This is a genomic window from Shewanella sp. Shew256 (genome assembly GCF_002196695.1).
GTDB lineage: Bacteria > Pseudomonadota > Gammaproteobacteria > Enterobacterales > Shewanellaceae > Shewanella > Shewanella mangrovisoli.
Window position 1 is genome coordinate 57,672 of sequence record NZ_NAJR01000002.1, and the last position, 57,671, is coordinate 115,342.

Consider the following 57,671-nt stretch of genomic DNA (forward strand, 5'->3'; position numbering starts at 1 on the left):
TTGCAAACACATGTATCGGGCTTGCTGACCAGACGGTAATCGCCGATACCACCACTCCGATGGCAACAGCCATCTTGGCACACACTCCCCGTAACATCAGATAGATCACTAAGAGTTCGCCCACGCCAACTGATAACCAAGCGGTGATAATCCCGCCCAAATAACCAATTATTGCTAGCCAGCAATAGTCTCGGGCGTTGAGGCGATGGCTTTGAAGGGGGCGGCGCTGGTTGCTGATAATGATCGCTATCCCTAATGCGATAGAAAAAAGACTAAAGCTAGTATGCAGCGAAGAAGGGGAGTTCAACTGCCATAACTGACTGCTCCAAAGGCCAAGCATTGAGCAGGTCGCCGCTAATAAAATACTCGGAATAAAACCTGACCAGGTTTTGTCATGGTGATGGTGTCGTCGATAGTAGCCTGACCATGAAATCGCCCCTGCCGTCATACCAAAACATTGGATCATGAATGAGGTGGAGACACTCTGAGTTTCACTGAAATTTAAGCTAGAGAACACCGGAATAAAGATCACGCCACCTCCCGCACCCGTAGCATTTGCAAAGATGGCTCCCGTTATCCCCAAAAACAGAAACTGACCGTATTGTTTTATTAACTCAACGGGTTGATGAAATTGGACTAACCAACATAGCCATGCACTCAATAGCACAAGGACGATTGCCATCGCTCGATAATATTGGCCGAGGTTAATCTTTCTGCTTTTGAGGATAAGGCCATATGGCAGCATTTTGAGTGATCGCGAGGGATGGGTGAATTGTTGCATGCATGTTATCAGTCGAAGACAGCGTTGTCACACTGATGTGGAAATAAAAAGTTAAAACATAATCTATTGATATTTAATGGTTAAAAGTGTTTCGACTAAAAAAATACCGATAAATGTCAGAAAAATGTAGAAAACCTGTTCTTTCTTGTGTAATTTAATCAATGACAACGCTGTCATCTGCTTGTGTGATTCGTTGTTTTGTAAGGTCTGCATGAAGAGGATGAGGTCTCCTTATTCATGTACTTGGCAGAAGTATTGCTGGTCGGGCGGCGATACGTTTGTCTTTAATATTTTGATAGTCTCTCCCCAGAAACTAGCGTTGGCTGGGTACTGTAAGCAGTGCCCAGCCATTTTTTTAGGTAGAGCGACCTTGCTTAGGATAAGCAGACAAGTTAGCGGCATTAAAAAATAAAACTCGCTGGATATTCCAGTCATAAAAAAGAGGCTGCGATTCATGGTTATTCATATTGCTACACTGCTTGGCAGTGTAGTAACGATTTTAGCTAAACGTTTGTTGATGTCCATGCTAGGACTCTGGGCGAGCGCTGTGGTTTGTGCTTTTAGTTTCACTGTGATAGCCGCAGTGGCGTCCACATCGTTGACGCTTGCAAATGCCGCCTATGCGGCTGGCAATTCTACGGCAAGCAATCCCGCTCCCATCAAGATAGTGACTACCATCCAACAGCAATGGCAGTTTAATCTCCTCAAAGAGGCGCTGCGCCGCTCTGGTCAGTCCTATCAGGTCGAGCAAATGTCGACGCAGATGAACCAGAAACGTAAGGTCGAAGAAGCGCTGGCTGGTACAGTCGATGTTTTTTGGAGCATGACTTCCAAGGAGCTTGAGGAAACTGTGCTCCCGGTTCGTATCCCCTTGTTTAAGGGATTGCTCGGTAACCGCCTGTTAATTATCCGCAAAACGGATGAGGCCAGATTTGCTAATGTAAAAACACTGGCGGATTTTAAGCAATTAAAAGCGGGACAAAACCGCTATTGGCCCGATGCCAGCATCCTCGAAGCTAATGGTTTGCCTGTCGTGACTAGCTATCAATACACCAATCTCTATCCGATGTTAGAGGGCGGCCGATTCGATTACCTTGCCCTCGGCGCACAGGAAATTGGCGATGAACTCGCAACCCATCCTGACCCCGCGCTGAAAATCGATACTCACATCCTGCTGCAATATCGCTCGCCGGCATATTTTTTTGTGTCCCCCAAGCGTCCCGAGTTAGCGGCGGCAATCTTAGCGGGGCTCGAAAACATGATAAGCGACGGCAGCTTTGATGAGATGTTTAATCGCGAGCTTAAAATAGACAAGCTCTACCGTGATGCCCAGTTTGATCAGCGCGTCATTATTCGTCTCGATACGCCCGATTTAAGTCCCTTAACCCCCATTGAACGCCAAGAGTTGTGGTTAGATCTATTTAGTATGCAAGGTGCAAAATAATGAAAACATTAGCCTTAAAAGTACAAATTGGGTTAGCAGTTGCGATATTTATGATAGTCAGCGTGCTATTTGGGGTGTCCTATTGGTTGGCGAGCGATAGTTTGGCTAGCAACGAAATGGCCTTTGAAGACAATACCGTTGCGAATCTTCAAGTCACCATGGCACAGCCGATTTTTACCTACGACTACGAACAGATCCGTGCCGTATTATCTGTCATGTTAAAGTCTGAACAAATCTATCAAATTACCGTTGTGGATCATCGGGGCAAGTTGCTTGCCGAAGACAAACAAGCCGAGACCGTTGCCGCAAGTGACCTACAAACAAGAGAGTTACAGTTCAGCGATCAAGGGAATCCGACCGGGCGTTTAACCATTGCCTTCTCTACCTTGCCGGTTAAGGCGCAATTATCCGACTTACTGCTGGGGTACTTTTTACAGGCGCTGCTGATTTTAGCGGGCAGTCTGTTAGTGATTTTCATCATTCTCAAACGCTTAGTGATTAGTCCTCTGGATAAGGTTGTCGCCGCATTAGAAGAAATCGCCAATGGTGATGGTGATTTAAGCCACAGATTACCCGTGGAGAGCGAAGATGAAATCGGCAAACTCGCTAATGCTTTCAACGGGTTTGTCGAGCAAATTCATGGCACTATTACCAGAGTGCATGAAACCTCGGGCTTGCTTTTGGGCGATGCTAAGGCGCTGGGCACGCTGTCGCAAAGCAACAATCAAAGGGTGCAAGCGCAGCTTAAAGAAACCGAAGCCGCGGTCACGGCCGTGACTCAATTGAGTGCCAGTGCCAACGAAGTGGCCATCAATGCTAAACGTACCGCCGATGCGGCAACCCAAGCCGATAGAGCGGTCGACGATGGTCAGCGTCAGTTTGACTCGGGCTTAGCCATTACCCGTCAATTGGCGGGGGAATTAGCGCGTTCTGCCCAATCGGTATCGCAGTTACAACAGGAAACCCAACGCATCGATGAAGTCGTGGTGGTGATCAGCAGCATTGCCGAACAGACTAATCTACTCGCCCTAAATGCCGCCATTGAAGCCGCCAGAGCGGGTGAGCAGGGGCGTGGTTTTGCCGTTGTTGCCGATGAAGTGCGCTCTTTAGCGAGCCGTACCCAACAGGCGACGGGAGAAATCCAAAAAATGATCCAACAGGTGCAGAGCCGAGTTGCCGAAACCGTGAATGTGATGCAATCGAGCCAGACTCTCTCCAATCAAGGGGTCAACCGTTCGGAAGAAATTAAGCTAGTGCTGTCTAAAGTGACTGATTTAGTTTCCAATATCAGTAATATGAATATCGAAGTTTCCCATGCGGCGCAGGAGCAAACCTGTGTCACCGAAGCGATTTCTCGTACATTAAATGATCTTGCCAATGTCTCAGGTTCAGCCTCCCTCGATAGTGAGCACTTAGCACAATCGAGTGAGCGACTGTTTCACCAAGGGGAAAGACTGCGGACGTTAGTAACTTCCTTCAGATTGTAGCCATTTCTGAAGCTAGAAAAGGAATATCATGAATAAAACGATTGCCGCCACCGCGATTTTATTGGCTCTGGGCTTAACGGCCTGTAGCGACGCGCCTAAAACCGAGGCAGTGCCTAGCTCAAGCTCTGTTGAGCAAGCTAAGTCCAGCCAATTAACCCAAGCGCAATTGCAGCAGTTTGGGGATACCTTGGGCGTGAGTTATCGCGTGCTCACCAACAGGCCCGATGATAGTTGTGACAAAGCCGCTGCCGAAGGTCGTTGTTTTGTTGCTGAAATCGATTTTGTCCCAGAGGTTGAGCTTAAGAGCCTAGATTGGGCAATTTATTTTAGTCAGATGCGGCCAGTTCAAGCCGTTGAAAGCAAAGAGTTTAGTATTACGCATATCAAGGGCGATCTGTATCGCATCGCGCCCACCGAGGCATTTAGCGGTTTTAGCAAGGGCGAGAAAAAGACCTTAAAATTCCGCGGTGAGCTATGGCAGCTCTCTGAAACCGATGCCATGCCAAACTATTACATAGTTGCTGGCGAATTATCGCCAGTGGTGATCGCCAGCACGCAAGTGCAGCAAGATCCTGAAACGGGGATGGAAGTGCGCCCCTATGTTGAGGCGTACACCGATATGGTGAAGCAGTATCGCCGTACCGATGCGGATAAATTAGCGCCTGCCACACCTGCACAGCTATTTAGCAATAATCAACACGTCAGTGAAGATGCCAGCTTAGCGGTCAATACCATTATTCCGACGCCGCAAAAAGTCGCTATCCACAGCCAAGATAAAGCCGTGTCACTGACCTCTGGTATTAAACTGGATTTCGGCTCGGTCACCAACGCATCTGCCGCACAACAAGCTTTGGCTCCTGAACAGTTGGCGGCGGCACTTTCTCGTTTAGCGCGCCTAGGTGTTAACGAGTCTGAACAAGGTTTGGCGGTAAAGCTGAACTGGCGCCAAGGCGCGGAGGGCAGTTATCTGCTGGATATCAAAGCGGATGCGATTGAGATTGCTGCTGCCGATGCTGCAGGGTTTTCCTATGCGTTATCGTCACTTGCCAGTTTGATTAATGTGCAGGATCTGCGTGTAAATACCATGACGATTGAGGACAGCCCAAGGTATCCCTTCCGTGGCATGCATATCGATGTGGCCCGTAACTTCCACAGCAAGGCGTTGATTTTTGACCTGCTGGATCAAATGGCGGCATACAAGCTCAACAAGTTACATTTGCATATGGCCGACGATGAAGGTTGGCGCCTAGAGATCGATGGCCTGCCTGAACTGACTGACATCGGCAGTAAGCGTTGCCACGATCTTGAGGAAAACACCTGTTTGTTACCGCAGCTTGGCAGCGGGCCTTTTGCGGATGTTCCCGTTAACGGTTTCTATAGCAAACAAGACTATATCGACATAGTCAAATATGCCGATGCGCGCCAGATTCAAGTGATCCCTTCCATGGATATGCCAGGCCATAGTCGCGCAGCGATTAAAGCGATGGAGGCGCGTTACCGTCGATTACAGGGGGAAGGCGTAGAGCTTCAAAACACGGATAAAGTGCAGGTTGTCCCTGTGCAGGAAACGGCAAATCAAGCTAACACAGCGGTAAAAGCGTTAGATGCGGGCGCTCGTCAATTGCAAGCTGAAGGGAAAACCACGGCAGCCGAGCAATATTTGTTATCCGATGCAAACGACAAAACGGTTTATTCTTCGGTGCAGTATTACAACGATAACACCCTGAACGTTTGCATGGAGTCGACCTATCAATTTGTCAATAAAGTCATTGATGAAATTGCCAAGTTACACCAAGCCGCGGGCCAGCCATTAACCCGCTACCATATCGGTGCCGACGAAACGGCAGGGGCGTGGAAACAATCACCCGCCTGTTTGGAGTTTGTGGCTAATAACGATAAAGGCGTTAAGTCGATAGATGACTTAGGCGCTTATTTTATCGAACGAATTTCGACTATGTTAGCGGCAAAAGGCATTGAAGCGGCTGGTTGGAGCGATGGTATGAGCCATGTTCGCCCAAGCAATATGCCTGCAAAAGTTCAATCCAATATTTGGGATGTGATTGCCTACAAAGGCTATGAGCATGCCAATCAGCAAGTCAACAACGGTTGGGATGTGGTGCTGTCAAACCCTGAGGTGCTGTACTTCGACTTCCCCTATGAAGCCGATCCTAAGGAGCATGGCTATTATTGGGCAAGTCGTGCAACCAACGCGCACAAAGTGTTTAGCTTTATGCCGGATAACTTAGTGGCAAACGCGGAGCAGTGGACCGACATTCAAAATCTGCCTTTTGAGGCCGACGATAGGGCTCGAACCGATGAGAAGGGCAAACAATCTGGCCCAAGGGAACAAGGTAAAGCCTTTGCCGGATTACAGGGCCAACTCTGGAGTGAAACCATCCGCAGCGATAACACTGTGGAATATATGATTTTCCCGCGTTTACTGATGCTGGCGGAGCGCGCTTGGCATCAAGCCGCGTGGGAAGTGCCATATCAATATCAAGGCGCTTTGTATAATCAAACGACGGGGCATTTCACCGCCTCGATGCGTGAGGCACAGGCACAATCTTGGCAGCAAATGGCCAACACCTTAGGGCATAAGGAGTTTATCAAACTTGATAAAGCGGGTATCGATTACCGAGTGCCGACCGTCGGCGCCGAGATCCGTGACGGTAAACTGTTTGCCAACGTGGCTTATCCGGGACTTAAGATTGAATGGCGACAAGCGAGTGGGCAGTGGCAATCCTATCAAGCTGGACAGTCGGTAACGGGCTCCGTTGAGATCCGCGCGATTGCGGCCGATGGGAAACGTAAAGGTCGCAGCTTAGTCGTTAATTAATCAAATAGTTATATCTGGCTGTATTTTAAAATAAAAATACAGCCTTTTTCTTTTTCACTTTCAGCCATTTCTTCCGTCTGACATTTGATTAGAAATTGCTTCAAAAAGTAAATGACAACGCTGTCATTTTTGCTGTAACATTGAGTTAACTAAAGTTGAGTGTCGTATTAACGGCATAAGTATAAGCAACGGTAGCGCTGCATTAAGAGATGAAGAGGGGTGTCATGGGGTTAGTCCAGACAAAAGATCAACAACTGTTTATCGGTGTTGATGGGGGCGGCAGTAAGTGCCGAGCCACTATCTATACTGCGGACGGTACCGTTTTAGGGACAGGTGTTGCTGGGCGCGCTAATCCGCTGCATGGTCTTGCACAAACATTTGCATCTATTGAAGCATCGACTCGCCAAGCTCTGCTGGATGCGGGCATGAAAGAAACCGATAGCCATTTACTCGTCGCGGGCTTAGGGCTGGCGGGAGTCAATGTGCCGCGCCTGTATCAGGATGTGATCAGCTGGCAGCATCCGTTTGCCGCCATGTATGTCACTACGGATCTTCATACCGCTTGTATCGGTGCACACCGTGGCGCGGATGGTGCGGTGATCATTACGGGCACAGGTTCTTGCGGTTACGCCCATGTAGGCGATGACAGCTTAAGCATCGGTGGCCACGGTTTTGCGCTGGGCGATAAGGGCAGTGGTGCTTGGCTTGGCTTAAAAGCTGCCGAGCATGTGTTACTCGCCCTCGATGGCTTTGCAGCACAGACCGCCTTAACCGAGATGCTGTTAAACCATTTTGGGGTAAGTGATGCCTTGGGCATCGTCGAGCATCTCGCTGGTAAGTCTTCGAGTTGCTATGCCGAATTAGCCAGAAGCGTACTCGATTGCGCAAACGCGGGGGATGAAGTCGCTCGCGGGATTGTGCAGGAAGGGGCCGATTACATCAGTGAAATGGCACGCAAGCTGTTTAGTCTCAATCCGGTGCGTTTCTCTATGATCGGCGGCCTTGCCGAACCGCTACAGGCCTGGCTTGGCAGCGATGTGGTGGCCAAGATTTCTGAAACCTTAGCGCCGCCAGAATTGGGGGCCATGTACTTCGCTCAGCAGCAATTTAACTCAGTCAACATTAATGAATAAGCCGTTTTAGCCCATCAGTGCTAAAGCAATACCCGTATTGATTTGTAAGGTAAATAACATGACAAACACTATTATGGAGCAAGAAGCTCGCACCGCGCCGCAGAAGATTGCGGGTCAGTTAGCCGCTAACGCCGATTTAATGCAGCAGTTAGGTGAAAAGCTGCGTGCTTTCGATCCCCGTTTTGTGATGATTGTGGGCCGTGGTTCATCGGACCATGCGGGTGTATTTGCTAAATATCTTTTTGAAATCGAAGCGGGTGTACCGACCTTTGCCGCCGCGCCATCTGTGGCCAGCGTTTACGGTAAAACCTTGAAGTTAGAAGGCGGATTAGTGATTGTGATTTCGCAATCTGGCCGCAGCCCTGATATTTTAGCCCAGGCGCGTATGGCGAAAAACGCAGGCGCGTTTTGTGTGGCGTTAGTGAACGATGAAACCGCGCCAATCAAGGATATCGTCGATGTGGTAGTGCCATTACGTGCTGGCGAAGAGAAAGCCGTTGCCGCAACAAAGAGCTACCTTGCAACTCTGTCGTCGATTCTACAATTAGCCTCGGCGTGGACGCAGAGCGAATCCCTCGCGGCGGCTGTTAACTCGTTACCTCAAGCACTGCAAACAGCGGTGGATGCTGAGCCACAATTGACCCCAGCATCGGTTGAAAACGTGAAAAACTTAGTCGTACTAGGCCGTGGTTTAGGTTATGCCGTGTCTAAGGAAATCGCACTTAAGTTAAAAGAAGTGTGTTCTATCCACGCAGAAGCTTTTAGTAGTGCAGAGTTCCTCCATGGTCCTGTGACCTTAGTGGAGAAAAAACTTACGATTGTGGATGTCTGCATTGGCGATGAGTCGTACGCTAGCCATATCGAACAGATTGAAAATGTGAGCCAACGTGGCGCCGATTTAGTGCATTTAAATCAAACGTCGACGGATATTCACCCACGTGTTGCGCCGTTAGCCTTGCTACAACGTTTTTATATCGACGTGGCCGCAGTCGCGATTGCCCGTGGTATTGACCCTGACCAACCCGCTGGGCTGAAAAAAGTCACTCAAACGCTGTAATGGATGGCCGTTGTGCCGCGTTAATTTGAAAAGAGGTTTGGGATGAAATTCACCTTAATTGCCGAGCAACTGTTTGATGGTGAAGCCTTCCATCGGGATGTGCCTGTCACCATTGAAGATGGTCTGATAGCCAGCTTAGACACCGCATCGGGTGCTAAGGAAATCCGCTACCCAGGCACCCTAGTGCCAGGTTTTATCGATGTACAAGTTAACGGCGGTGGCGGCGCGTTATTCAATAGCAGCCCAACGGTCGCTTGCATTGAAACCATAGGCAAGGCGCATGCTCGCTTTGGTACCACTGGCTTTTTACCTACGCTTATCACAGATGATGTGCAGGTGATGGCCAAGGCTGCCGATGCGGTTGCCAGTGCGGTCGCGCAAAAGAGTGCAGGCGTATTAGGCGTACATTTTGAAGGCCCGCATCTTTCGGTACCTAAAAAAGGCGTGCATCCACAAGGTTTTATCCGTGAGATCACCGAGGCTGAACTGGCGATTTTTTGCCGTCAGGATTTAGGTATTCGAGTAGTGACCTTAGCGCCTGAAAATGTCTCGCCTGAGGTGATCCGCCTGTTGGTGGAGTCGGGCGTTAAAGTGTGTTTAGGCCACTCCAATGCGGACTACGATACCGTTGTCGCAGCATTAGCGGCGGGGGCGACAGGCTTCACTCACCTCTACAATGCCATGTCACCCTTAGGTTCCCGTGAGCCTGGCGTGGTGGGCGCGGCGATTGAGAGCGAAACCGCTTGGTGTGGTTTGATTGTCGATGGCCACCATGTGCATCCAGCGGCCGCAAGAGTCGCCCTGCGCGCTAAACCCCGTGGCAAAGTGATGTTGGTAACCGATGCCATGCCGCCAGTAGGCATGGAGGATGAAACCAGTTTTGAGCTGTTTGGTACTCAGGTACTGCGTGTCGGCGATAGATTAAATGCGGTGACGGGTGAACTGGCAGGCTGCGTATTAGACATGGCGACCGCAGTTGAGAACAGTGTGAAGATGCTCGGTTTACCGCTCGGTGAGGCCTTGAGAATGGCGTCTTTGTATCCTGCCGAGTTCCTTGGCATTGCCGAGAGCGTTGGTCGGTTAGCAGTAGGGCAGCGTGCCGATCTAGTGCTGCTAGATAATCAACACAAAGTGCTAGCCAACTACATTGCTGGAAATGCGGTTTATGTTCGCCCTTAGTGTGGGTTGAGTCAGTAAAGCGTTAACCTTGGCCCTTGTCGTATTTTGATGACAGGGGCTAAGTTTTTTTATTGTACAGTCTGCATTTTGCTCAAAAGTTATAAAATAATTTAAATAACAATAATAAAGGATAATGGTATGAGTACGACTGCGCCGGAATCTATCACCAATACGGGCGTGAATGCTCAGGAGGCTGCCGCGCAAAAGCGTCAGTCAAAACCGCGGTTGATGTCCCTCGATGCCCTGCGTGGCTTCGATATGTTTTGGATTCTAGGTGGCGAAGCCCTATTTGGTGCCTTGCTTATGTTGACGGGCTGGGCGGGCTGGCAATGGGGTGATACCCAAATGCACCATAGTGAGTGGAATGGGTTTCGCTTCTATGATTTGATTTTTCCGCTGTTTATTTTCCTCTCTGGTGTTGCCCTAGGATTATCGCCAAAACGCTTAGATAAACTGCCGATGCAGGAGCGCATGCCTGTGTATCGCCACGGAATAAAGCGACTGTTTCTACTGTTGTTGCTTGGGATTCTTTATAACCATGGTTGGGGAACCGGGGCGCCTGCCGATCCTGAAAAAGTCCGTTATGCCAGCGTATTAGGTAGAATTGCCTTTGCATGGTTTTTTGCCGCATTGCTGGTGTGGCATACCAGTTTACGAACCCAAGTGCTGGTGGCCTTGGGCATCTTAGTGGCCTATGGCGCGATGCAACTCTGGTTACCGTTTCCTGGTGGACAGGCTGGTGTGTTATCACCCACAGAGTCAATCAATGCTTATGTGGATAGCCTGTTACTGCCGGGTGTGAGCTATCAAGGACGAACGCCCGATCCTGAAGGCGTGTTATCGACTCTGCCCGCCGTAGTCAACGCCTTAGCGGGGGTGTTTGTCGGTCATTTTATTGTGAAATCCCATCCAAAAGGGGAGTGGGCTAAGGTTGGCCTATTGAGCGTTGCCGGTGGTGTTTGTTTGGCCCTAGGCTGGTTGCTGGATGGGGTTATTCCCGTCAATAAAGAGCTGTGGACAAGCTCTTTTGTGTTGGTCACTAGCGGTTGGAGCATGCTGCTGTTAGCACTATTTTATGCCCTTGTGGATGTGCTGAAATGGCAAAAGCTCGCCTTTATTTTTGTGGTGATAGGCACTAACGCCATCATTATTTATTTGGCCTCCAGCCTAGTGGATTGGAAGTATATCGCCCAGAGTGTGTTCGGTGGCGTTATCGCGGTATTGCCGGAAAATGCTCAGCACTTAGGAGCTGTGATTGGTTTGCTCACCGTTCAATGGTTAGTGCTGTATTGGATGTATCGTCGCAACATTTTTGTGCGGATCTAACGCCGATATCTGATTTTTCTTAAAGCCACGGACTCACCTCTGTGGCTTTTTTATTTCTAGCAAACAAAGGGCACAGAGCATCTTTGGTTGTAAATCAGCGGTTAACTGAGAGTTTATGGCTCATTCTGGGGCAAATAGGGCCATTTTGCGGGCTAAATCGCAAATGACAGCGTTGTCTTTTTGTGTTGTTTGTTTTAACATCACTGAAACAATGGTGCGTTCGGATGATAACATTAGCCATTGCAGATGAGTTGCGATACGGATGTGCGGAATACTCAGCGGTTTTTAGTCCCGCCATCACCTTAAAAAATTAATTACTATAAGAAGCAGGTTTATGGAAATGACACTCGATAAAAGCCAGCAGAAAAGCAGTTTTCTCCCCATGGCGATAGTGGCAGCACTCTTTTTCATCCTCGGATTCGCAACCTGGTTGAATGGATCCTTGATGCCCTATTTAAAACAAATTTTGCAACTCAATCCCTTCCAAGCCTCACTAATCCTGTTCTCCTTTTACATTGCGGTGACCTTTACCGCGCTGCCTTCGGCGTGGGTTATCCGTAAAGTCGGTTATAAAAATGGTATGGCACTGGGGATGGGCATCATGATGCTCGCAGGCCTATTATTTATTCCTGCGGCTAAGACCCAAATATTTGGCCTGTTTTTATGTGCACAATTAGTGATGGGCACAGGCCAAACCCTACTGCAAACGGCAGTAAACCCCTACGTGGTTCGCCTTGGGCCTGAAGAGTCTGCCGCGGCCCGTGTGAGTGTGATGGGCATTTTGAATAAAGGTGCTGGAGTGATTGCACCGTTAGTTTTCTCAGCATTGATTTTAGATAGCTTTAAAGACCGCATTGGCACTACGTTAACCCAAGTGCAAATTGATGAAATGGCAAACAGCTTGGTTTTCCCTTACCTCGGTATGGCAATCTTTATTGGGGTGTTGGCGCTTGCTGTTAAAAAATCGCCTCTGCCAGAATTATCTAATGAAGATGAAGTGGCCGAGCACACAGATAAAGGCCAAATCAAGGCTGCCTTGTCTCATCCTAACTTAGCCTTTGGGGTTATCGCGCTATTTGTCTACGTGGCGGTTGAGGTGATTGCCGGTGACACTATCGGTACCTTCGCCTTATCGCTAGGGGTTGAACATTACGGCGTGATGACCTCCTACACTATGGTGTGTATGGTGCTGGGTTATACCTTAGGGATTATCTTGATCCCTCGCTTTATCTCTCAGCCAACGGCACTGATGATTTCGGCGATTCTTGGGCTATTACTGACCCTTGCTATCCTGTTCGGGGATAATAATTCCTACGCGATTGCCAATGCGCTGTTAGTGCCTTTCGGCGGTGTGGCCTTGCCTGATACCTTACTCTTCATTGCCTTCTTAGGATTAGCCAATGCGATTGTTTGGCCTGCGGTGTGGCCTCTGGCGCTGTCGGGTTTAGGTAAGCTCACCAGCACAGGTTCGGCATTACTCATCATGGGGATTGCGGGTGGTGCTTTTGGTCCACTGTTTTGGGGACTCACGAGTTCGGCCACAGATATGGGGCAGCAGGGCGGTTATATGGTGATGTTACCTTGCTACCTGTTTATCCTCTTCTATGCCGTGAAAGGCCATAAGATGCGTCACTGGTAATCGGCTATCACGCGATGTAAAAAAGCCCTCAACAGAGGGCTTTTTGCTATTTGCTAGATATGAATTAGAAGGCGTAGCTGACTGTTGCTAATACGGTATCGTCGTTTTTCCACACGCCGTCAGAGACTTTCTGATCGCCGCTCAAATCAGTGCCAAGCCATGCGAGCGACAGGCCAAATCCCATAAATTCCGTGGATACGCCAACGGAATAATCCGAATAGCTATCAAAGCCTTCACCATCGTCTAAGGCATCACCTACGTTGTAGCCGTAATGCAGGTCGAGGTTCCAGTTTTCAACAAACTCATAGGAGTAATTGATTTCGCCGTAGTGGTAATCTAAATCGCTGCCACCGTAATCATTGGTGTACCAATAGGCTACGCGAAAGCCGCTAAACTCGACGCCAGCTGTGACTTCGAAATAGCCGAGATCACTCTCGCCCGAATAGTTATAGCGGTTGAGGGTCACGTCGTAACTGACGTTGTCATTGATGTCACCGCCGTAGGCAACATAGAAGTCATACTCTATATCTGGACCGTTGTAACCTGGCTCATCAAAGTCGACATTACTGGCCCAGGCGCCGACCGAAAATCCGGACTCAAAACTCCAATCGACACCGCCTTGAACCGCAGGATCGCCCGCGGTTTGCGAGATGCCTCGGAAGCGATAATCATTGGTTACGCTAATTTCCCCCGACACTTCTGCGGCGGCAATGCCGGAGAATAAGCTGGTCGTCAGCGCAAGCCCAACAACTTGTGCCAGCCGTTTTTTATTTAGGTTGTTATTCACGGTATTTCTCCCATTTTCTTGATTGACACGGATGTACTAAGTTCTTTTAGCTTTTAAAACAGGCTAGTACATTCGTTGCTTTGCCAAACAACAACCCAGGAAACCCCGTAGCTGTGACCTCATGGCGAGTTAAGCTAAATTGCTTTAGCTTGGTTAATCGAGGCAAAAAGCACCCCCTATGAAACTCACTTTTGTTCGAAGATGACATAAACCTTGCGGCAGGGCTCTACAACTTGCCACTGCCCTTGGAACCCCGCAGGAATAATAAATCGGTCGCCGACAGTGAAGGTTTGTGACTGCCCCTCAAGATCTGTGATGACGCTGGTCCCTTCGAGGACCTCGCAATACTCGTATTCAGTGTAGTTGATTTTCCAAGCACCTGATTCGCTTTGCCAAATTCCACTGTGGAATTGATTACAGGGACTAGAGTAATGATTCTGTAATTGCTGGGTGGGATTACCAGAGATGCGCTTTTCTGGGGCAACTTGGTAACTTTCCATCGGCGACTGTGCGCTAGCAAAGCGAATGATCGACGTGATGCTCATTGTTATATTGGCTCCAGTCGAAGTTATTTCATGGTGGGCATAACAAACTCAGCTTGAGTCTGTTTGCCTACGGGCCAGCGTGCCGTGATGGCTTTACGTTTGGTATAAAAACGTACCCCGTCAGGGCCATGCATATGCAGGGGACCAAAGAGCGAACGTTTCCAGCCACCGAAGGAGTGGAAGGCCATAGGCACAGGGATGGGCACGTTAACGCCCACCATACCCACCTGCACATGGTGGCAAAAATGTCTGGCGGCCTCACCGCTTTGGGTAAAGATGGCGGTGCCATTACCAAATTCATGCTGGTTGATAAGCGCCAGTGCGCTGGCATAGTCCTTAACCCGCACAATCGACAGCACTGGACCGAAGATTTCTTCGCGGTAAATACGCATCTCAGGGGTGACGTTATCGAATAAACAGGCGCCTAAGAAGTACCCCTGCTGATGGTCGGCAACGGTTAACTGGCGACCGTCCACCACTAAGGTCGCACCTTCTTTAACACCGGCGTCGACAAATTCCGTGACTTTGGCGAGGTGTTGGCGGGAGATCAACGGTCCCATTTCCATCTCAGGGGTGAGGCCATTGCCCACTTTTAACTGTTGAATTTGCGGTAATAATTTATCGACCAGCTTATCGCCCACATCCCCTACGGCCAATACCACTGAAATGGCCATGCAACGCTCGCCCGCGCTGCCATAGGCGGCGCCCATGAGTGCACTTACCGCTTGATCTAAATCCGCATCCGGCATCAGTAGCATATGGTTTTTTGCGCCGCCGAGGGCCTGCACCCGTTTACCGTGTTTAGATGCGGTGCTGTAAATGTATTCCGCAATCGGGGTGGAGCCAACAAAGCTGACGGCCTGAATATCTTCATGGCTGAGCAGGGTATCGACGGCCTCTTTATCACCGTTGACTACGTTAAATACCCCAGCAGGGAGACCTGCTTGCGTGAGTAATTCCGCAATACGCATCACTGCGCTTGGGTCTTTCTCCGAAGGCTTCATAATAAAGGTGTTACCGCAGGCAATCGCGATTGGGAACATCCACATGGGAACCATCACGGGGAAGTTAAAGGGCGCTATGCCTGCGACAACACCTAAAGCTTGATTGACCGACCAAGCGTCGACGCCACCGCCGACCTGCTGGGTATGTTCCCCTTTGAGCAAGTGTGGGATACCACAGGCAAATTCGACGACTTCGAGACCACGAATGAGTTCTCCCCGCGCATCATCGAGCACTTTGCCGTGCTCTAAGGTAATCAGCTGCGCCAGCTCATCCATATGTTGCTCGACTAGCGCCTTAAACTTAAATAACACACGAGCACGATTGAGGGGCGTTACCTGTGACCAAGTGTCGAAGGCCGATTTGGCGATAGCAATGGCGGCAGAGACTTCGTCGCGACTCGCGAGGGAGACTTGGCCTCGGCATTCTCCCGTCGCGGGTTCGAAAATCTCTTGGCTTCTTGTACTGGCTGCGGTGTGCGCGCCATTCACATAATGAGTCATTGTCAGCATAGGTAACCTTTCAATTGCCCCCAATTTGGGCGTTAGATAAAAAATTGTGCATCATCCTACGGCGCGAATCGCATCGCCTAGGCTGTTAACTATTTGGTCTATTTGGTGTTTCTCTGCGATTAAAGGTGGAGAAATGGCGATAATATCGCCCGTCGCCCGCACGAGCGTGCCTTGATGGAAGCAATGCTCGAACACGCTGTAACCGCGTTTGCCGACGCCTTGGCTATTCGGCGCGAGTTGGAAGCCTGCGACCAATCCGGTGTTGCGGATATCAATCACATTCGGCAAACCTTTGAGACTATGAACGGCATCCTCGAAATAACGCTCAAGTTCGAAGCTGCGTTCAAATAGCTGTTCGTTTTCATAGATGGACAGCGTGGCGAGCGCTGCGGCCGCCGCTACTGGATGCCCTGAATAGGTATAGCCGTGGAAAAACTCGATGAGTTCGGTGGGGCCTTGCATACAGGTATCGTGAATAAAATCCTGCACAAACACGGCGCCCATTGGGATCGCACCATTATTGATGGCCTTGGCCGTGGTGATTATGTCGGGGATAACGCCCCAGCGTTGGCTGGCAAAGGCGGCACCAACGCGGCCAAAGGCGGTAATTACTTCATCAAAAATCAACAGGATGCCGTGTTTTTGGGTGATTTCCCGTAGGCGTTTTAAGTAACCCTGTGGCGGTAAAATCACCCCCGCCGAACCCGACATAGGCTCGACGATAACGGCGGCAATATTCTCAGCGCCGTGGAGTGTGACGAGTTGTTCTAATACTTCGGCTTTTTCCGCACCAAGGCTAGGCAAGCCACGGCTAAAGGCTGAATTTTGAATATCTAAGGTGTGGGGCAGGTGGTCCACGCCTTGTAGCAGTTGGCCACTGAAGGCTTTACGGTTATTGCTCAAGCCTCCCACTGAAATGCCGCCAAATCCTACGCCATGGTATCCCAACTCACGGCCAATAAAGCGAGTGCGTGACGCTTGGCCATTAGCTCTGTGGTAACAGAGTGCCATTTTAAGCGCGGTATCGACGGACTCTGATCCCGAGTTGGTAAAAAAGACCTTATTGAGTCCTTCAGGGCTGAGTTCAGTTAACCGTTCGGCGAGTTCGAAGGCGAGAGGATGACCCATTTGGAAGGACGGCGCGTAATCCATCTCGCGAATTTGCTTGCTAACGGCTTCGCTGATCTCACGGCGTCCATGGCCGGCGTTACAACACCACAAGCCAGCCGTTGAGTCTAATACCTTGTTGCCATTGATATCCGTGTAGTACATGCCTTCTGCTTGGGCGAGCAGGCGAGGGCTGGCTTTAAACTGGCGGTTGGCGGTAAAGGGCATCCAATAATGTTCGAGAGAAGGATGCTCATGCGTTGCGTTGTAGGGTGAATCGGCCATAGTGTTTACCTTGTCCTTTTCCTTGTTAAATGAGGTCAGGTCTTCGTTAAGGGTGGCTAATATTTGCTATGCTATGTTAGAAATAATGAACATGGAAGAGGTGTGTGCAGTTATTTGTGGCAAAAATGCTATTTTTGTAAAAAATATTGAATATTAATGATTGAACAGCGTAATCTAAGCAGCAGTTAACGACTTAGGTCATCTTTGGCATTTGGCCGTCGAGATAGCCCTCATCCCAATAAAGCTAAAATAAACAAATACAAACGATCAAGAGGTCATCATGAGTACACCTAAAAAACGGAGTGATTGGGAAAGCCTCGCTGCTAGCCTAGCAATCAATGGCAAGGCTTATATCAATGGCGAATACCGCGATGCGGCAGCGGGCAGCACCTTTGATTGTGTCAGCCCAATCGACGGACGCGTATTAGCCAAGGTCGCCAGTTGCGATCTGATGGACGCCAATATCGCCGTCGCTAATGCCCGTGAGGTGTTTGAATCTGGCGTATGGTCAAAGACTGCCCCTGTTAAACGTAAGCAAGTGATGATCCGTTTTGCCGAGTTATTGGAAGAAAATGCCAATGAACTCGCCCTGTTAGAAACTTTGGACATGGGTAAGCCAATCCGCTTTTCAAAGGCGGTAGATATTGCCGGTGCCGCCCGTGCTATCCGTTGGTCGGGTGAGGCCGTCGATAAACTCTACGACGAGCTAGCGCCTACGGCACATAATGAAATCGGCATGATCACCCGCGAGCCCGTGGGTGTGGTGGCGGCGATTGTGCCTTGGAACTTCCCGTTATTAATGGCCTGTTGGAAGCTGGGGCCAGCACTGGCGACGGGTAACAGCGTTATTCTTAAACCTTCTGAGAAATCTCCCTTAACGGCCATTCGTATCGCCGAGCTTGCGGTGCAGGCTGGGATCCCTAAGGGCGTGCTAAACGTACTGCCGGGTTATGGGCATACGGTCGGCAAGGCGCTGGCGCTGCATATGGATGTGGATACCTTAGTCTTTACTGGCTCAACAAAAATCGCTAAGCAATTAATGATTTATGCGGGCGAATCGAATATGAAGCGGGTGTGGCTTGAGGCTGGCGGTAAGAGCCCGAATATTGTATTTAACGATGCGCCCGATCTTAAAGCTGCGGCGGTGGCGGCCGCCGAAGCCATTGCCTTTAACCAAGGTGAAGTCTGTACTGCGGGCTCGCGTTTGCTGGTGGAGTCTGGGGTTAAAGATCAACTGATTGAGCTTATCGCCGAAGAACTCGCCTCGTGGCAACCTGGGCATCCGCTGGATCCCGCTACTGTCAGCGGCGCTGTGGTCGATAAGCAGCAATTAGATACCATCTTAAGCTATATCAAGGCGGGCCAAGACGAAGGCGCGAGTTTAGTCCATGGTGGACAACAAGTGCTGGCTGATACGGGCGGCGTGTATGTGCAACCCACTATCTTTAGCCAAGTACACAACAAGATGAAAATCGCCAGCGAGGAAATCTTTGGCCCTGTGTTATCTGTCATTGAATTCAATGGCATGGAAGAGGCGATTGCGATAGCCAATGACACCATTTACGGCTTAGCGGCAGGGGTGTGGACGGCGGATATCAGCAAGGCACACAAAACCGCGAAGGCGCTGCGCTCGGGTATGGTGTGGATTAACCATTATGATGGAGGCGATATGACGGCGCCTTTCGGTGGTTATAAACAATCGGGCAATGGCCGCGATAAATCCATGCACTCCTTCGATAAATACACCGAAATCAAGGCGACTTGGATAGCCCTCTAAGTCGTTTTGACTCGCTCTCAAGCCTCTTTACGCCGATGCGAAAGGGGCTTTATTTTTTCTGGTTAACCCTCTAATTAAATGGATAAAGTGGCGCAAGGGTGCCTCTTGGGGATTTTTGCTGTACATTGCTCGGATGATGAACTCATTTGCTAAGGGATGTTCTGTGAGTCTCAAATACTTATCTTTGACCTTAATGCTGCTAGCCACCTTGGCCTTATCGGGGTGTTCTTCTACCCATTCGGGAAACTGGCAGGGTTTTACTGAATCTGGCCAAGCTTCTTTCTACGGCGATAAACATCAAAATAAGAAAACCGCCAGCGGTGAGCGTTATAACCATAAATTAAAAACGGCCGCCCATAAGGAAATTCCTTGTGGTTCAGTAGTTAAAGTTACCAATCTTAAGAACGGTAAAACGGTTGTGGTTAAGGTCAACGACAGGGGGCCTTTCGTGCGGGGCCGAATTATAGATTTGTCCAAATCCGCATTTAGCAGCATAGGCAATACCTCGGCGGGTTTACTGGATGTCAAAATTGAAGTGATTCAAGCCGCGAGTCAGTAATCGACTCTCAATGAGCTTGCCATGTGTGCTTTACCAAAACAGTATCGGTTCGAATGGTTTGAATAGTGCTTGGGTTTTAGTATGTGCAGTAAAACGCAGGCTATAAGTCATTATCCCAGTTGGAAATCAGAATAAGGACAGCCAATGGAATATCCTCTCGTGAGTACTCAATGGCTCGAAGAGCACCTCACCTCGCCAGATCTCGTGTTACTCGATGCCAGCATGGCCGTGGTGTTAGGCAAAGAGCCTATTCTCTATTCCGAACCTGTGTGCATTCCGCGCTCGCGGCGCTTTGATGTCGAAACGGATTTTTGCGATAAAACCTCTTCTCAAATCCACGCCTTACCAAGGTTTGAACAGTTTGTAGAAGGCATTGCCAAGCTCGGAATAGACCCGCAAAGCGTGGTGGTTATCTATGATAATCAAGGGATTTATTCTTCTCCGCGCGCTTGGTGGATATTCAAGGTGATGGGATTTCACCGTGTGTATGTGCTCGACGGTGGTTTACCCCAATGGATGGCTGAAGACAGAGTCACCTCATCCCGCTATCAGGAAGAAGGGATAGATTATGGGGCAAGCGATAGTGAGGAACTCACTGCCGTTTTGGAATATCAGCCTGCCAAGGTGATGGATGCCGAGGCCGTGTTTGCTAGGCTTGATGATAGCGGCAGCGCGATTATCGATGCCCGCGGCGCTGCCCGTTTTTTAGGCCAAGTGAGTGAGCCGCGCCCAGGTGTGCGTAGTGGGCACATTCCCCATTCGGTTAATTTACCTTTTACAGAGGTGCTCGATGGCTTCAAAATCAAAAGCTCGGCCGAATTACACACCCTGTTTCAAGGGCTTGCTGGCGATAAACCGTTAAGGATTTTCAGCTGTGGCTCGGGCATTACCGCCTGTATCTTAATCTTAGCGTCGATTGCATCTGGTCATGCCGATGCTGTGCTTTACGATGGCTCGTGGGCCGACTGGGGCAGTCGCAGCGATTTACCCATAGCGCAATAAGTGCTGATAGCAGGAGTGCTAAGCAGGATAACCAGCAGCACTCCATTGGCAGGTGATATATCCTTTGACTTATCAAGGAGTTTGCCATGATAACTCGATTGTTTGATAAGCTGATCTTCGGCTTTATCTTAGTGATGGCGCTGCAACTTCCCCAATTAGCCGATCATTATCAGCAATTTTTGGCGGGGCTCTATACCTCGACTCAATGGCAAGTTGAGGGCTACGAGGCCACGGCGAAGGAATATCACTACGGCGATGTAGAAACCATGATTGCCCGCCATTTGCAAAATGAGGAGCCTAGCGTCAGGGCGGATGCCGAGCAAAAGCGCCAGACGCTGGACTTGTATCAAGCGCTGCAGCAGGGAATGCAGACCTTTGCGCAGGGGAATCTCTTCGAGAAAACCGCCTATATGTTCAATCCTGCTCGTTATGAATATTTACAGCAAACCATAGTTAACTTTAAGCCCGGCATCCCGTTAACCACCAGTGGGATTGGCTTTGGCGTGCTGGTGGCGCTAATAGTGCATTATCTGGGTTCGCTGCCCTTTATTCTGTGGGCAAGGCGTAACGCAAGTAGTACCCGTTAGTGTCGTTGGATATCGTGCTCGCTTATCCAACGACAGGGCAAATCTCAGAATAAGTCCTTAAACCTGTGGTACAGCATACCCGCCGCCAGCATAGGCGAGCGGAATGTGGGGCCGCCGGGGAAGGTCATATGCTTGATTTTGGCGAACACATCAAAATATCCCGCCTGCTGACATATGGCTTCGGCGAGCAGTTTGGCCGCCATATGGGTGGCATTTACGCCGTGGCCTGCGTAAGCTTGGGCGTAAAAAATATTACTCGCATCGGGGAGGCGACCGATTTGCGGCATACGGTTGGCGCCAATGCCTATCATGCCGCCCCATTCGTAATCGATGCGTATGCCTTTTAACTGTGGGAATACCTTCTCAAGGTTCGGCCTGAGCGCTGCCTCAATATCCTTAGGATCTTTGCCAGAATAAGTACAAAGTCCACCGAAGAGTAAGCGTCTATCCGCCGATAAGTGGAAGTAATCTAAGGCGATTCGCATGTCTGCAAAGGCCATATTTTGCGGGATAATGCTTTGGCATTGCGCTTCTGTCAGTGGCTCTGTTGCAAGCAAGTAGCTCCCCGCGGGCAGCACTTTACCTCCGATGTAGCTATTCAGTTTATGGCCTATATAAGCGTTGCCCGCCAGCACGACATATTGGCAAGTCACTTCACCCTTAGCCGTTAATACTCGTGGTTTATCGCCAGGAATTATCTTTTCTGCGGCGCTGTATTCAAATAATTGAGCGCCCAAGTCACGGGCAACACGAGCCTCGCCCAAGGCCAAATTCAGTGGATGTAAATGACCGCTGCCCATGTCGACTAGGGCGCCTTGGTAAAAGTCGGAGCCGATCACCTCTCCGAGCTGAGACTGAGTTAATAGTTTGATTTCATGCTGATATCCAAGGCGTTTAAGGTGGGCGAACTCTTGTTCTAGCTCGAGCATATGCCGAGGTTTAACCGCCAAATCGCAATAGCCCATTTGTAAATCACAATCGATCTGATGGGTCTGTATGCGATTTCGCACAATCTCTACCGCCTCAAACCCCATCTGTTCAATGGCACTCACGCCTTCTTGGCCTATCTCATTGATAAATTGCGCAGGATCATGGCCAATACCGCGGATCAGCTCGCCACCATTACGCCCTGAGGCGCCCCAGCCAATGCGTTTGGCCTCGAGTAGCACCACGTTTAGGCCCTTTTGCCGCAGTTCGATAGCCGTGTTAATACCGCTGAAACCACCGCCGATAATGCAAACATCGGTGCTTACCTTGCCCTCAAGTTGGGGATGGGCGTAAATTTCTTTTGCAGTATCAACATAATAAGACTGGGGATATTGTTCACTATGAACGGGAGGTTTGGTGGTCATTTGAGCTCCAAAAAATTGTTTTTATTGTAAATTGGGCTTGTCCCAGTATACTCATCACACTTTTGTGATACTGCTAAAAAGTGTGCATTTTATTTAACACACTTTTTAGATAGAATACAACGGAAGCGATTAAACTCACGCTTTTAGGGCTAAAATGTGTTTGGGATGATGTTTATCCTGAACAACCTGTTCTTCATCTATCGGGGCAACCGATCCTTTGGGGAGATGCGAAATTTGGATATTGGAGCCAGTCTCAGAACTGTTCGAAAAATGAAAGGCTTATCCCAGCGTGAGCTGGCTAAGCGTGCTGGTGTGACTAACAGTACGATTTCAATGATCGAAAAAAACAGTGTTAGCCCATCCGTCAGTTCTTTGAAAAAGGTACTGTCGGGTATCCCTATGTCTTTAGTGGATTTTTTCTCGATTGAAGCCTCGATTGAGAGTGAGCAAAAAGTGGTTTATCGCTCCGATGAACTCCTCGATATAGGTACTGGGCCGTTAGAATTTAAGTTGATTGGCCGTGACTTTCCCAATCGTGCCATGTCGGTGATGAGTGAAACCTATCCACCGGGTTCGGATACGGGCGAGGAAATGCTGAAACACGAAGGTGAAGAGGCGGCCATGGTGATCGAAGGTAAATTCGAACTGACCGTTGGCGACGAGGTATATATCTTAGAAGCGGGTGATAGTTACTACTTTAACAGTGAGTTACCCCATAGATTTCGTAACCCTTTCGATGAACCCTGTCGACTGGTCAGTGCAACAACGCCAGCGAATTTCTAATCGCATAGCCAGTCACATAGCTAATCGTATAGCGCTGTCCTAGGTTGTCTAGGATGGCGCAATCCTGACATTTCCCCTTATCAACCTCATCTCAAACTGGCTTTGGATTACAAAATATTATTCAAAGTGTAAATAATATTTTTCAAATGAGCCTAAATCAGCGCTATCTATCTTTGCCTGATTTTCATCCAAAACAACCGCTATAAGCCGATTTTGTTACCCTTAGGCAACACAATACCCCCTAATTTCCTGTATTACATCCCAAAATACTGTCTTGCAACTAAACGATCATTAACAAGTGTTTAACCTCTTGCCTGAGGTTAAAATTCGGTGTACTGTGTGAAAAAATGAACATTAAAACTTAACATGTTCATTATGCTGTCATTCAAGGTGAAGGTGAGTTATGTCTGTCGAGTTGCCCCTTATAGGTGTTATTGCGTGTAATCAACAATTGGGATCACATCCCTTTAATATTGTTGGTGAAAAATACCTCTTAGGTGTAGTGAATGGTGCTAAGGGCTGGCCCTTAGTGATCCCCTCATTAGGTGCTGAACAACCTATAGAGACGATTCTGGCAAGTCTCGATGGCATTCTCTTTACCGGTTCGCCTTCGAATGTTGAACCCTATCTCTATGCGGGTGAACCGAGTGAAGTCGGTACTCACCACGATCCCAAACGCGATGCCACCACCTTACCGCTCATCCGTGCGGCCATTGCGGCGGGTGTGCCTGTGCTTGGGATTTGTCGTGGCTTTCAAGAGATGAACGTGGCGTTTGGTGGCAGTTTGCATCAGAAGTTGCACGAAGTGGGCGGTTTTATTGAACACAGAGAAGATAAAGAGGCCTCGTTAGAGGTGCAATATGGGCCATCCCACAGTATCACTGTGGAGCCTGGGGGGGTCATTTACGAGGCCTGGGGCCGTAACTCGGCAGAGGTAAACTCTGTACATACTCAGGGCGTGGAGCGTCTTGGGATTGGGTTGCGGCCAGAAGCTTATGCTCCAGATGGTCTAGTGGAGGCATTCTCCGTTATAGACGCAAATGAATTTGCCCTCGGTGTGCAATGGCATCCTGAATGGAAGGTGAGTGAAAACCCATTTTTCCTCTCTATATTCAATGCCTTTGGTGATGCGTGCCGTCGTAGGGCTACAACTCGAGTGAAATAAAATGAATAAGCTAATCGCTTTTTTAAAAGAACGAAAAATCACAGAAGTCGAATGTGTTATCAGCGATATGACAGGTATCGCCCGCGGAAAAATTGCCCCAGTGGATAAGTTCCTCGACGAGAAAGGCATGCGCTTGCCCGAAAGCGTGTTGCTGCAAACCGTGACCGGTGACTTTGTCGACGATGATATTTATTACAGCTTGCTCGACGATGCGGATATCGATTTTGTCTGTGTTCCCGATGAAAATGCGGTGTTTATGCTGCCTTGGACCATTGAAGCGACGGCGCAAGTGATCCACGATTGCTACGACAGAATGGGCAATCCCATCGAATTATCGCCGCGTAACGTCTTGAAAAAAGTGCTTTCGCTTTACGAGCAAAAAGGCTGGGAGCCAGTCATTGCACCTGAGATGGAGTTTTATCTCACCAGCCGTAGCGATGACCACGATTTACCCCTTAAGCCACCTATTGGTCGCTCAGGCAGACCGGAAGCGGGACGTCAGTCTTTCTCGATTGATGCGGCTAACGAATACGATCCGCTTTTCGAAGATATGTATGACTGGTGCGAGCTGCAAGGTTTAGATATCGATACGCTGATCCACGAAGACGGCCCAGCGCAAATGGAGATTAACTTCAGCCACGGTAATCCATTATCTCTTGCCGATCAGGTGTTTGTATTCAAGCGCACCCTGCGTGAGGCGGCATTAAAACACAATGTGTGCGCCACCTTTATGGCTAAACCTGTGACCGATGAGCCAGGCAGTGCGATGCACATTCACCAAAGCGTGATTAATAAGGAGACGGGCAAAAACATCTTCACCAATGAAGACGGAACTCAAAGCCCATTATTCCTAAGCTATATCGCTGGTTTACAAAAATTTATTCCTGAACTCTTGCCTTTAATGGCGCCCAATGCCAACTCGTTCCGACGTTTCTTACCGGGCACCTCTGCGCCAGTTAACTTGGAATGGGGTGTTGAGAACAGAACCTGCGGTCTGCGTATTCCTGAGTCTTCACCGCAAAACCGCCGCATTGAAAACCGTATTCCTGGGGCGGATGCGAACTGCTATTTAGCCATCGCTGCGAGCTTACTCTGCGGTTACATCGGTATGGTGGAAGGGTTAAAACCTTCGACACCAGTGCAGGGTAAATCGAACGAAAGCCGTAGCAACAATCCACATTGCCTGCCGTTAACCTTAGAAGAAGCCTTAGCGGCGATGGAAGAGAGCGATGCCTGTAAGGAATATTTAGGTGAAGCCTTTACCACCGGCTTTGTGGCGGTCAAACAGGCCGAGCTTGAAAACTTCCGCCGCGTCGTGAGTTCGTGGGAGCGGGAGTTCCTGTTACTCAGTGTGTAATTTGCACTGTTTTTGTTCAAAACTGTCATGGCCTTAACGGATTTAGTGTCAAGATAGCGGGAATATTTGAACAATCAGCAAAAATGCTCTGCACTAATTTGGTAAGTTTGCTTAACTTTGGTGCAGAGCGCTTTTAAATTGAAATGCTTACGTATGCTTTACGGTAACTGAGTTGCGGTGTGAAATCCCATTCAATGCACTCAAAGAGATGATGATTTTGTACCTTGGTAGCGTGTGCATAAATTTGATTGAAATAAGCGTTTTGTAACTTACTGTTAGTTAAGCTTAAAAAGAGTTTTTTCTGAGATGGTTTCAGCGGTTTTTCTAGGGGCTTGAGGCATTTGTCTTAATGTTGCAAGATGTAGGGCGTACAAATATCTAGTCTATTTTACTGCTTGTTAATGCAAGTGTGTAAATCGACAAATTTGGCATGAAATCTGATACTCCCATCAATTGCAGCCACCTAGAGATGAAGGCATTATGGTGCTGTAGAGACTGCCGATGCGGTTTTTAAGGTGTAGCATTGGTCGAGAATAACAACAATAACCGAGCAGATGGTCGGTGACACAATTTCAGAATTGTTAAAGGCAATTCTGCTACCCGAGAAAGGAGAAAGCATGAAGCTATTTAATAAGATGACGACTTTGGCTTTAGTAACCGCGGGCGCCCTCGCAAGCGTTGCTGCCCAAGCTGAAGAAGTAGTGCGCGTATATAACTGGTCTGATTATATCGCGGAAGATACCTTAGAAAACTTCAAGAAAGAAACGGGCATTCGGGTGATTTACGATGTGTTTGATAGTAACGAAGTGCTGGAAGCCAAGTTACTGTCTGGCCGCAGTGGTTACGACATCGTGGTTCCATCTAACCATTTCCTCGCTAAACAAATTAAGGCTGGCGCATTCAAGCCGCTAGACCGCTCTAAACTCAGCAACTTTAAAAACCTCAATGCCGATCTGATGAAACAGTTAGAGAAGGCTGATCCAGGTAACCAATATGCCGTACCTTACCTCTGGGGTACCAATGGTATCGGTTACAACATCGATAAAGTGAAAGCCGCGGTAGGTGAAGATGCGCCATTTGATTCAATGGAGCTGATCTTTAACCCCAAATATGCTGAAAAAATCTCTAAGTGTGGCTTTGCTATGCTGGATTCGGCCGATGATATGGTGCCACAGGCGATGATCTACTTAGGTCTTGACCCTAACAGCACGAAAGCCGAAGACTATGAAAAAGCAGGTGAGTTACTCGAAAAAATTCGCCCTTACGTGACTTATTTCCACTCATCACGCTATATCTCTGATCTCGCGAACGGCGATATCTGTGTGGCATTCGGCTTCTCGGGTGACGTATTCCAAGCCGCGGCCCGTGCCGATGAAGCGGGTAACGGCAACAAGATTGGTTACTCGATTCCAAAAGAAGGCGCGAATTTGTGGTTCGATATGTTAGCTATCCCTGCGGATGCGGCTAACGTTGAAAATGCTCACAAACTTATCAACTACTTACTTCGCCCAGAAGTGATTGCGCCTATCTCTAACTATGTGGCTTATGCTAACCCTAACGACCCAGCACAGCCTTTAGTTGATGAAGCGATTCGCAATGACCCTGCGATTTATCCACCAAAAGAAGTGTTGGAGAAATTGTATATTGGCGAAATCCGTCCATTGAAAATCCAACGCGTATTAACCCGCGTCTGGACCAAAGTGAAGTCTGGCCAATAATCGAGATGGGGCAAGCACTGCTTGCCCCTTTTAATAACGCAGACATTGGCTTGCTCCTTGAGCATTCGGCCTACAGATTTTATCTCTATTCATTAATTCATTGTGTAAATCTCAAGTATTGAACGCCTTGTCGCAGCAATACTCGGGTGGAGAAGTACTATGGCAAGCACCTCGGGCGTCACCAACAAACCCACTACAAAGACGCAAGAAAAAGTCCTGCTTAAGATTGAGCGGGTCAGTAAATTGTTCGACGATGTACGCGCGGTTGACGACGTATCATTGACGATTAATAAAGGTGAGATTTTTGCTTTACTTGGGGGCTCTGGCTCGGGTAAGTCGACCTTATTGCGTATGCTCGCGGGGTTCGAAAGACCCACCTCTGGGCGGATTTTTCTCGACGGTGAAGATATTACCGATTTGCCCCCCTACGAACGTCCCATCAACATGATGTTCCAATCCTATGCGCTCTTCCCCCATATGACGGTCGCGCAAAATATCGCCTTCGGTTTAAAGCAAGATAAGTTACCCAAAGCGGAAATTGAGCAAAGGGTGCAAGAAATGCTCAAGCTGGTGCATATGGAACAATATGGCAAGCGTAAGCCGCATCAGCTCTCCGGTGGTCAGCGTCAGCGGGTGGCGTTAGCCCGCTCCCTCGCGAAACGTCCTAAGTTATTGCTGCTCGACGAGCCGATGGGCGCGCTGGATAAAAAGCTGCGCACTCAAATGCAGTTAGAAGTGGTTGAAATTCTTGAGCGTGTTGGCGTGACTTGTGTGATGGTGACCCATGATCAGGAAGAAGCCATGACCATGGCGGGCCGAATTTCGATTATGAGCGACGGTTGGATTGCCCAAACCGGCTCACCCATGGACATTTACGAGAGTCCAAACAGCCGCATGATTGCCGAATTTATCGGTTCAGTGAACCTCTTTGGCGGCGAGATTGAAGTGGACGAAGTCGACCACCTCATCATTAAACCCAATGATTTAGCCCAGCCTTTCTATGTGGGTTACGGGGTAACGACCAGTGCCGAAGAAAAGCATGTGTGGTTAGCGGTACGTCCCGAAAAAACCATTATCAGCCGTGAGCAACCTGAGGGCGAGTACAACTGGGCCAAGGGCATAGTGCATGACATCGCCTACTTAGGTGGCATTTCGGTGTACTACATTCGCCTCGAAAACGGTCAAATAGTGCAATGCAGTATGACCAACCGTGAACGCCGTGCCGACCATGCGACATGGGATGATGAAGTGTTCATCAGCTGGGAGGACACCAGTGGCGTGGTGTTAAGATCATGAAGATGAAGTCAAAACTAAAATGGCTTAAGGGACGTTTCTGGACGATTAGCTTCCCTTACGCTTGGCTGTTGTTGTTCTTCGCCTTGCCCTTTGCCATTGTCCTTAAGATCAGTTTTTCGACGGCGGCGATTTCGATTCCGCCCTACGAGGCGACCTTCCAATATGCGGATGATGTATTAAACATCTTCCTGCATTTAGGTAACTACTTGATGTTGCTAGATGATTCGCTGTATTACACCGCGTATCTCAGCTCATTAAAAATGGCGCTCATTTCGACCATCGGCTGTTTGATCATTGGTTATCCCATGGCCTATGCCATTGCCCGTGCGCCAGCAAGGTTGCAAACCGTGCTGCTGCTATTGGTGATGCTACCTTCTTGGACCTCGTTCTTAATCCGCGTTTATGCTTGGATGGGGATCTTAAGTAACACGGGGATTATCAATAACACATTGATGTGGTTAGGAGTTATTTCTGAGCCATTGCAAATCTTAAACACTAATATCGCCGTCTATATCGGGATTATCTACGCCTATTTGCCCTTTATGATTTTGCCGCTGTACGCGACCTTAGTGAAGTTAGATATGAGCTTGATTGAGGCCGCATCTGACTTAGGGTCGAGCCGTTTAAATACCTTCTGGAAAATCACTTTCCCGTTATCGAAGAGCGGGGTGATTGCAGGTTCTATGCTGGTGTTTATTCCTGCGGTAGGGGAGTTTGTGATCCCTGAGCTGCTCGGCGGCCCAGATTCTCTGATGATAGGTAAAGTGCTGTGGCAGGAATTCTTCAATAACCGTGACTGGCCAGTGGCCTCATCACTGGCGATTGTGATGCTGGCACTCTTGATTATTCCTATTACCCTATTCCATCGCTATCAGGCGCGTAGTTTGGAGAAAGACCTATGAAAAAGCTGAGTTTTTCTTCGGTGATGCTGTGGTTCGGTTTGTTCTTCTTGTACGCACCTATGTTGATCCTAGTGATTTATTCGTTTAACGAATCTAAGTTAGTGACAGTGTGGGGCGGGTTTTCACCTAAATGGTACGGCGAGTTATTTGCCGATCAGCAAATTCTCGATGCGGTGTGGACCAGCCTTCGGATTGCGTTTTACAGCTCAACCATGGCGGTGATTATCGGCACTATGGCCGCCTTTGTGATGACGCGGTTTAAGCGCTCCTGGGCCAAGCTCACCCTGTCGAACATGATCACTGCGCCTTTGGTTATGCCTGAGGTGATCACGGGTCTGTCACTGCTGTTGCTGTTTGTGCATATGGCGGATCTCTTAGGTTGGCCGAAAGAGCGCGGAATGGTGACAGTTTGGATTGCCCACTCGACCTTTTGCGCGGCCTATGTGGCTGTGGTAGTGTCGTCAAGATTGCGTGAGTTAGATATGTCAATCGAAGAGGCGGCAATGGATTTAGGCGCAACGCCGCTTAAGACCTTCTTCCTGATCACTGTACCTATGATTTCACCGGCATTAGTCGCGGGTTGGTTGTTATCCTTTAGTCTGTCACTGGATGACTTAGTGATCGCAAGCTTTGCCTCAGGCCCTGGCGCGACCACCTTACCTATGGTGGTGTTCTCCTCGGTGCGTCTTGGCGTATCGCCTAAGATCAACGCCTTGGCAACACTTATCATTCTATGTGTGTCGTTAATCGCCTTCTTGTCTTGGTATATGGCAAGGCGCGCCGAAAAACGTGAGCGTATGCCGCTGAACTAATAAGTGGTGATACAGTGAATAAACATTGAGTTATCATTCTCTCGCTAGAAGGATGGCCTTGATAGCCAAGGTCATCCTTCTCTCTGCCCTCCAAGTCTTCTTATCTGTACCTCCACTCAATTTCAAATCCGATTAAGGCAGGAAGGTTACTTTGTTTGAAATATCAAACATCGTGTAAATTATTGTGCTTTTATGGCTAGTGTTTCACAATTTGAAGGTGTAGGATGTGATAGTTGTTTAAAATAATGAACATAAAAATCAAGGGAACATCATGTCAGCCATACCTCACACTGGATCATATTATGCGGCATCGGCCAACGATAAGGTTGAGCGCGCGCGTTTACAGGAATCGATTGAAGCCGATGTTTGTGTGATTGGCGCGGGGTATACAGGCCTATCTGCCGCACTGCATTTACTCGAATCGGGTTTTAGTGTGGTAGTGCTCGAAGCCGCGCGAATTGGCTGGGGAGCATCAGGGCGTAATGGCGGACAAATCGTCAACAGCTATAGCCGTGACATTGATACCATTGAAAAAACCGTTGGCAAAGAACAAGCCAAGCTTTTCGGTCAAATGGCCTTCGAGGGCGGACGCATCATCCGTGAACGTATCGCTAAGTACAATATTGATTGCGATCTAAAGGATGGCGGCGTATTTGCGGCGATGAACGAAAAGCAAATGGGCCATTTACGCCATCAAAAGCAGTTATGGGAAAGCCATGGCCACGTGGGCAAGCTGGAGCTGCTCGATGCAAACAGCATTCGCTCTGTGGTAAATACTGATCGCTATGTCGGCGGTATGTTGGATAAGAGCGGCGGCCATATTCATCCGCTGAATTTAGCCTTGGGTGAAGCCCGCGCGGTAGAATCCCTCGGCGGAAAAATTTTTGAAGACTCAGCGGTATTGCGGGTCGATGAAGGCGATAGCCCTGTGGTGCACACCGCTAAGGGCAGCGTAAAGGCCAAGTTTGTGGTAGTGGCGGGTAACGCTTACCTCGGTAAACTTATACCTGAATTACAAGCTAAATCTATGCCCTGCGGCACCCAAGTGATCACCACAGAGCCCTTGGACGAAGAGCTGGCCGCAAGTCTGTTACCTCAAGATTATTGCGTCGAAGATTGTAACTATCTGCTCGATTATTTTAGGCTGTCTGGCGATAAGCGCCTGATCTACGGCGGTGGTGTTGTGTATGGTGCCCGCGATCCCGCGGATATCGAATCTCTGATTATTCCGAATATGCTTAAAACCTTCCCACAGTTAAAAGGAGTTAAGGTTGATTATGCGTGGACGGGTAACTTTTTATTGACCTTATCGCGTTTACCACAGGTCGGCCGTATTGGTAAAAATATCTATTATTCACAGGGTTGTAGTGGCCATGGCGTCACGTATACCCACTTGGCAGGTAAGTTAATTGCCGAAATGCTCAATGGTCAAGCCACGCGTTTCGATGCTTTTGCGGCGCTGCCCCATTATCCCTTCCCAGGCGGTCACGCCTTACGTGTGCCTTTTAGTGCGCTGGGGGCATGGTATTACAGTCTAAGAGACAAATTAGGTATCTAATTTATTTAATTTTTTATACGAGGTAAGGCATTACCTCGCAGCGAGAGGAATTTCCTGTGTTGTTAAAAGACCCGAGTCTGCTGCGTCAGCAATGTTATATCAATGGTCAGTGGTGCGATGCGCAGTCAAAAGAAACTGTCGCTATAGCCAATCCCGCGACGGGCGCAGTGATCGCCAGTGTCCCTGTGATGGGGCAAGCCGAAACTCAAGCGGCGATTGCGGCTGCCGAAGCGGCCTTGCCCGCATGGCGAGCATTAACCGCAAAAGAGCGTGGTGCCAAGCTGCGTCGTTGGTTTGAGTTACTCAATGAAAATAGTGATGACTTAGCGCTAATGATGACCACTGAGCAGGGCAAGCCCCTCGCCGAAGCTAAGGGTGAAGTCACCTACGCCGCCTCCTTTATCGAATGGTTCGCCGAAGAGGCGAAACGCGTCTATGGCGATACGATTCCTGGGCATCAGGGCGATAAACGCATCATGGTGATTAAGCAGCCCGTGGGCGTGACTGCGGCCATTACTCCCTGGAACTTCCCTGCGGCGATGATCACCCGTAAAGCCGCGCCAGCACTGGCTGCTGGTTGTACTATGGTGGTGAAACCTGCGCCGCAAACGCCTTTTACCGCATTAGCCTTGGCCGTGCTTGCCGAGCGCGCGGGGATCCCCGCAGGGGTGTTCAGCGTGATCACTGGCGATGCTATCGGCATTGGTAATGAGATGTGTAGCAATCCAGTCGTGCGTAAGTTGTCTTTCACCGGCTCGACCCAAGTGGGCATTAAGTTGATGGAGCAATGCGCGCCGACGCTAAAGAAATTATCTTTAGAATTAGGCGGTAATGCGCCATTTATCGTATTCGATGATGCTAATATCGATGCGGCGGTTGAAGGCGCCATGATCGCTAAGTATCGCAATGCGGGGCAAACCTGTGTCTGCGCTAACCGCATTTATGTTCAGGCGGACGTGTATGACGAATTTGCTCGCAAGCTCAGTATTGCCGTGGGCAAATTAAAGGTGGGTGAGGGTATTGGCGAGGGCGTAACTACGGGACCGCTTATCAATCGCGCGGCGGTCGAAAAAGTCCAAAGCCATCTTGAGGATGCCCTCAGCAAAGGGGCGACTGTGGTTGCGGGCGGTAAGCCCCATAGCTTAGGTGGCAACTTCTTCGAGCCAACGGTACTGACGCATGTCGATAGCAGTATGCGCGTCGCCCGTGAAGAAACCTTTGGCCCGCTGGCGCCGCTGTTTAAGTTTACCGATGTGGACGATGTGATTAAGCAAGCCAATGATACCGAGTTTGGCTTAGCGGCTTATTTTTATGGCCGTGATATCTCACTCGTGTGGAAAGTGGCCGAGGCATTGGAATACGGCATGGTGGGCGTCAACACTGGCTTGATTTCCACCGAGGTCGCGCCGTTTGGCGGAATGAAATCCTCGGGGCTTGGTCGAGAAGGCTCTAAGTTCGGCATCGAAGAATATTTAGAAATCAAATATATCTGTATGTCTGTTTAAGCATCCGTTTGGAATAGACCGCCAGTGGTAGCCCTTTGGGCGTAGGCATTGTTATCGACATTTGTGTATAGCCAAGTTAGGCACGCGAGCAAGGAATACTAAATGAGCACAACCAATGATTCATTGATGGCACGTCGCCAAGCCGCAGTCGCAGGCGGTGTTGGTCAAATTCATCCTGTTTTTACTGCTCGCGCCGAAAACGCGACCGTGTGGGATGTGGAAGGTCGAGAGTTTATCGACTTTGCGGGTGGTATTGCGGTGCTTAACACTGGGCATTTACATCCTAAGGTGAAGGCGGCCGTTGCGGCGCAGCTTGAGGATTTCTCCCACACCTGTTTTATGGTGCTTGGCTACGAAAGTTATATTCAAGTCTGTGAAAAACTGAATCAGTTAGTGCCAGGGGATTTTGCTAAGAAGACGGCCTTATTCACCAGCGGCTCAGAAGCGGTTGAAAACGCGGTTAAAGTTGCTCGTGCATACACTAAGCGGGCGGGCGTGATTGCCTTTACCTCGGGTTACCATGGTCGCACTATGGCGGCGCTGGCATTAACGGGAAAGGTCGCGCCTTACAGTAAAGGCATGGGATTAATGTCGGCCAATGTGTTCCGTGCCGAGTTCCCTTGTGCGCTGCACGGCGTGTCCGATGATGATGCGATGGCCTCTATCGAGCGCATCTTTAAAAACGATGCCGAGCCGAGCGATATCGCGGCCATCATCCTAGAGCCTGTGCAAGGTGAGGGCGGATTCTATGCCGCATCGCCAGCCTTTATGCAACGTTTACGTGCGCTTTGCGACCGCGAAGGCATTATGCTGATCGCCGATGAAGTGCAAACGGGGGCGGGTCGCACTGGAACCTTCTTTGCTATGGAGCAAATGGGCGTGAGCGCCGATATCACGACCTTTGCGAAATCTATTGCCGGTGGCTTCCCACTCTCAGGTATTACAGGTAAAGCTGAAGTCATGGATGCCATCGGTCCCGGAGGACTTGGCGGTACCTACGGTGGTAATCCGCTGGCCTGTGCGGCGGCGCTCGCCGTACTCGAGGTGTTTGAAGAGGAAAAGCTGCTTGAACGTGCCAATGCGATTGGTGAACGGATTAAGTCGGCGCTAAATACTATGCAGGTCGAACATCCGCAAATTGCCGATGTGCGTGGTCTAGGGGCGATGATAGCCATTGAATTGATGGAAGAGGGCAAACCTGCGCCTCAGTACTGTGCCCAAATCTTAGCCGAGGCAAGAGATAGAGGACTGATACTTCTTTCCTGTGGCACCTACGGTAACGTGCTGCGTATATTGGTGCCATTAACAGTACCAGACGAGCAGCTTGCCGCTGGGCTGGGCATTCTTAAGTCCTGCTTCGATGCCGTGTTAAAAGGTTAACATATATAAAAAAATCCCGCTTAGGCGGGATTTTTTATGGCGTGGTTTAACCCTTAAGTGCCTTTTATCTCCTTTAGGATTTGCAGTGCACGTTCGCGTTTTTGCTGATCATACAAATCGTTAGTAAAGATAAATTCATCGACTCCCAACTCCTTCACTATCATCTCTAAGCGGTGCTTAATGGTGGTGGGGCCACCGGTGACGGATAAGCCTAAGAAGTTATCGACATAGGTTTTTTCCTGCTCGCTCCACAGGCCATCCATGCTGTCTACGGGCGGTTTTAACCAAAGTTGTTCACCACGGATCAGCGCTAGCACCCGTTGCTTTGAGGTGGTGCTTAAGTATTCTGCTTCGGCGTCTGTCTCGGCGGCGATAAGTGGCAGGCCAAGCATGACATAGGGCTTATCCAACACCTTAGATGGCTTAAAGTCGCGGCGGTAAATCTCAATCGCATCGTAGAGGAATCTTGGCGCAAAATGCCCTGCAAAGACATAGGGTAAGCCGCGCTGAGCCGCAAGTTGGGCGCTAAAGAGGCTCGAGCCGAGTAGCCAAATCGGCACATGGGTGCCTTCGCCGGGAATCGCTCTTACGGGATGAAGGCCATTGTAGTCGCCGAGTAAGGTTTGTAACTCGCTCACCTCGGCGGGAAATTGCTCCGCGCGGCTCATATCACGATTAAGGGCGCGGCTGGTGATTTGATCGCTGCCCGGTGCGCGGCCAAGCCCTAAATCGATACGACCCGGATAAAGACTCTCGAGCGTACCAAACTGCTCGGCAACCACTAAGGGTGCATGATTGGGCAGCATAATGCCACCCGCGCCGACGCGAATGCGTTTAGTATTTTCAGCAATATAGCCAATTAGTACCGATGTCGCGGCGCTGGCGATACCGGGCATATTGTGGTGCTCGGCAAACCAGAATCGATTAAAACCTAACTCATCGGCCACCTTAGCGTATTGCAGGCTGGCGCGCAGCGTGTCTCCGATGCTCGCGCCTTGGCGAACCGGGGCGAGCTCTAAGAGTGAAAAGGGAACATCCGCCAGGGGAGATTTAGTCACTGCCTGCGATGGGGCGGCAGATGTTGAAGTCGATGATATAGCCATAAATTAAGCGCCTCTTTGCGTGAGTCAGCTCTGTGGCAACGGCTTTATTTGTCTCCCACGGATGAATGTGGTGGGCGCTAAAGCGATTGCTCTGTCAGTGCTGATGGAGTCTTACCCTAGGATATGGTGACGTATCCATGATAAACAAGCTCAAGGCTTGAACTTAACACCGTCCTAAAATTGGAACCGAACATCTTAGTTTTGCAAACAGGGGTGAAAGCCTTATCCCAAGCCGATGCATGAAAAATCAGCACAGAAAGTTCAGATTGTTTGGTGCTGAGCAGTAACCTAAAGGTATAAAAAAACTGCCGCAAGCGGGGCTTGTCGGCAGTTTTTAGCGCTCACATATAGCGTATGTGAGTCGGAGGATTATTGCTCGGCTTTCACATCACGTAGTGAGGCCGCCGCGTTATCTTCAATACTGTTATGGGCGTGATGACTTTCGGTCAAACGGCGCATCAGTGGTAATACGGCTAAGGCGATAAAAGTACAGGCTACGGCAGCAATACCTAATTTATTGAATAGGTTAGTATAAACGGGCAGCGTTTGCAGCGGGTCGACTAAGTCCTGTGGCACGCTGGCAAAGTTTGCTACAACGCCGCCTAAGTACTGGGAAATACCCGATGCCACGAAATACGCGCCCATCATAAAGCCGCCCATGCGAGCGGGGACATAGCGGGCGATCATGGCTAAACCAAGACCACTCACCAGCAGTTCGCCGAGTGAGTAAGAGGCATAACCCCAAATCATCACCCAAGAAGAGGTCTTACCCTCAACGGCAAATTGGCCCGCAAAACCGTAGATAAAGAAGCCTATCGCGACAACCGCAAAACCTAAGGCGAACTTAGCGGCAATCGAAAAGTCCTTATTGTTGCGACCAGCCCAAGAATAACTCCAAGCCAGAACAGGGCTTAACACCATGATCCAGATTGGGTTTAGTGCTTGGAACTGTGCTGGAGACCAAGTCCATAAATGGGTACCAAAGACTTGGAAATCCCAATCGACGTTACGCAGCGCAAACAGGGCCAGTGAGGTCGACATTTGTTGATAGAAGATAAAGAAGAATACAGTTTGCACAGTGAGGATTAGCGCCGCGATAAGGCCGGCACGCTCACTTGGCTCACTGGTACGAATTAAGTGGAAGAAAATCCCTAATACCGCCACACCCGCGGCATACACGAATACTCGGGCAACATCTTCATATTCAAGAATAATGGCTGAAGCCACAACCGAAAGCGCCGCTAATACCAAGACGATAGCCAAGTTCTTCTTGTTGACAGGGCGAGCATCAGGCTCTGAACCATAGTTGGCGAGGCTCTTGTGCATCAGGGCATAGTTACCTAAGCCGACGATTAAGCCCACACAGCACACCGCAAAGGCGGCATGCCAGCCAAATTCGTTACCGTATTGCGCGTTAACATAGTCCTTAATCCAAGGCGTTAACAGCATAGAGAAGGTTGAACCTACGTTTACCGCCATGTAGTAGATGGTAAAGGCGCTGTCGATTTTAGAATCGTCACCTTCGTAAATCTTACGGACTAAGTTACCGGCATTGGGTTTAAATAGGCCGTTACCGACCACAATCACCCCAAGGGCGGAGAACATAAACCAAGTGTTTTCGGTCGGCACAGTCATCAACGCATAACCTACCGACAAAATCCCCGCACCAAGCAGCATAGTGCGTTTGGTGCCGAGAATTTTATCCCCAACCCAACCACCGATGGCCGGCGACACGTAAATCAGCGCCGCACAGGCACTCCAAACTAAGTTTGCACGGGAGTCATCAAAGCCAAGACGCTGCACCATAAAGTACACGATCAGCGCCTGCATGCCGTAATAACCAAAACGTTCCCACAATTCGATAAGCGACACTGTCATAAACGAATGTGTCTTGCTTACCTGATTGGTACCAAGAGTCATAAAGCTTGCTTCCGTTATTGTTGTTTTGTGTTAGAGGCCAAGAGTATAAGGCGATAGTCTGCGCAAACCAATGCCACAACGCCGCAGAATAGACTTTGTTACAAATGAAATGGGCATTTTTAATCTGGAATTAATTTTTGTAAAAAAATGTCGGCCAGTTAACCGAGGCTGATTGTGAGTTTTGTCTTATCACCACATGGCATTTCGCGATAAATATCAAACTTTCATCGATGGAGATAAAAGTGAAGATAGACGCTAAATGAGTCAATTAAAGGTTTTACTTACGCTTAACAATTCACTATCTTAAAGGCTGGTAATCTCGTGACTGAGTGCTATTTTTTAAACTGAGAAGCAAAAATAAAAAATGAACTAGATCAAAATAATTAGGCTCTTGACCTTCTATCTTTTGGAGTTTACTCGATGAAGCATTTGTCCATCAGTACTAAGTTGTTGTGGATCACTTCCGCCTTATTCCTCTCAATTGTTGCCATTCTCTCCATTAGCCTCTGGTGGACCCTTTCGGACCAAAACACAGAGCTGTCTAATCAGGTTCAAGAGACATTACAAACCGAAACCCGTGACAAACTCGAAGCCCGTGCGGGCGAATATGGTGAGATGGTGGCGGGATTTATCAATGAAGCCTATCGGATCCCGTTTTCCTTTTCCGGCATGTTAGAGAGCACCGCGGAAGAGTTGCCATTAAAGCGTGATCGCTTAGAGCTGGCCGTGGCGGCGGTATTAAAGAAAAATAACCAGATATCCTCCATGTACGCGCAGTTTGAGCCTAATGGTTACGACGGGCTCGACAGTGAGTTTTTAAATGTCGAGGTTAGCCATAGCGTTGCATCATCGGGATCATTGGAGGTGTACTACACTCGCAACGATGATGGCACGGTCGAGCATAATCAAGTAGATGATTCAGCAGAAAAATATGTCACGACCTTAAACGAGTTTGGGATCCGTGAAGCAGAATGGTATCTCTGTGCTAAGGAAACCCTAAAGCCTTGTTTGATGGAGCCCTATCTCGATGAAATCACCCCAGGTAATAATGCACTGATGACCTCTTTGACCGTGCCAGTGGTCAAGCATAAGCAGTTTATTGGGGTGGTGGGTGTCGATGTGAACTTGCCCGTATTTCAGGCCCTAATCGATAAATTGTCTAAGAGTCTTTACGACGGTCAAGCCAAGGTAACCTTACTCAGTACCCGTGGGTTAGTGGTTGCCGCGAGTCATTACAGCAAAAAAGCACGCCCTCTGAGCGAATCTATTGATCCTAAACTTGCCTCGCAGATAGTCGCGTTACATAAGAATGGCGGCTATATGGCAAACGATGATGAGATTATCGTGGCCTATCCGATAAAAATCCCACTGGCGAAAGTGGAATGGTCATTGGCTATCCAAGTCCCTAAGGCTCAAGCCTTTAAGAGCTCCATTGAGTTGAATGACAAAATGGATGAAATGGCCACGTCCCTTGGCAGCATCTTGTTGATGGTCGGTTTAGCCGTGTCTATTCTGGCCGTGGTTACTATCAGTATAGTGATCCGCAGTATTATTGCGCCGCTCAAGATGATCCAAGGCCGTGTGGAGCACTTGGCCAGCGCCGATGGTGATTTAACCCAATCGATTGTGGTCGATGCCCATGCGGAACTGATTGCACTGGGTAAAGGCTTCAACTCCTTTATTCATAAGTTGAAAGACCTCATCAGCGAGTTAAAAACGCTCGCGGGACGCACCCAGGAAGAAAGTCTCTCCTCGGCACAAATTGCGGAATTGACCCGCGATAGTGTCCATCGTCAGTATGGCGAAATCGAAAGCGTGGTAACCGCGGTTAATGAGATGAGTGCCACGGCGCTTGAAGTGGCGAAAGCTTCTGAGCAAACCGCCGCGGAAACCGAAGCCATGTCGCGCAATGTGCGTCTTAGCGAAGAGAGCCTGACTAAGGCGATGGAATACGTGACCACTATGTCGCAGGAGTCGATGCAGGCGAAAGTGGCCGTGAGCAAAGTGGCTGAAAGCAGTACGAATATCAGCCGTATTCTTGAGGTAATTAGCTCGATTGCCGCGCAAACTAATTTGCTGGCCCTGAACGCCGCAATTGAGGCGGCGCGGGCGGGTGAACAAGGACGGGGTTTTGCCGTAGTTGCCGATGAGGTGAGGGCGCTTGCCTCTAAAACCCAAAGTTCGACCGATGATATCAGCGTGCTGATCGATGCCCTGCAGCAAGAGGTGAATAGTGCCTCAGGCATTATTGATAAAGGTGCTGAGCGTGCGCAAATGGCCGTGTCGCAAACAGAGCAAGCACTCACATCGCTTAATTCTATGGTCAGTCAGATAGAGGAAATTTCTTCTCAGGTGACGCATATTGCCGCGGCCGCGGAGGAACAAAGCGCGGTAACGGAAGAAGTTAATCGTAATATCACCGGAATTTCAGACTCGGCCTCTGAGCTGGCGCGCCTTGCGGGTGAAGCGCAGCAAAGCAGTGTGGTCCTTGCCGAACTGGTGAAACAGCAGCATCAACAATTAGGTAAGTTAAAGACCTAAATCGAGTCCCCTTGCACAGCGTGCACAAGGGAAAGTCACCAAGGCGCTTAAGTGAATTTCACTCAGCGCCTTTGTTTTTGGTCTTATTTTAGCAATAGCCTAAAAGGGCAAATCGAAATCACATTTGAGTGGTTATCGGAAATGAAGTGCGTGGGAATGAGTGAGTATTGATAGATGACAGACACAAAAAAGCCCATTATGAAATGGGCTTTTTTGTTGAATTGGGTGGTGGCCCCTCACGGACTTGAACCGTGGACCTAACGATTATGAGTCGTAATAATTGTAAAATAATATGAAATGGAACGAGATGAAATTGGTTTGTAATTTACTGTAATAATTGACTAAATTATAAGTTGGTGTTTCTCGTGGTATCTCAAAAAATCCTATGCTATCTTTCTGTTACTACAGGCAAAACTACAGGCAGTAACTGACGATGGCAAAGCTGACGTTTAGAACTTATCCGCAAGTTATCGAGCTTAAGACCACAGGCAAGCGTTATGAGGTTTACCGAGACACTGGCGAAAGGGGCACTGGGCGTTTAGGTGTTGAGGTGAGCAGTACAGGCACAAAGCGGTGGCTGTATCGCTATTTTTTTGAAGGCAGAAGGCAGTTCATAAGAATGGGCTTAGTGTCGGATAACTTTGTTATGACGGCTGCCCAAAGTGAATGTGATACTTATGCCGAAATGCTGGCACAGGGTATCAACCCTAAAATTGAATTAGAAAGGAGAGAGAGGCAGGCTCAAGCGCAAGAGCAGGCCGAAGCCATGAGGGGGAGCATTCAGCAACTCTTTAGGGCGTACACTGACAAAATGAAGGCAGACGGTAAGCGAACCCATGAAGCCGTTATCAAGTCACTGGAAAAAGAAGTCTATCCACATATTCCACCAGCTACTAAAGCTAAAGATATTCAACCTACGGATATTGTCCCTATCCTATCAAGCATGATCCAGCGTGGCGCTGTAGTTCAATCAAACAGAGTTAGAAGCTACATGGTGGCAGCCTTTAACTTTGGACTTAAACACGACTTAAACCCAGCACAGGCGCACACAGGCGTTAAATTCGGTCTGTTAACTAATCCTGCTCAGGTTGTCGCTAAGCAATCAAGCGCGGAAAAAGTCGGAGATAACTGGTTAACACTTGAAGAAGTGAGAGAGTTACTAGGCACTTTCCACACAGTAAGCAGAATTGGCCCTATGGTATCTGGTTTATTGAGACTGTGTTTTGAAACAGGAGGGCAGCGACCTTATGAATTGGCGGCTAGTCGTTGGGAGTCGGTTAACTGGAAAGAACGAACCTTACTTATCACCGCTGAGGTAAGCAAAAACAAACGACCACACCTTATCGCCTTAACTGATAGCGCAATAAACACTCTGATGGCATTGCAGAATCAGTCTGAGGGTGGCCCATTCATTTTTCCACATGGAAGTGACTTACAGCAGCACTTAAGGACAGACAGTTTTTCTAGGGCGATCACTCGCTTTAGGGAGGCCAAGCCAGACTTTAAGCCGTTCGTTGGACGAGATATTAGGCGCACCTGTAAAACGCTAATGGGTGAACTCGGTATATCTAAGGAACTAAGGGACAGAATACAAAACCATGCCCTTAATGACGTTTCCAGCAAACACTATGACCGCTATGACTATTTGCCAGAAAAGCGTGAAGCAATGCAAAAGTGGGAAGCGCGATTAAATGGCATAGAGGCTAAGGTTATCGACTTTGGAGGGCGGAAGCATGGGTAAGCGTGGGCCCAAAAAAGGAATCTGTTATAAAAAAAATGGAATAATTGATGAAGTCAAAATAGCAATACATAGACGTAATTATCCAAACGCGACTTGGACAGATACAACTCGTTTGATACATCCTAATTCAGAGGCATATTCTTACTGTGAATTTAAGAATAATAAGGTAAAACCCGTAAAGCGAAGCTTTGATAAGTTTAAAGATGTATTCTCAAAACTTGGGCTTGCAAAGGCTAAAGAGTGGGAGAAGCTTATTAATGGAGGCCGAATAACTGAGCCTCTGTGGTCATTTTCTCGTGAAGATAAAGAAAATTTTAGGATCAGTTTAAAAAATTCAAGCAATTACTGTGTATTTCCAAATGATGAATTTAAGGATAAGTGGAATGACGTAAGCAGCTTTTTACGAGATGGGCTTGTCGTTGATTGGATGTCTGAGAACTTTGAAAACAAAGTAGAACTTTTAAAAATTTGGAAAATATGGAAGCTTGAGGAAGAAACGAGAGAGGAAATATTAGAATTAAGAGGAGGAGAGCATTTGCATGTAGTATCAATTCGTTCTGGAGACGCAGAGCTTGTAACAGGAGCTGAAATGTTTGAGCAGCTAAACCAGCGACAGCACGATGGAATAGAAATGATCTTGGCCTCCATCGAAAAGGATAAAAACAAGCCTTAATTCTTCACTGAAAAACATTGTCCCCCTAGCTCTCAGTCTATTTTTGTATTCTGTTTCGTGAGTTCTCAATAAACCCTTATTGAGTTTCAATAAACCTCGAAACAGGAGCCTAAAATGGCCTATTACACTTATCAAGATCTAGAAAATCGCTACAGTAAAAATTACCGCACTATCTGGCGCTGGTGGGCCAAGGATAGGACATTAGAGCCTCCAAAAAGAGCAGGGAAAGTCTTTCTAGGCTGGACCGAAGATCAATTAACTCGGTTTGAAAATGGGGAAACCCAGTTGGAGGTGAGAAAATGAGCCTTCAACAAATTTTCAAAACCGTACCTTCAAACGTAATTCCCAAGACCAACTCTAAATCTTATCGTCTATTAGCCTTGCTTGCTAATGGTGAGGTAGCCAATGTTGAGCTGATTTGTTATGAGGTGGGCATCAATTGCCGTTCGCCCTTGCAGCAGCTCATGGGTAAGCGTTATGGCTTCTGGAATATCATTCCCGTTTGTGACGACAAGGGACTTATTGTGGGCCGAAAGCTTGACCCTAGACACTTATCGGAAGAACCAAAGCTTGATGCAAGAGCAAGGGCCGAAAGGCGCGTAGAGCTGGCACGCGAAAGCTTGGGGCAATCTATCCATGAAAAAGCGAGAGTCCGTAAGGCAAGGGCTGAATTGTCCGAGGCTGAGGAACACTTACTAAGTCTGGAAAGCGAAAATAAGTGAGCGCCTAGTAATTAGCTAGACGCTCAGGGTAACTCGCTGGTGGTTTTTCTTTCGCGAGGCAGACCACCAGCAGAATTAAGAGTACATCCAAATGAGAAATATTAACAGTGTTAGTCCCTGTGCTTGTATTCAAAACCTTGGGAAATGGGAATGGACAAGTTTCATAAGCAATTTCTTAAAAAGTAGACAAAAGTTGACATTTAATCGGATTGGTAAATGTTTTAGCGCGACTATGAGCTGCGTTCATGTGGGCGATTTTGCAAACGAAAGAGGGGCGTAACATGAACGAACCAAAAGAAGCGTTAAGCCAGTTGGATAAGGGTGAATTAATCGAAATACTGCAAGGCTGCAAATTGGTAGATGTGGCACTAGATATTGGCGCGGTTGTCAAAATGCCAAGAGATACCGCAATTATGACCATGTTAGGCGTGGTATCTGCCGCTGTTTCCATGTTGTATCGTACAGAATATCAGTATGGAGGAAAGATACCCGTTGGCCTTTATGTTGCTTGTGAACAGCCTCCTAGTACGGGCAAAAGTGGCTTGGTTTCAATGATGCAAGCACCAGTATTTGAAGCCTTAAAAAGCCTTAGAGAAGCTCATATTCCATTTACAGGCTTTCTAACCGATACCACACCCGAAGCGATGGAGAACACGCTTAGTAATGCTGGTGGGTTATTTATGTTAGCCAGTACAGAACAAACACTAATCAGCACATTGTTAGGACTGAGCTATAAGGAAAATAGCAGTAATAACAATAACAGCCTGATTTTGGAAGGTTACTCTGGGGACTGGCATTCATCGGCTCGCACTACTCGGAAGGGATATGCTGGAAACGTACACGGATCTATTATTTTGATTAGCCAAAATGGCACTATCGACAAGATCCTATCGAGCAGTAACGGAACGGGCATATCTGAGCGTTTTTTTCTGTTTACTGAGACAGACATGCTGGGTATGCGAGATCATACAGAGTCCCATAAAATTTCACCTGAATTACAAAATGCTTATGCCAATGCTATTAAGAGAATTATTGAGCAGGTTATCGTTAACAATGGCTACGATAGGGAGAGGATCGCTAATTCGCTTGATTTAGTGTTAACGGGTGATCCCGCCCAAGATGTTGACGTTCAAAAGCAAATTGATGAGCTAGTTATCCCGCTGAGAAAATTCTCAGAATTGGATTGCCTCCATGCGTCCCATTCAAGCTGGGAATACATTAATCAACAAAAAAATGAAGTTGAAAAACTCATGGGGGGCGGCTCAGCTTTTGACTCAAATTTAATGAGAAGTTATGCGGGTAAGTTAGATCAACGGGTGTTAAAAGTCGCCAGCGTGTTGCATGTGATGGAAGCGCTTTTGGCTGATAAGTCAGTAGGCAACATCATTGACCACCAATACATTGTTATGGCGGTAAAGCTCGCACGATGGAGCAATAAGCAGGTGTATCACATAGCTACGACTAAAGGCTTTATTGGTAAGCCTGCGGAATACGATGCCATTCTGAATTTTATGAGCAAAAGAAATAGACCACTTAGGGAAACCGAGATTAAACAGGGCTGTAAGGGATTAGCGGTATTTAAGGTAAAGCGTGGTGGGGCGGGTAACGCTATTGCTGAGACTCTTAATGCGATGGTTAAGGACAAAATTTTGGCCGTGACTTCGATGATGGGCTCAACAGGTCGGTCTCATAATGTTTATGTTATTCAATAGGAGTTACCCTGCCTAATCAGCCTAATTTCTGGCAAATACAGGCGTGGTAAGCGTTACAGCTAGGGAGGGGGAAAGCTATTACCTTCCTAATGATCCTAAATTTAGGCCGATTAGGATTGACTAGGCATGATTCCATCCTAGCTGAAACCCATAGATAGCCTAGCTTTACAATGAATTAGTCAGATTAGGCATGTGCGCTACAGAGACTGAAATTCGAATTTATGGAATCCCTAAAAGGATACCTCATTCGAGTTTCTTTAGTCCCTAAAGGATGCCCATTTGAATTTCTTTACTCCTTAAAGGGCGCGTGGAGGTAGATTTAATTTCCCTTCTATAAAAAGGAGCTGGGCAAGGTTAAGGTAAGGTTTTAGCTAAGGTTGAGCTAAGGATTTGCCACAGGAAATTGAGGCTATCTTGGCTAAAAACCTGATAAAACCTGACATTTATTTGCTGAAAAAATCATTAAGGTTCTGAATTTCAGAATAGAGTTTGGCCGCTGTTACTTTGCCTATTCCATTCAATTTCAATAAATCCGACTCAGTTAAAGACAGTAACTGGTTGATAGTAGTTATACCACTGGAATCAAAAGCTGTTTTGACCTTTTTGTTTACTCCATTAACTAGATGAGTAAATCCTTCTTTATCCCTAAAGTAGGTCAAACAGTCCTCTTTCGAGATGAAGCGTGACATAACATTGCAGATGTTATCCTCAGAATAGAACTTGCAGATTTTTGCTTCGATATTTTTCAGGCTCTTGTTTTTGCTTGAGTAATGGCGTGCTAGTTCCATTTTGTCATTGATGCTGCCATCAGATTCGAAAATGGAGAGTAAGCCGACTGCGTAATCTAAGTATTGATCCTTATCTACGCTACCCGCATCTGAGGCTGCCATCTCACCTTCCTCGAAAATGTCGAACTCAGGGCTGAGCTTGTAGACCCAACAGCCAAACGCTTGCCCTCCATAATCTGGTGGGGTTCCCTTGCCAGAGTATACTTCACCGGACTTTTTTAAAATCCAGACAGGGGTACTGAGCTTAAGTGTGGGATGAAACACCATTCCCTGAATTAAATCATCGTCAGGGTTAAGGTTGGTTTTGGCTTTAGGGCTTGTTGATTTACGCTTTTTAGATGGCTTGGAAGAACTTTTGAGCAAGCTAATAATTATTTTTAAAAGTCCCATAGCAACTCCAACCTCTTATCTAAAAATTAATTGTTTGAATGGTTGTGAAATGAAATCTGTATGCGTAAGGGAGTTTATCAACTTTTTAGGCTGAACAGTAATTTTCAAATTGGTTGTATCAGAGAAGCTAATTCTTGGGGGGGGACGCTTTGCTAATCACAGGTACATTCCCACTACTACAGGCACAACTACAGGCAAAATAGATGGGTATGAAAAAGGCGTAGTGGTTACTAACCTGCTACGCCTTATCAGAATATGGTGGCCCCTCACGGACTTGAACCGTGGACCTAACGATTATGAGTCGTGTGCTCTAACCAACTGAGCTAAGGGGCCGACTAAAGGCAATCGTCATTACCTAAAGCGAGTGGCAGTATACTAAGCTTGTTTGCGCTTGTCACCCGTGTTTTTTGATGAAATTCACCGAATTGATTCAAGTGGTTATCTGTTAATCAACTGTGGTTTTGGCTTCTGGATTTCATATCGTCTGAATGGAGAAGTGATTTTTAACCATTTGATTTTGAAAGAGAGCTTAGTAATGGCTATTCAGGATGAATTTTAAGGGATGTTAATAGGGGCAATAAAAAGCCCCGCGAGGCGGGGCTTAGAATCGATGCTTCGGTTGACTATTCGTCTAAGAACGACTTTAAGATTTCCGAACGTGAAGGGTGGCGCAGTTTACGCAGGGCTTTCGCCTCGATTTGACGGATACGCTCACGGGTTACGTCAAATTGTTTACCCACTTCTTCTAGCGTGTGGTCGGTATTCATATCAATACCAAAACGCATACGCAGTACTTTCGCTTCACGGGCCGTTAAGCCTGCTAATACCTCATGGGTGGCGCTCTTCAGGCTTTCGCTGGTAGCGCTATCCAGTGGTAATTCGAGGGTGGTATCCTCGATAAAATCACCTAAATGCGAATCTTCATCGTCACCGATTGGGGTTTCCATGGAGATAGGTTCTTTAGCGATTTTCAGTACCTTACGGATCTTATCTTCCGGCATCATCATACGCTCTGCCAGTTCTTCAGGTGAGGGTTCACGGCCCATTTCCTGCAGCATTTGGCGAGAGATACGGTTCAGCTTGTTGATGGTTTCGATCATATGTACTGGAATACGGATCGTACGGGCTTGGTCCGCGATTGAGCGGGTGATTGCCTGACGGATCCACCAAGTCGCATAGGTCGAGAACTTGTAACCACGACGGTATTCGAACTTATCAACGGCCTTCATCAGACCGATGTTACCTTCTTGGATAAGATCCAAGAATTGCAGACCACGGTTGGTGTATTTCTTCGCAATAGAAATTACCAGACGTAAGTTTGCCTCAACCATTTCTTTCTTCGCACGGCGAGCCTTGGCTTCACCGATTGACATACGACGGTTGATGTCTTTAATGGCGGCAATCACTAAGCCGGTTTCTTCTTCGATGGCGGCCAGCTTGCTACGGCAACGCTGTACGTCTTCTTCAACCATTCTCAAGCCTTCGGCATAAGGCTTGTTTGAGTTCTTTTCTGCATCGAACCAATCGAGATTGGTTTCGTTACCGGTGAAGAATTTAACAAAGTTCTTCTTCGGCATTTTGGCCTGTTCGACACAGAGCTTCATCAGTAGACGCTCTTGAACGCGAACGCGGTCCATCATAGAGCGCATGCTTTTCACTAAGCGGTCGAATTGCTTAGGTACGAGGCGGAACTCTTTGAAAATCTCACCGATTTCAAACAGTGCTTGAATCGATTCTGGGTGTTCACGACCTTTGGCATCGATGATCTTAAGCGCGTTTTCGTAGGCGGTTCTTAATTGGCTAAAGCGTTCACGCGCTTCTTCAGGATCGGGACCCTTGTTGCCATCGTCATCGCCTTCGCCATCACCGTCTTCGTCTTCGTCGTCTTCATCGTCATCTTCATCATCGAGATCTTCTTCCGATAATTCAGAACCGATATGAGTCGCGGTTGGACCTAGGTCTTCTTCGTCCGGGTTAACAAATCCAGAGATAATATCAGACAGGCGCAGTTCGTCGGCTTCGTACTGGTCGTACTGCTCAAGGATCATGGCGATCGCTTGTGGGTATTCGGCGACAGAGCTTTGAACTGTGTTGATGCCTTCTTCGATGCGTTTGGCGATAACGATTTCGCCTTCACGGGTCAGCAGTTCAACGGTACCCATTTCGCGCATGTACATACGCACTGGGTCTGTGGTGCGGCCTAGCTCACTTTCTACTGTGGCAAGGGCGGCTGCGGCTTCTTCCGCTGCATCTTCGTCTGTGTTGTCTTCCGACATCATCATGTCATCGGCATCTGGTGCTTCTTCGAACACCCGAATACCCATGTCATTTATCATCTGGATAATATCTTCGATCTGGTCAGAATCGACCATGTCTGCAGGTAAGTGATCGTTCACTTCTGCATAGGTTAAGTAACCTTGCTCTTTACCTTTGGCAAGCAACAGCTTGAGTTGCGACTGCGGAGTATGATCCATAGATATCATCCAAGTTGGGAAACTGTTACAACGACGGACAGTTAGCTTGTGCTAAGTGCCGCGCAAATCGTCAATTATAGCCATGTGCACTTACCTGTGCTAGTCACTGGGATACTGATTGAGGACATTTTTGCCTCAGTTTAGTCCTTTCATGACTGAGATCAGCTTCTGCAGCTGGATCTTCTCTTCCTTAGTATGGGTCTGTTTTAGACTCAATTCCTGATATCGTTGTTCAATATATTGATTGTTCAACCAAACCAGGGTCTGTTTAAACTTTTCGAGCAGGTTTTCATCCGCCACTTGATGGTCCCATTGGGCTAATTTATGCAGCGTCCCGCTGTGGGGGCTGTCTCTGAATTGCTCAAGTAGTTGTGCGCTGTTTAACCTATGCTCTCGTGTTAATTCCAACAGCAATGGCAGCAAGTCGATGCCTGGCATTTGCAGATGGTTTAATGCCGGTTGTGGGGATAATCCCACTCCCAGTTCGGGATGCTGTACTAACAAGGCGATGGCAAGTCGCAATGGCGTACCGCGTCCTTTGAGTCCCGTTGATGCTGTGGGCTTAGTTTGTTTGACACTAAAACCCAGTTTTTTCTTCATATCGTCTGAGCTGTTCATGCCTAACTTGTGAGCTAAGTTCTCAAGCAGTAGGTTTTGCAGCACAGTATCTTGAATTTTTTCAATTAGGCCAAAGGCTTGTTTGGCTAAGTTACCTTTATCGGTACCAAATTTTGTCGCTAATGTATCAAACAAAAATTCGGGCAGCGTGATGGCACTTTCCATCATTTGCTCGAAGGCGTCTTTACCAATCTTACGAATCATTGAATCCGGATCTTCAGATTGGGGTAAAAACATAAAACGCACTTTGTCCCCAGGTTTGAGTAGGGGTAAAGCGGTTTCTAAGGCGCGCCAGGCGGCCTCATTACCGGCTCTATCGCCGTCATAACAACAAATCACTTCCTTAGCACTACGCAGCAACAATTGGAATTGTTCAGCCGTCGTCGAGGTGCCAAGGGAGGCGACCGCGTAATCCACGCCATATTGGGCGAGGGCGACCACATCCATATAGCCTTCGACAATCAGTACCTTATCGGGATCGCGATGACGTTGTTTTAGCTCGTATAGGCCGTAGAGTTCATTGCCCTTATGAAATATGGGCGTTTCTGGCGAATTCAAGTACTTGGGGGTGCCATCTCCCAATACTCTGCCACCAAATCCAATCACACGACCACGGCGGTCGCGAATAGGAAACATCAGGCGGTCACGGAATCTGTCGTATCTTTTACCGCTGTCATTGCTGATCAGCATGCCTGCGGTCAGGAGTTTATCCTGTGCATCTTGACTATGTCGGTAACGGCTTAATAAGCCATCCCAACCGTCGGGCGCAAAACCAATCCCAAAATGCTCAACAATATCATCGGATAATCCGCGATAGGCGAGGTAGTCGATGACTTTTTGTTTATCTTGGTGTTGTCTTAACTGAGTTTGAAAAAAGCGGCTCGCTTCTTCCATTAATTGGTATAGATCACGGCTTAGGCCATCGTCTTGGCGTTTACCCGTGCCTTGTTCCCTTGGGACTTCTAAGCCCAGTTGTCCGGCAAGATCTTCTATGGCATCGACAAAGTCGAGTCTGTCGTACTCCATCACAAAATCGATGGCGTTGCCGTGGGCACCGCAGCCAAAACAATGATAAAACTGTTTATCGCGGCTAACGGTAAACGAAGGTGATTTTTCGCTATGAAAAGGACAACAGGCCGAGTAGTTTTTACCCGCCTTTTTCAAGGGCACCTTGCGGTCGATAAGCTCGACAATGTCGGTGCGAGCGATTAGCTCATTGATAAAATCACGAGGTATTGCCATTGAGTGCTTAAAATCTCGCCTTGCGCGAATTTAAACAAACAAGCCGCGCATAGGCACGGCTTGTTCATACATTGAAACGCTAATTATTGCAATTTTGCACGGATCATAGCGCCGATAGCGCCCATGTCTGCACGTCCTTGAACTTTAGGTTTTAATGCTCCCATTACTTTGCCCATATCCACCATGGAGGATGCGCCTATTTCAGCAATAGCGGCATCGATGAACGCAGCAATTTCCGCCTCAGAGAGGGGAGTCGGCAGGAAAGTTTCAATAACTTGAATCTCTTCTGCTTCTGCTGCGGCCAACTCGCTACGACCCGCTGCTTCATATTGAGCAATCGAATCGCGACGTTGTTTCACCATTTTGGTTAAGACAGCTATAACCTGCTCATCATTCAGGGTTTCGCGGGTATCCACTTCAATCTGTTTGATGGCTGCAAGTGCCATACGAATAGTACTCAATCTCGCCTTCTCTTTGGCGATCATGGCCTGTTTCATATGGTCTTTTAGCTGATCAATTAGGCTCATAAGAGATTAGTATAAACGTACGCGACGTGCGTTTTCGCGAGAAAGCTTTTTAGCTAAACGTTTAACTGCAGCTGCTTTAGCGCGCTTACGTGCAGTAGTTGGCTTCTCGTAGAATTCACGAGCACGCACGTCAGCTAAAATACCAGCTTTTTCACAAGAGCGCTTGAAACGACGCAGAGCTACGTCGAATGGTTCGTTTTCACGTACTTTAATAATTGGCATACGCCATCACCCCTTAGGTGTAGGTTGTGTGGTTCAATTGCTTGAACCAAGTGTATTTAAAATGGTGCGGAATTTTATACCGAGACAACTAGGCTTGTAAAGCCCTAATCCTGTGTGGCGGGGTTGGCCTCGGGAATATGATGATCGGCGACTGGAGTAATTGTCATCATACAGGTAGAATTAGCGCCCTTTGGTAATTTGGATATGAGGCACCATGCGGGTTCTAGGTATTGAGACATCTTGTGACGAGACAGGTATTGCCGTCTATGACGATAAGCAGGGGTTACTTTCCCATGCTTTATATAGTCAGGTTAAGTTGCATGCGGATTATGGTGGGGTTGTGCCTGAACTGGCTTCCCGCGACCATGTGCGCAAAATTGTCCCGCTGATCCGCCAAGCGTTGAAAAATGCCAATACCGAGATTGCCGATTTAGATGGGATTGCCTACACCAAAGGCCCTGGCCTTATCGGTGCTTTATTAGTGGGCGCTTGTGTTGGCCGCTCACTTGCCTTTGCTTGGAATAAACCCGCCATCGGTGTGCACCATATGGAAGGGCATCTGCTGGCGCCAATGCTGGAAGACGATGCGCCTGAGTTTCCCTTTGTGGCACTGTTAGTGTCTGGCGGCCACTCCATGTTAGTGAAGGTTGATGGTATCGGCCTTTATGAAGTCTTAGGTGAGTCGGTCGATGACGCCGCCGGTGAAGCCTTCGATAAAACCGCTAAGTTGATGGGGCTGGATTATCCTGGCGGTCCACGGCTTGCGAAACTGGCCGCCAAAGGCGAGCCAGCAGGTTATCAATTTCCGCGGCCAATGACCGACAGACCCGGACTCGATTTTAGTTTCTCTGGCCTGAAAACCTTTACCGCCAATACCATTGCCGCTGAGCCCGATGATGATCAAACCCGCGCGAACATCGCCCGCGCCTTTGAAGAAGCGGTCGTCGATACGCTCGCGATTAAATGTCGCCGCGCGTTAAAACAAACAGGTTATAACCGTTTAGTGATAGCAGGTGGCGTGAGTGCCAATACGCGCCTACGGGAAACCTTGGCCGAGATGATGACCTCTATCGGTGGCCGAGTTTATTATCCTCGTGGTGAATTCTGTACTGACAATGGTGCCATGATCGCCTTTGCTGGCCTGCAGCGTTTAAGGGCGGGGCAACAGGAAGACTTAGCGGTCAAAGGTCAACCTAGATGGCCGCTCGATACCTTACCGCCTGTTGCATGAGTTATCGCAGGCTAAGTCAGCAGAATAAAAAAACAGCGCATGATGCGCTGTTTTTTTTATTGTTTTCTTGGATGAGTCACTATGACGTTGCGTGACTAAGGTGCTTTAGGACGCTTTTTACGTGACACCTTAGACTCTTCACCTTTCAGTAACCGCTGAATATTTTCTTTATGGCGGATGATAATCAGCGTTGAGAGCATAGCGACGGGGATCGTAAATCTGTCATCCAGCCACCAAGTATAAAGTGGTGCCAGCAGGGCGGTAATAATTGCCGCGAGTGAAGAGTAGCGGCTGATCAGGACTAAGACGACCCAAGAAGCCATTAAGCAGATGGCTAAGTCATCGCCAATCGGTGCCATAGCACCAAAAGCGGTCGCTACACCTTTGCCACCTTTAAAACCAAAAAATACCGGATAGATATGGCCAAGGCAGGCGGCGATTGCGATCAAACCGAGGGAAATGGCGTCGATTCCCATTAAATAGGCAAGATAAGTGGGTAAGGCGCCCTTAAGCATATCGAAAAATAACACCATGGCAGCCGAGCTTGCGCCGCCAATGCGCAGCACGTTGGTGGCTCCGGGGTTGCCTGAGCCTTGCAATCTGGGGTCGGGTAGGCCTCTCATCCTACACACTAGCACAGCACTTGAGACAGAACCGGCTAAATAGGCGGCCACAATCATCAAAAGTGTCAGTGTTAATTGACTCACATTGGTTTCCTTACACGTCTTAAGGTATTATCGCGCCACAATTAAACAGCCTCTTGGCAAGCATTCAGTCATAAGCGATAGCGATAACGCGACTTATCAAGTTGCGATAGTTTCTGAACGAACAAATCCATTTGGGCGTTATCCTACTTCGGATTGGTCCGAGTAGAAAGTAAATTAGTCGTTCCATCGAACGGCGGATTATACAGACACTATCGCGTTTAGCTTATCAGACCTCATTGGCATGAGTTAGTAGGAATTAGTATGGATAAAGTGCTTATTCGACAATTACGTATTGATACTGTGATTGGCGTCTATGAATGGGAAAAGAAAATCCAGCAGAGCCTGTTTTTGGATCTCGACATGGCTTGGGACAATAAAGCCGCCGCGGCAAGCGACGACTATCAATACGCGCTCTGCTATGAGACGGTTTCGAACCGCCTGACTCAGCTCGTCACCGAAAAGCCCATCGAGTTAATCGAAACCGTTGCCGAGCGAGTGGCTGAATGTGTGCTCAACGAGTTTAAGGTCAATTGGGTGAAAGTCGTAGTGATGAAACCCGGTGCCGTGCCTTCGGCTGCTGCCGTTGGGGTTGAGATTGAACGCTCACACTAATCGTTACTGTAGATTCGGGTTTTAGCTTAGTTAGGCAGACGGTTCGGACATGGGTATGGCACGTATATACATTAGTTTAGGCAGTAATATAGAACCTTCTCGCTATCTAAAGGCGGGCTTGCAGTCATTACGAGAGCACTTTGGTCCACTGCAGCTTTCCTCTATGTATGAGAGTGAAGCCGTAGGGTTTGATGGCACTAACTTTTTAAACATGGTGGCCTGTGCACAAACGAGCCTGAATATTGCTGAGGTAGTTGCGCAGTTTAAGCAAATCGAGCAAAATCACGGCCGGTTGGTGGGGGCCAAAAAGTTTAGTCCAAGAACCTTAGATATTGACCTATTGCTTTACGATGATGTCGTTTGTCAGACCCCAGTGGTACTGCCCCGCGCCGAAATTGTCACTAATGCTTTTGTGCTTTGGCCTTTAGCGGAAATCGCCCCCAATTTGGTTCACCCATTGCAGCAGAAAACCTATGCCGTAATGTGGGATGAATATGATAAAGCGTCGCAAAAGCTGTGGCCAGTAGCCTTTGAATGGCCTCATGGGCTCACTTTTTAATTGATTGATAGGATTGTCATGGATACGTTTCAGGTAATTATTTTAGCGTTAATTCAAGGATTAACAGAGTTCCTCCCCATTTCTAGTTCGGCGCACCTTATCCTACCCGCACAGCTTTTAGGCTGGGAAGACCAAGGCTTATCCTTCGACGTTGCCGTCAACACTGGCTCATTATTCGCCGTGGTGATTTATTTTCGCAATGAACTCTGGGCCATGTTCAAGGCTTGGATTGCCAGTATGGTAAAAGGTCAGCATTCCGATGACAGTAAGTTAGCCTGGTGGATCATTCTTGCTACTTTACCCGCAGTGTTTTTTGGCTTTATGGCCAAAGACTTTATCGAAACCCATTTGCGCAGCGCTGGCGTGATCGCCGTGACGACTGTGGTCTTTGGTTTACTGCTCTGGTGGGCAGATAAGATGTCTCGCCGTGACTTAACGGTTTATCAAACGGGTTGGCGCAAGGCGCTATTAATTGGTTTTGCTCAGGCGCTGGCGTTAATCCCTGGTACTTCACGCTCGGGCGCGACGATGACGGCCGCGCTGATGTTAGGCCTTAGCCGCGATGCCGCAGCGCGTTTCTCGTTCTTGATGTCTGTGCCTGTCAGTCTGGGCGCGGCTATTCTAGTGGGTAAAGATTTGGCCGAAAGCCCGCTTCCTATTGATTATCAAGCACTGACACTTGGCACTGTGATTTCATTTGTGGCCGCTTATCTGTGTATTCACTATTTCTTAAAAATCATCAGCCGTATGGGTATGACGCCATTTGTGATTTATCGCCTCATCCTCGGTGCTGTGTTATGTGGATTTATCTTCCTATAATACAGGGGCGCCATGGCTAAAAAATCGGGTCTAGTACCCGATTTTTGTGTTTTTAGGCGTGGATTTTCGTTAACGGAGTAAGTTATGGGCCTTCAATTTCAATGTCCTACCTGTGGTTCGGCACTGATGCAGCATCAGGCATCCCAAGGTTTTTACTGTGCAAATAAGCACCATTTTGATAAAAATGAAGCGGGTTATTGGATTTTTACTAAACCAGCACGACAAAAGCCGACTGGCGACTCCCGTCAGCAAGTGCGGGCAAAGCGCTTCTTGCTTGAGTCGGGGATTTTTTCACCTTTAGTTGAAAAAATGGCGGCGATGATTGCACCTCATCTGAAAGCCGATGATTGCCTATTGGACTACGAGTGCGCTGACGGCTTCTATTTGCGTGCTTTAGCTTCTGCACTACCTAATCTCACAAACGAGCTAAACGTCCAGTACAGCGGCGTAGCGGACGCAGAAAATACTATTTTTGCAGCGGCCAAAGCGCAAACCCCTGCAACACTCTGCTTAAGCACCTCAAAAGTGCTGCCTTTTGCCGACAATTGCATTGACCTTATCACTGTGCTCGATAAGCCGTTGAAGGGGAAGGAATGCGTTCGAGTACTGAAAGAACATGGCTTGATATTACAGGTGATCCCGGGGGCGCGGCATTTGTGGCAAATCAGGGAGTGTATTTATCCGGAACTGGCTGAAAAAACTCCCCAAATTAATTTGCCTTCGGGATTAATTGTCAAAGAGCAGCAGCGATTGCAATTTAGTTTGTCTGTCACGGGTGAACAAGCGCTGGTCTTGTTGGATATGACACCCTATGCGTGGCGCGCCTCTGAACAAGTCAAACACCTTATTCGGACGAAAGCCTTCGATGTGCTGGAAATTGATTTTGTTTTGGTCTTAGCGCAAAAGTCTTTAATTGAGTCCTAACTGGCCAAAATACAAAATTAAATAGGATGTTTTTTAGTCTATTCATTGGCTTAGGGAATGCGTTTCAGGGTGCTTGAATAGGGCGAATTGCGCAAGTCTATGATACTAATCGAGCTTTTTATGTTGTTTTAATGTAAATGCGAAACGGCGTCCCTTAAACTTTATCTTTATTACGCTTTTGTCTCTCACAATTATTACCCTTTTATTGCCTTTGTTTCCCTAATAGCCTCAGTTTGTCGCGTTGCAGTTTCTTTAAAATGCTAGCGATAACACTGGGGCAAAAATAAAGTTTTAAGTAAAAAGATTCATCGGGATTAACAAAACTTCAAATCTAAGTTTATGGATGAGATTAAAACTCAAATCCGCTTAAAACAAATGTGTGGTTCACTTCTGTGTTGAATAGACAATGCCATCAAGTCGAATGAGTTTTAAAGAGATGGTGAGTGTAAAGGGCTAAAGAGACGAGAAAGTGCAGGCTTAAATGAGAGAGGGGGATTAAAGATAAGATTGGTGCTTAGATTAACTGAGACCATAAAAAAAGGCTTGGATGGATGTGCTATTCGCTTTCATCTCTCTCAAGCCTTTTATGCTAACCTGCTGAATTACAGGTTAATTACTTATCATTACTTCTTGTAACGAGAAGCAACGTTGTCTAGACGGTCGTTAGCGCGCTTAGCTTCTGCTTGTGCGTCCATAGCTGCTGCTTTAGCATCTTTAACGTCTGCAGACAGTTTGCTTTGCTCTGATTTCAGAGAGCTAACATCAGCTGACAATTGATCAACTTTGTTGCCCAGAGTTGCAACGCTTTCTTCCAGAGCAGTAGTGTTTGCACAACCACCTAGTAGGGCAGTCATTGCTAAACCAGCAATCATCAGTACTTTTTTGTTCATTGTAAAAAATCCCTTAAAATAGGTTGGATTTGAATGTTTCGTCACTTTGGAATCGAAACTGCCTAATTATGACATAGCTATTTTAATTTGCTACGAATATTAATGCGTTTAACCACTATAGACATATAAATTTTTTTTAAAAGCGTTTTTTCACGGTTATATCGGCCTTTTTCATCGAAAAATGGCACTGTATTTACCAGAAAGTGTGGTCGCATTTACAAAAATATTACAATTTTATGGCGTTTGTTTGGCTTGGGATTGCTGCCAGTTGAGTTTCACTTGCTCAACGACCTCTATCCGCTTCGAATTGAGCGCCTGTTTTATCTGTGCACCTTGAAAACCTGCTGCAATAATAGCCTTCACATCGACTGTATTGGCGGCTG

General features: G+C 48.0%; 49 protein-coding genes and 1 tRNA gene (2 of these 50 cut by a window edge). 33 read left to right on the forward strand and 17 right to left on the reverse strand.

What is annotated here, in order from left to right; genetic code table 11:
- Positions 1 to 745 carry the 5' portion of a sulfite exporter TauE/SafE family protein gene (locus B5P39_RS03130; protein WP_088210765.1) on the reverse strand. 164 nt of this gene lie to the left of the window's left edge, so only the first 745 of its 909 coding nucleotides appear in the window; the start codon lies at positions 743 to 745; the stop codon falls past the left edge of the window.
- Between the two features lie 490 nt (positions 746 to 1,235).
- Here B5P39_RS03130 and B5P39_RS03140 point away from each other — a divergent pair, with 490 nt between their 5' ends.
- From B5P39_RS03140 to nagP, 8 genes are all read left to right on the forward strand, one after another.
- Positions 1,236 to 2,225 (forward strand): substrate-binding periplasmic protein, encoded by a 990-nt coding sequence (locus tag B5P39_RS03140; protein ID WP_088210436.1) that lies wholly within the window; start codon positions 1,236 to 1,238, stop codon positions 2,223 to 2,225.
- Positions 2,225 to 3,712 carry a methyl-accepting chemotaxis protein gene (locus B5P39_RS03145; protein WP_088210437.1) on the forward strand — a complete coding sequence of 496 codons (1,488 nt, stop codon included), beginning with the start codon at positions 2,225 to 2,227 and terminating at the stop codon, positions 3,710 to 3,712. The genes B5P39_RS03140 and B5P39_RS03145 overlap by 1 nt, the downstream gene beginning before the upstream one ends.
- 28 nt (positions 3,713 to 3,740) lie before the next feature.
- On the forward strand, positions 3,741 to 6,548 hold the full coding sequence (locus tag B5P39_RS03150; protein ID WP_088210438.1) for a family 20 glycosylhydrolase: 2,808 nt from the start codon (positions 3,741 to 3,743) through the stop codon (positions 6,546 to 6,548).
- A gap of 224 nt (positions 6,549 to 6,772) precedes the next feature.
- On the forward strand, positions 6,773 to 7,681 hold the full coding sequence (gene nagK, locus B5P39_RS03155) for an N-acetylglucosamine kinase (RefSeq protein ID WP_088210439.1): 909 nt from the start codon (positions 6,773 to 6,775) through the stop codon (positions 7,679 to 7,681).
- A 58-nt stretch (positions 7,682 to 7,739) separates the two neighbouring features.
- Entirely contained in the window at positions 7,740 to 8,738 is a 999-nt protein-coding gene (gene nagB-II, locus B5P39_RS03160) for a glucosamine-6-phosphate deaminase NagB-II (protein ID WP_088210440.1), read from the forward strand.
- Between the two features lie 42 nt (positions 8,739 to 8,780).
- Positions 8,781 to 9,917 (forward strand): N-acetylglucosamine-6-phosphate deacetylase, encoded by a 1,137-nt coding sequence (gene nagA / locus B5P39_RS03165; protein ID WP_088210441.1) that lies wholly within the window; start codon positions 8,781 to 8,783, stop codon positions 9,915 to 9,917.
- A gap of 138 nt (positions 9,918 to 10,055) precedes the next feature.
- Positions 10,056 to 11,243 carry a transmembrane glucosamine N-acetyltransferase NagX gene (gene nagX, locus B5P39_RS03170; RefSeq protein WP_088210442.1) on the forward strand — a complete coding sequence of 396 codons (1,188 nt, stop codon included), beginning with the start codon at positions 10,056 to 10,058 and terminating at the stop codon, positions 11,241 to 11,243.
- Between the two features lie 340 nt (positions 11,244 to 11,583).
- Positions 11,584 to 12,882, forward strand: coding sequence for an N-acetylglucosamine MFS transporter NagP (gene nagP / locus B5P39_RS03175; RefSeq protein WP_011717943.1), 1,299 nt, complete (start codon positions 11,584 to 11,586; stop codon positions 12,880 to 12,882).
- A 64-nt stretch (positions 12,883 to 12,946) separates the two neighbouring features.
- On the opposite strand, the gene B5P39_RS03180 is transcribed toward nagP, so the two are convergent.
- The 4 genes from B5P39_RS03180 to B5P39_RS03195 all read right to left on the reverse strand — a co-directional run bounded on the left by B5P39_RS03180 (position 12,947) and on the right by B5P39_RS03195 (position 17,120).
- A complete protein-coding gene (locus B5P39_RS03180) occupies positions 12,947 to 13,669 on the reverse strand; it encodes a TorF family putative porin (RefSeq protein ID WP_088210443.1) in 723 nt (240 codons plus the stop codon).
- 185 nt (positions 13,670 to 13,854) lie between these two features.
- Positions 13,855 to 14,220, reverse strand: coding sequence for a cupin domain-containing protein (locus B5P39_RS03185; RefSeq protein WP_088210444.1), 366 nt, complete (start codon positions 14,218 to 14,220; stop codon positions 13,855 to 13,857).
- Positions 14,221 to 14,237: 17 nt separating this feature from the next.
- On the reverse strand, positions 14,238 to 15,728 hold the full coding sequence (locus tag B5P39_RS03190) for a CoA-acylating methylmalonate-semialdehyde dehydrogenase (protein WP_088210445.1): 1,491 nt from the start codon (positions 15,726 to 15,728) through the stop codon (positions 14,238 to 14,240).
- 51 nt (positions 15,729 to 15,779) lie between these two features.
- Positions 15,780 to 17,120, reverse strand: a complete 1,341-nt coding sequence (locus B5P39_RS03195) for an aspartate aminotransferase family protein (protein WP_088210446.1) — start codon at positions 17,118 to 17,120, stop codon at positions 15,780 to 15,782.
- A gap of 280 nt (positions 17,121 to 17,400) precedes the next feature.
- Here B5P39_RS03195 and B5P39_RS03200 point away from each other — a divergent pair, with 280 nt between their 5' ends.
- The 4 genes from B5P39_RS03200 (at position 17,401) to B5P39_RS03215 (ending at position 21,045) form a co-directional block, all read left to right on the forward strand.
- The gene (locus B5P39_RS03200; RefSeq protein ID WP_088210447.1) at positions 17,401 to 18,897 is read left to right on the forward strand and encodes an aldehyde dehydrogenase; all 1,497 of its coding nucleotides are present in this window, start codon (positions 17,401 to 17,403) and stop codon (positions 18,895 to 18,897) included.
- A 136-nt stretch (positions 18,898 to 19,033) separates the two neighbouring features.
- On the forward strand, positions 19,034 to 19,456 hold the full coding sequence (locus B5P39_RS03205; protein ID WP_441347603.1) for a septal ring lytic transglycosylase RlpA family protein: 423 nt from the start codon (positions 19,034 to 19,036) through the stop codon (positions 19,454 to 19,456).
- A 144-nt stretch (positions 19,457 to 19,600) separates the two neighbouring features.
- Positions 19,601 to 20,458 (forward strand): sulfurtransferase, encoded by an 858-nt coding sequence (locus tag B5P39_RS03210; protein WP_088210448.1) that lies wholly within the window; start codon positions 19,601 to 19,603, stop codon positions 20,456 to 20,458.
- Between the two features lie 86 nt (positions 20,459 to 20,544).
- Entirely contained in the window at positions 20,545 to 21,045 is a 501-nt protein-coding gene (locus B5P39_RS03215; RefSeq protein ID WP_088210449.1) for a DUF2937 family protein, read from the forward strand.
- A 44-nt stretch (positions 21,046 to 21,089) separates the two neighbouring features.
- On the opposite strand, the gene B5P39_RS03220 is transcribed toward B5P39_RS03215, so the two are convergent.
- The gene (locus B5P39_RS03220; RefSeq protein WP_088210450.1) at positions 21,090 to 22,397 is read right to left on the reverse strand and encodes an NAD(P)/FAD-dependent oxidoreductase; all 1,308 of its coding nucleotides are present in this window, start codon (positions 22,395 to 22,397) and stop codon (positions 21,090 to 21,092) included.
- A gap of 234 nt (positions 22,398 to 22,631) precedes the next feature.
- On the opposite strand from B5P39_RS03220, the gene B5P39_RS03225 reads away from it, so the two are divergent.
- From B5P39_RS03225 to gabT, 10 genes are all read left to right on the forward strand, one after another.
- Positions 22,632 to 23,180, forward strand: coding sequence for a cupin domain-containing protein (locus B5P39_RS03225; protein ID WP_039977919.1), 549 nt, complete (start codon positions 22,632 to 22,634; stop codon positions 23,178 to 23,180).
- Between the two features lie 403 nt (positions 23,181 to 23,583).
- Positions 23,584 to 24,345 (forward strand): gamma-glutamyl-gamma-aminobutyrate hydrolase family protein, encoded by a 762-nt coding sequence (locus B5P39_RS03230; protein WP_088210451.1) that lies wholly within the window; start codon positions 23,584 to 23,586, stop codon positions 24,343 to 24,345.
- 1 nt (position 24,346) lies between these two features.
- Positions 24,347 to 25,702, forward strand: a complete 1,356-nt coding sequence (locus B5P39_RS03235) for a glutamine synthetase family protein (RefSeq protein ID WP_011623668.1) — start codon at positions 24,347 to 24,349, stop codon at positions 25,700 to 25,702.
- 617 nt (positions 25,703 to 26,319) lie between these two features.
- Positions 26,320 to 27,420, forward strand: a complete 1,101-nt coding sequence (locus tag B5P39_RS03240) for a polyamine ABC transporter substrate-binding protein (protein ID WP_088210452.1) — start codon at positions 26,320 to 26,322, stop codon at positions 27,418 to 27,420.
- Between the two features lie 159 nt (positions 27,421 to 27,579).
- The gene (potA, locus tag B5P39_RS03245; protein ID WP_011623666.1) at positions 27,580 to 28,716 is read left to right on the forward strand and encodes a polyamine ABC transporter ATP-binding protein; all 1,137 of its coding nucleotides are present in this window, start codon (positions 27,580 to 27,582) and stop codon (positions 28,714 to 28,716) included.
- Positions 28,713 to 29,618 carry an ABC transporter permease subunit gene (locus tag B5P39_RS03250; RefSeq protein ID WP_011623665.1) on the forward strand — a complete coding sequence of 302 codons (906 nt, stop codon included), beginning with the start codon at positions 28,713 to 28,715 and terminating at the stop codon, positions 29,616 to 29,618. Before potA ends, B5P39_RS03250 begins: the two co-directional genes overlap by 4 nt.
- Entirely contained in the window at positions 29,615 to 30,430 is an 816-nt protein-coding gene (locus tag B5P39_RS03255) for an ABC transporter permease subunit (protein WP_011623664.1), read from the forward strand. Before B5P39_RS03250 ends, B5P39_RS03255 begins: the two co-directional genes overlap by 4 nt.
- 271 nt (positions 30,431 to 30,701) lie before the next feature.
- A complete protein-coding gene (locus B5P39_RS03260; protein ID WP_088210453.1) occupies positions 30,702 to 31,988 on the forward strand; it encodes an NAD(P)/FAD-dependent oxidoreductase in 1,287 nt (428 codons plus the stop codon).
- A gap of 56 nt (positions 31,989 to 32,044) precedes the next feature.
- Positions 32,045 to 33,493 carry an NADP-dependent succinate-semialdehyde dehydrogenase gene (gene gabD, locus B5P39_RS03265; RefSeq protein ID WP_088210454.1) on the forward strand — a complete coding sequence of 483 codons (1,449 nt, stop codon included), beginning with the start codon at positions 32,045 to 32,047 and terminating at the stop codon, positions 33,491 to 33,493.
- A gap of 102 nt (positions 33,494 to 33,595) precedes the next feature.
- Positions 33,596 to 34,873, forward strand: coding sequence for a 4-aminobutyrate--2-oxoglutarate transaminase (gene gabT / locus B5P39_RS03270; RefSeq protein WP_088210455.1), 1,278 nt, complete (start codon positions 33,596 to 33,598; stop codon positions 34,871 to 34,873).
- A 53-nt stretch (positions 34,874 to 34,926) separates the two neighbouring features.
- On the opposite strand, the gene B5P39_RS03275 is transcribed toward gabT, so the two are convergent.
- Positions 34,927 to 35,976 carry an LLM class flavin-dependent oxidoreductase gene (locus B5P39_RS03275; RefSeq protein WP_088210456.1) on the reverse strand — a complete coding sequence of 350 codons (1,050 nt, stop codon included), beginning with the start codon at positions 35,974 to 35,976 and terminating at the stop codon, positions 34,927 to 34,929.
- Positions 35,977 to 36,345: 369 nt separating this feature from the next.
- Complete coding sequence (locus B5P39_RS03280; protein ID WP_088210457.1) at positions 36,346 to 37,896, reverse strand: peptide MFS transporter; 1,551 nt, start codon at positions 37,894 to 37,896, stop codon at positions 36,346 to 36,348.
- Positions 37,897 to 38,316: 420 nt separating this feature from the next.
- Between B5P39_RS03280 and B5P39_RS03285 the strand changes: the two genes are divergently transcribed.
- The 6 genes from B5P39_RS03285 to B5P39_RS03310 all read left to right on the forward strand — a co-directional run bounded on the left by B5P39_RS03285 (position 38,317) and on the right by B5P39_RS03310 (position 45,285).
- A complete protein-coding gene (locus B5P39_RS03285) occupies positions 38,317 to 40,437 on the forward strand; it encodes a methyl-accepting chemotaxis protein (protein ID WP_088210458.1) in 2,121 nt (706 codons plus the stop codon).
- Between the two features lie 433 nt (positions 40,438 to 40,870).
- Positions 40,871 to 42,178, forward strand: a complete 1,308-nt coding sequence (locus B5P39_RS03290; protein ID WP_088210459.1) for a tyrosine-type recombinase/integrase — start codon at positions 40,871 to 40,873, stop codon at positions 42,176 to 42,178.
- A complete protein-coding gene (locus B5P39_RS03295) occupies positions 42,171 to 42,851 on the forward strand; it encodes a hypothetical protein (protein WP_088210460.1) in 681 nt (226 codons plus the stop codon). The genes B5P39_RS03290 and B5P39_RS03295 overlap by 8 nt, the downstream gene beginning before the upstream one ends.
- Before the next feature lie 114 nt (positions 42,852 to 42,965).
- Positions 42,966 to 43,154 carry a hypothetical protein gene (locus B5P39_RS03300; RefSeq protein ID WP_088210461.1) on the forward strand — a complete coding sequence of 63 codons (189 nt, stop codon included), beginning with the start codon at positions 42,966 to 42,968 and terminating at the stop codon, positions 43,152 to 43,154.
- Positions 43,151 to 43,573 (forward strand): hypothetical protein, encoded by a 423-nt coding sequence (locus B5P39_RS03305; protein WP_088210462.1) that lies wholly within the window; start codon positions 43,151 to 43,153, stop codon positions 43,571 to 43,573. The genes B5P39_RS03300 and B5P39_RS03305 overlap by 4 nt, the downstream gene beginning before the upstream one ends.
- A gap of 281 nt (positions 43,574 to 43,854) precedes the next feature.
- Positions 43,855 to 45,285 (forward strand): DUF3987 domain-containing protein, encoded by a 1,431-nt coding sequence (locus B5P39_RS03310; RefSeq protein WP_176399851.1) that lies wholly within the window; start codon positions 43,855 to 43,857, stop codon positions 45,283 to 45,285.
- Between the two features lie 443 nt (positions 45,286 to 45,728).
- Here B5P39_RS03310 and B5P39_RS03315 read toward each other — a convergent pair whose 3' ends face one another.
- The 6 genes from B5P39_RS03315 to rpsU all read right to left on the reverse strand — a co-directional run bounded on the left by B5P39_RS03315 (position 45,729) and on the right by rpsU (position 51,546).
- Positions 45,729 to 46,463, reverse strand: a complete 735-nt coding sequence (locus tag B5P39_RS03315) for a helix-hairpin-helix domain-containing protein (RefSeq protein ID WP_088210464.1) — start codon at positions 46,461 to 46,463, stop codon at positions 45,729 to 45,731.
- Between the two features lie 256 nt (positions 46,464 to 46,719).
- Positions 46,720 to 46,796: transfer RNA gene (locus tag B5P39_RS03320), tRNA-Ile, on the reverse strand.
- A gap of 290 nt (positions 46,797 to 47,086) precedes the next feature.
- Entirely contained in the window at positions 47,087 to 48,937 is a 1,851-nt protein-coding gene (rpoD, locus tag B5P39_RS03325; protein ID WP_086903108.1) for an RNA polymerase sigma factor RpoD, read from the reverse strand.
- A 135-nt stretch (positions 48,938 to 49,072) separates the two neighbouring features.
- The gene (gene dnaG / locus B5P39_RS03330) at positions 49,073 to 50,797 is read right to left on the reverse strand and encodes a DNA primase (RefSeq protein WP_088210465.1); all 1,725 of its coding nucleotides are present in this window, start codon (positions 50,795 to 50,797) and stop codon (positions 49,073 to 49,075) included.
- An 83-nt stretch (positions 50,798 to 50,880) separates the two neighbouring features.
- Entirely contained in the window at positions 50,881 to 51,324 is a 444-nt protein-coding gene (locus tag B5P39_RS03335) for a GatB/YqeY domain-containing protein (RefSeq protein ID WP_088210466.1), read from the reverse strand.
- A gap of 6 nt (positions 51,325 to 51,330) precedes the next feature.
- Positions 51,331 to 51,546 carry a 30S ribosomal protein S21 gene (gene rpsU / locus B5P39_RS03340; protein ID WP_006080725.1) on the reverse strand — a complete coding sequence of 72 codons (216 nt, stop codon included), beginning with the start codon at positions 51,544 to 51,546 and terminating at the stop codon, positions 51,331 to 51,333.
- Positions 51,547 to 51,760: 214 nt separating this feature from the next.
- Here rpsU and tsaD point away from each other — a divergent pair, with 214 nt between their 5' ends.
- Positions 51,761 to 52,777 carry a tRNA (adenosine(37)-N6)-threonylcarbamoyltransferase complex transferase subunit TsaD gene (gene tsaD / locus B5P39_RS03345; protein ID WP_088210467.1) on the forward strand — a complete coding sequence of 339 codons (1,017 nt, stop codon included), beginning with the start codon at positions 51,761 to 51,763 and terminating at the stop codon, positions 52,775 to 52,777.
- Between the two features lie 95 nt (positions 52,778 to 52,872).
- Here tsaD and plsY read toward each other — a convergent pair whose 3' ends face one another.
- Positions 52,873 to 53,484 (reverse strand): glycerol-3-phosphate 1-O-acyltransferase PlsY, encoded by a 612-nt coding sequence (gene plsY, locus B5P39_RS03350; protein WP_088210468.1) that lies wholly within the window; start codon positions 53,482 to 53,484, stop codon positions 52,873 to 52,875.
- 261 nt (positions 53,485 to 53,745) lie between these two features.
- Between plsY and folB the strand changes: the two genes are divergently transcribed.
- From folB to B5P39_RS03370, 4 genes are all read left to right on the forward strand, one after another.
- Entirely contained in the window at positions 53,746 to 54,096 is a 351-nt protein-coding gene (gene folB, locus B5P39_RS03355; RefSeq protein WP_088210469.1) for a dihydroneopterin aldolase, read from the forward strand.
- A gap of 55 nt (positions 54,097 to 54,151) precedes the next feature.
- Positions 54,152 to 54,655, forward strand: coding sequence for a 2-amino-4-hydroxy-6-hydroxymethyldihydropteridine diphosphokinase (gene folK, locus B5P39_RS03360; RefSeq protein ID WP_086903112.1), 504 nt, complete (start codon positions 54,152 to 54,154; stop codon positions 54,653 to 54,655).
- A gap of 18 nt (positions 54,656 to 54,673) precedes the next feature.
- Positions 54,674 to 55,474 carry an undecaprenyl-diphosphate phosphatase gene (locus B5P39_RS03365; protein ID WP_011717919.1) on the forward strand — a complete coding sequence of 267 codons (801 nt, stop codon included), beginning with the start codon at positions 54,674 to 54,676 and terminating at the stop codon, positions 55,472 to 55,474.
- Positions 55,475 to 55,558: 84 nt separating this feature from the next.
- The gene (locus tag B5P39_RS03370) at positions 55,559 to 56,398 is read left to right on the forward strand and encodes a putative RNA methyltransferase (RefSeq protein WP_088210470.1); all 840 of its coding nucleotides are present in this window, start codon (positions 55,559 to 55,561) and stop codon (positions 56,396 to 56,398) included.
- A gap of 623 nt (positions 56,399 to 57,021) precedes the next feature.
- Here B5P39_RS03370 and B5P39_RS03375 read toward each other — a convergent pair.
- Both B5P39_RS03375 and B5P39_RS03380 read right to left on the reverse strand, forming a co-directional pair.
- A complete protein-coding gene (locus B5P39_RS03375; protein WP_011623648.1) occupies positions 57,022 to 57,288 on the reverse strand; it encodes an Lpp/OprI family alanine-zipper lipoprotein in 267 nt (88 codons plus the stop codon).
- A gap of 234 nt (positions 57,289 to 57,522) precedes the next feature.
- Positions 57,523 to 57,671, reverse strand: the end of a protein-coding gene (locus tag B5P39_RS03380) for a multifunctional CCA addition/repair protein (RefSeq protein WP_088210471.1). The gene runs 1,102 nt beyond the window's last position; only the last 149 of its 1,251 coding nucleotides appear in the window; its start codon lies off the right edge, out of view; it ends in the stop codon at positions 57,523 to 57,525.

Coding starts and splice junctions, on each gene's coding strand:
- B5P39_RS03195 (WP_088210446.1), bottom strand. CDS start 17,120: ATGGCCGATTCACCCTACAACGCAACGCATGAGCATCCTTCTCTCGAA.
- nagP (WP_011717943.1), top strand. CDS start 11,584: ATGACACTCGATAAAAGCCAGCAGAAAAGCAGTTTTCTCCCCATGGCG.
- B5P39_RS03210 (WP_088210448.1), top strand. CDS start 19,601: ATGGAATATCCTCTCGTGAGTACTCAATGGCTCGAAGAGCACCTCACC.
- B5P39_RS03150 (WP_088210438.1), top strand. CDS start 3,741: ATGAATAAAACGATTGCCGCCACCGCGATTTTATTGGCTCTGGGCTTA.
- B5P39_RS03255 (WP_011623664.1), top strand. CDS start 29,615: ATGAAAAAGCTGAGTTTTTCTTCGGTGATGCTGTGGTTCGGTTTGTTC.
- B5P39_RS03190 (WP_088210445.1), bottom strand. CDS start 15,728: ATGCTGACAATGACTCATTATGTGAATGGCGCGCACACCGCAGCCAGT.
- B5P39_RS03295 (WP_088210460.1), top strand. CDS start 42,171: ATGGGTAAGCGTGGGCCCAAAAAAGGAATCTGTTATAAAAAAAATGGA.
- B5P39_RS03145 (WP_088210437.1), top strand. CDS start 2,225: ATGAAAACATTAGCCTTAAAAGTACAAATTGGGTTAGCAGTTGCGATA.
- B5P39_RS03230 (WP_088210451.1), top strand. CDS start 23,584: ATGTCTGTCGAGTTGCCCCTTATAGGTGTTATTGCGTGTAATCAACAA.
- B5P39_RS03335 (WP_088210466.1), bottom strand. CDS start 51,324: ATGAGCCTAATTGATCAGCTAAAAGACCATATGAAACAGGCCATGATC.
- B5P39_RS03235 (WP_011623668.1), top strand. CDS start 24,347: ATGAATAAGCTAATCGCTTTTTTAAAAGAACGAAAAATCACAGAAGTC.
- B5P39_RS03305 (WP_088210462.1), top strand. CDS start 43,151: ATGAGCCTTCAACAAATTTTCAAAACCGTACCTTCAAACGTAATTCCC.
- B5P39_RS03250 (WP_011623665.1), top strand. CDS start 28,713: ATGAAGATGAAGTCAAAACTAAAATGGCTTAAGGGACGTTTCTGGACG.
- nagX (WP_088210442.1), top strand. CDS start 10,056: ATGAGTACGACTGCGCCGGAATCTATCACCAATACGGGCGTGAATGCT.
- B5P39_RS03290 (WP_088210459.1), top strand. CDS start 40,871: ATGGCAAAGCTGACGTTTAGAACTTATCCGCAAGTTATCGAGCTTAAG.
- B5P39_RS03275 (WP_088210456.1), bottom strand. CDS start 35,976: ATGGCTATATCATCGACTTCAACATCTGCCGCCCCATCGCAGGCAGTG.
- B5P39_RS03370 (WP_088210470.1), top strand. CDS start 55,559: ATGGGCCTTCAATTTCAATGTCCTACCTGTGGTTCGGCACTGATGCAG.
- B5P39_RS03310 (WP_176399851.1), top strand. CDS start 43,855: ATGAACGAACCAAAAGAAGCGTTAAGCCAGTTGGATAAGGGTGAATTA.
- potA (WP_011623666.1), top strand. CDS start 27,580: ATGGCAAGCACCTCGGGCGTCACCAACAAACCCACTACAAAGACGCAA.
- B5P39_RS03280 (WP_088210457.1), bottom strand. CDS start 37,896: ATGACTCTTGGTACCAATCAGGTAAGCAAGACACATTCGTTTATGACA.
- rpsU (WP_006080725.1), bottom strand. CDS start 51,546: ATGCCAATTATTAAAGTACGTGAAAACGAACCATTCGACGTAGCTCTG.
- B5P39_RS03285 (WP_088210458.1), top strand. CDS start 38,317: ATGAAGCATTTGTCCATCAGTACTAAGTTGTTGTGGATCACTTCCGCC.
- folK (WP_086903112.1), top strand. CDS start 54,152: ATGGCACGTATATACATTAGTTTAGGCAGTAATATAGAACCTTCTCGC.
- B5P39_RS03240 (WP_088210452.1), top strand. CDS start 26,320: ATGAAGCTATTTAATAAGATGACGACTTTGGCTTTAGTAACCGCGGGC.
- nagA (WP_088210441.1), top strand. CDS start 8,781: ATGAAATTCACCTTAATTGCCGAGCAACTGTTTGATGGTGAAGCCTTC.
- B5P39_RS03365 (WP_011717919.1), top strand. CDS start 54,674: ATGGATACGTTTCAGGTAATTATTTTAGCGTTAATTCAAGGATTAACA.
- B5P39_RS03260 (WP_088210453.1), top strand. CDS start 30,702: ATGTCAGCCATACCTCACACTGGATCATATTATGCGGCATCGGCCAAC.
- B5P39_RS03220 (WP_088210450.1), bottom strand. CDS start 22,397: ATGACCACCAAACCTCCCGTTCATAGTGAACAATATCCCCAGTCTTAT.
- nagB-II (WP_088210440.1), top strand. CDS start 7,740: ATGACAAACACTATTATGGAGCAAGAAGCTCGCACCGCGCCGCAGAAG.
- B5P39_RS03205 (WP_441347603.1), top strand. CDS start 19,034: ATGAACTCATTTGCTAAGGGATGTTCTGTGAGTCTCAAATACTTATCT.
- nagK (WP_088210439.1), top strand. CDS start 6,773: ATGGGGTTAGTCCAGACAAAAGATCAACAACTGTTTATCGGTGTTGAT.
- B5P39_RS03315 (WP_088210464.1), bottom strand. CDS start 46,463: ATGGGACTTTTAAAAATAATTATTAGCTTGCTCAAAAGTTCTTCCAAG.
- gabT (WP_088210455.1), top strand. CDS start 33,596: ATGAGCACAACCAATGATTCATTGATGGCACGTCGCCAAGCCGCAGTC.
- B5P39_RS03215 (WP_088210449.1), top strand. CDS start 20,545: ATGATAACTCGATTGTTTGATAAGCTGATCTTCGGCTTTATCTTAGTG.
- tsaD (WP_088210467.1), top strand. CDS start 51,761: ATGCGGGTTCTAGGTATTGAGACATCTTGTGACGAGACAGGTATTGCC.
- B5P39_RS03300 (WP_088210461.1), top strand. CDS start 42,966: ATGGCCTATTACACTTATCAAGATCTAGAAAATCGCTACAGTAAAAAT.
- B5P39_RS03200 (WP_088210447.1), top strand. CDS start 17,401: ATGAGTACACCTAAAAAACGGAGTGATTGGGAAAGCCTCGCTGCTAGC.
- B5P39_RS03375 (WP_011623648.1), bottom strand. CDS start 57,288: ATGAACAAAAAAGTACTGATGATTGCTGGTTTAGCAATGACTGCCCTA.
- rpoD (WP_086903108.1), bottom strand. CDS start 48,937: ATGGATCATACTCCGCAGTCGCAACTCAAGCTGTTGCTTGCCAAAGGT.
- dnaG (WP_088210465.1), bottom strand. CDS start 50,797: ATGGCAATACCTCGTGATTTTATCAATGAGCTAATCGCTCGCACCGAC.
- folB (WP_088210469.1), top strand. CDS start 53,746: ATGGATAAAGTGCTTATTCGACAATTACGTATTGATACTGTGATTGGC.
- B5P39_RS03140 (WP_088210436.1), top strand. CDS start 1,236: ATGGTTATTCATATTGCTACACTGCTTGGCAGTGTAGTAACGATTTTA.